Origin of the sequence: Thiobaca trueperi (assembly GCF_004342175.1) — a bacterium.
Taxonomy (GTDB): Bacteria; Pseudomonadota; Gammaproteobacteria; order Chromatiales; family Chromatiaceae; genus Thiobaca; species Thiobaca trueperi.
Window position 1 is genome coordinate 171883 of record NZ_SMAO01000007.1, and the last position, 51510, is coordinate 223392.

Genomic DNA, 51510 nt, shown 5'->3' on the forward strand with positions numbered 1-51510 from the left:
ATTGACTGAGTCCGAACGACGGGTGGTCAAGAGCCTCTGCCTGCTTTCGAGCCATCGGCAGCGGTCCTACGAGGTCATTGGGCAAACGGCGCAGGATCGCGCCGATATCCTCATCGCCGATGGGCAGGACCGGGAAGCCATGAGCGCGTTGGCGGCGATACGCAGTACGCGGACGGTTCCGGCAGTCATCGTCGATGCAACGCTCGAAGCGGCGGATTGCGATTCCCAGGTCCGTCGCCCGATTGCCGCCTCGCGTCTGCTGGGCGTCCTCGACCTGCTGGTGACGCAGAAGCTTAATTTCTTTCCCGAGCTCGTCATAGGAGGGGGTGGCGCGAGCACCTATGCTGCGGGGAGCGGGCAACTTGTCGATAACGCCGAGCCCCGTCCGAAGCGTCATACCGCCCTTGTCGTCGATGACAGCGTCACCATCCGCAAACAGATCGAGCTGGCCTTGCGACTGCACGACATCGAAGCGGTGTGTGCGGAGACCGGGGAGGAGGCGCTGGCTCTGCTGGAGCGTCAGCAGTTCGATATCATCTTTCTGGACGTGGTGCTGCCGGGGCAGATCGATGGTTACGAGATCTGTCGATCAATCAAGAAAAACGCGCGTCACAAGTCCACGCCCGTGATCATGCTGACCGGGAAATCCTCCCCCTTTGATCGCGTGCGCGGCTCGCTGGCCGGATGCAACACCTATCTCGCCAAGCCGGTCGAAAATCATACGTTCAACACGGTACTCAAGAAATATCTCAAGACGCTGCATGTGACGCTCCCTGTTTAGGGAAACGCTGATTGATTTCGATACCCTATGGAAACGCTTAATCGGGCCGGTCTCATCGGCATCGAAGACGCGCCTGACTGTTCATTTGCTCACGAGGATTATTCGATTATGGTTACCAAGGCACTGGTGGTCGACGATTCCGCGACTGATCTGCTCAATATCAAGACCATTCTCAGCGATGCGGGATGCATTGTGGTCACGGCCTCCGATGGCGCGGAGGCCATCGCCAAGGCGAAGGCCGAGCATCCCGCCATCATCTTTCTGGATGTCATCATGCCGGGAATGGATGGCTACGAGGCCTGCCGGCTCCTGTCCGGCGACCCGGCGACCAGAGAGATCCCGATCGTCTTCGTCACCAGCAAGGGGCAGAAGGCGGACAAGGTCTGGGGGCAGGTGCAGGGCGCCAAGGGGCACCTCGTGAAACCCTTCACGGCGGAGCAGGTCATCGATCAGCTCAAGGCATTGACCTGAGGTCGTCACATGCTGACCAAGGAGCTTTCAGCGGCCCCCTCCGGATCCGCCTGGGAGGATCCGCCCTGGCTGACGCCATCTCAGGCGCTGACCCGCTTCAGGCTCTCCGGGGACCTGGCTCCGGGCCAGTCCCGATCACGAGCGGAGCGGATCCGATACGGCTTTCGTGTCGGCTCGCTGAATTTCCTGGTTGAGCCGCAAACCGTCAGCGAGGTCATCGCGATGGTCCCGATTGCGACGATTCCCAATGCCTCACCATGGCTGCTGGGCATGATCAATCTGCGCGGGAACCTGGTGCCGGTTTTCGATCTGGCGATGCTGTGCGCGCTGGACGCCCCCGGCGATGATCCGGGCCGCTGGATCCTCGTTCTCGACCGGGCGGACCATGCCGTGGGACTGCTGATCGACGGCCAGCCGCAGGCGGTCAGGGACATGACCCCGCTGGAGACACTGCCCAGCCTGCCGACGGCGCTTCGTGGCTCCGTGTCCGGAGGGTTCATGGCTGATCAGGAGGTCTGGCTGGATTTCGATCATCGCACCTTCTTCCGATCCATCAGCCAGGTCGCCGCGAGCGGCGACTGATTGTCTTTACGTCGCGATCAATGGCATGACGGGATCCGTCAGGCCTTTTCATGAATCGATCCGTTTGGATCCTGATTCGAACTCAAGGAGAAACAATGAGCTCCACCAGCCCGAGCGCGTCCGGTTTTCGCTTCTCAGACCTCAAGCTGGCCAATCAGATCACCCTGATCGCCGGCCTGCTTTCCCTGACCTTTCTGTTGAGCCTTGTCCTCTTTTCGGGGCGCTTCACCAATCAAGCCATGACCAGCGCGAGCGAGATCGCGTTCAAGGAGCAGGTGGATGGTTTACGGCGTGCCGCTGACCTCGTTTACCGGATCTCTGAAAATCAGGCATCCGGCATCGCTGCACAATTCGAGGCGGAAATTGGTCGCAACCTGCGCGTCGATGCGTCCCGAACGATCCCCGTTCAAGGCACGCCCGCCCCGGCCGTCGAGCTGGGCGAGAGGATCCTCAACGAGGAACCGTCCGCACTTGATGACTTCACCGCCCGCACCGGTGCGGTCGCGACCGTCTTCGCGCGTGTCGGCGATGATTTCGTGCGTGTCTCCACCTCGTTGAAGAACGAGAATGGCGAGCGGGTTTTGGGCACGCTCCTCGACAAGACGCATCCGGGTTATCGCGCCCTGCTCGATGGTAAACCCTTCGTTGGCCGCGCCCGCCTGTTCGGCACCGAGTACATGACGAAATACGTGCCGATTCTCGGCAAGGACGGACGGGTGTCCGCCGCCTTCTTCACCGGCATGGACCTGAGCGCGACCCTTGCCAATCTCTATGAGATGTTCAAGAACACCACGTTCGGCGAACAGGGTTATGCCTACGTGGTCGATGCCTCGAACAACGAAGACTTCGGCCTGATGCTGGTGCATCCATCGCTGACGGGCGAGCGGTTGCACGAACTCGTCGATGGCAGCGGCCAGACCGGAACCCTGCGTCCCCTGCTGGAGCGCGAATCCGGTCTGTTCAGCTACGTGTGGTTCGACGCCGATAAAAAGGCGGACGACAAATTCGTCGCCTTTGACCGTTCAAAACCTTGGAACTGGGTTATCGCCGGCGGTACCCAGCTCTCCGAGATCACCGGCCCCGGTGCACGGATGGAACGCCTGCTTGGCGTGCTCGGCATGGTCGGTTCGCTGTTCCTGGCATTGCTGCTCTGGATCGCCATTTCGCGTCGCATGAAGCCGCTTGCCCATCTGCGTCAGGTCATGCTACGGCTCGCCGAGGGCGACGACGAGGCGCGCTCGAAGCTGAGCAGCCGGGACGAAGTCGGTGAACTGGGCGCTGCCTTCGACCGCATGATGGACGAGCGCGTGGCCATCCAGAACGCGATCAAGCGTGAGAACGAGCAGTTGAACGAGTCGGTGCTGAGTCTGCTGCAAGGCGTGGCGCAGTTGTCGCGCAAGGATCTGACGGTCAAGGTTCCGGTGACCGAGGACGTGACCGGCGCGGTGGCCGACGCCTTGAACCTGCTGACCAGCGAGACCGGCAAGGTGTTGCTGGAGGTGTCCGACATCTCGGCGGACGTGACCGCCGCCTCGCTCAAGGTGAAGGAGCAGGCGGAAACCGTCATGGCGGCGGCCCAGGCCGAGCGTCACGAGGTGGAGCAGACCGCCGACGCGCTCGCGGCCGCGTCCGTTTCCATGAATCAGATCGCCGACCTGGCGCGTGTCTGCAACGAAGCGGCAGACAATGCCATCGCGACGACCCAGCGCGCGCTGCTGACGGTGACGGACACCGTGGGTGGCATCAACAGCACCCGCGACATCATTCGCGAGACGGAGAAACGCATCAAGCGTCTGGGTGATCGCTCCCAGGAAATCAGCGGCGTGGTCAACCTGATCAACACCATCGCCGAGCGCACGCACATCCTGGCGCTGAACGCCTCCATGCATGCGGCCTCTGCCGGTGAGGCCGGTCGCGGCTTTGCGGTGGTCGCCGACGAGGTGCAGCGTCTGGCTGAAAGCGCCCGTCAGGCAACCGCTCAGATCACGACCCTGGTCAACAGTATCCAGGTCGAAACCGCCGACACCGTGAACACGATGAACGCCGCGATCACCCGTGTCGTCGAGGGCAGCAAGCTCGCCGAGCAGGCCGGCGAGCAGATGCAGAATACCCAGACCTCGACCGCTCAGCTCGTCGGTCTGGTGCAGCGGATCGCCGCGACCTCGCAGGACCAGGCCACGGTCAGCAACGCCCTGGTGGAGCGTGCCGGCAGTATCCGCAAGAGTTCGGAGCAGACCAGTCAGCGTCTGGAGGAACAGAGCGTCTACACCACGAATCTGGTGGAGTACGCCAAGAACCTGCTTTCCACGGTGCGCGTCTTCAAGCTGCCGGCTTGAGTCCCGACAGCAGGCCCCGGTCAGGTAGCCGGGGCCTGCGCGTCAGTCGTTCTCCAACACTGCGACGGGAGTTGCCATGGGAATTCATCAGGTAAGCGCCGACGGCCTGCCTCCGGACGCAGTTGGCGGGGGGTTGTTCGACTGTATTGACGCATTGGGCGGTGCGTTCGTCGCCGACGGTGAGGAATCCGAGTCCTTGATCTGGTGTCCGCAACAGGTTGCCGGGATTCTCGGCGCGCTCGCGGAGGCCGCCGACGAGGCCGGACTGCCAGGGCTGATCGATGTGAGTGTGCTCCTGGCCGACCGGATCTCCATGATTGACGGGGAGCCATCAAACCAGACGCGGTTGGGTGAGTTGCTGGTTCGTTTTCCGCTCCTGGTCATGGATTATGTCCTGGCGCCGGGGGATCCTGACGCCGTTGAGGCGATCCTCGATTTTCTACAGGAGGAGGGTTGGCCGGTTGGCGCCGCCGCTGAGGAGATCGAGTTGCTGCGTCTGCTGCTTCTATCGTCCCCCGCGCTGGACGATGACTCCGCAGAGGCCGCGCTTCCGCTCGTCTGCGCCGCGCCCGAGCCTGAGCCCGATCTGAATCCCGCCGAGACCGCAACGGGGGGCGGGGTTCAGCTTGACTTCTCCTGCGATGCGAATTTAGTTCAGTCCATTCCGACCGAGATGCTGGCGCTGGCCGTCGAGGCGTTCGAGGCCAGTTATGCGGGGCTGGACGAGGCGCTGGCGCTGGCGGCGGCGGAAGACCGCGAGCAGCGCGATCAGGGCTGGGAGCAGCTTTGCGATGAGCTGGAGCGGCTGGCCGCCGGTGCTGAGGCCATGGGATTCGGGGCGCTCGCCCGGCTGCTGCTCGGCGCACGGACATTGCTTGACGCGCGACGCCCGAACCTGGACGTCCTGGCCGTCATGGCCGATTTGCCCGACCGTCTGCGCGACTATCTGAGCGATCCGCTGGAGCCGTCACGGGCGGACGCCCTGGTTGCCATTCTCCGCGAGCTGGATGTCGCGGGCGTTGCCTGCGAGGGGCTGAGTCAGCTCGCCCGCTCGCTGTCATCCGTTGAGTTCATCCGCCAGGATGCGGTGGAGCAGGAGCGACGTCCGGTCGTCGCGGAACGCGATGCGGTTTCCCTGGATGTGCCGGACGACATCAACCAAGAGCTGCTTGATGGTCTGCTCATCGAACTCCCGATTCAGACCTCCGCCTTCACCGAGGCCATCCAGCATATCGCCTCAGGACAGGGGCGGGTGGTCGATCTCGATATCGCCAAGCGCTCCGCGCATACCCTGAAGGGGGCGGCTAACACGGTCGGCGTGAAGGGCATCGCCAGCCTGACCCATTATCTGGAGGACATCCTGATCGTGCTGGCCGAGCACCGGGCACTCCCCAACCTGGGGCTGTCCCAGACGCTGGCTTACGCGGCGGATTGCCTGGAGGCGATGAGCGAGGCCCTGACCGGCTCCGGTCAGGCGCCCGAGGATGCCATCGACGTTCTTCAGGATGTGCTCAATTGGGCGAACCGAATCGACGCGCAGGGAATCGAGGTCGCCGCCGCCGCACATGACGCGGCGTCTGCGGATGAGTCGCCGGAATCCGAGGCCGCACCCGCGCGGCCCGAGCGTGACGCCGTGCCGATGCTGCGGGTTTCGACCAGTCTGGTGGACGAGCAACTGCGTCTGGTCGGCGAGGCGATGACCTCGACCGCCCAGATCCAGAACCGTCTCCAGTTGGCACTGCGCCAGATCAAGGCGGTCGATGAACAGAACCAGATGTTGCGGCAACTCGCCCATGATCTGGAGGATCTCGTCGATCTTCGCGGCGTCGCACTGCCCCGACCGGCGATGACTGACACGGGCTTCGACACGCTCGAATTCGATCAATATGACGAACTGCACACGGTCGCCAGGCGGCTGGTCGAGATCACGACCGACGCGCACGAAATCACGCGCGGCACACAGGAGCAGATGGTGCAACTGGCCGATCTGGTCACGCTCCAGGCGCGCACGCAACTCGAAAGCCAGGACGCCGTACTGCGTACCCGCATGGTGCCTGTGACGACCGTGGCCGCGCGTCTGCATCGGGCGGTTCGTCAGACCGGACGTCTGCTCGACAAAGAGGTGGAACTGGTCCTGAAGGGCGCGGAAACCCTGATCGACGGTAATCTGCTCACGCATCTCGTCGATGCGCTCATGCACGTTCTGCGCAACGCGGTCGATCATGGCATCGAGCCGGCAGAGCGCCGCCTCGCCGCTGGCAAGGATCCGGTCGGTCACATCGAACTGACTTTCCGGCGCGAGGGCGATGTCACCATCGTGACCTGTCGCGATGACGGTCGGGGACTGGATCTGGAGCAGATTCGCCAGCAGGCGCACCGTCGGGGGCTGCTCGGGGAGGCCGGTTCGCTGTCCGATGACCAGCTCGCCCGCTTCATCCTGGCGGCCGGCTTCTCCACCCGTGAGGGCGCAACCCAGGTCTCCGGGCGCGGCATCGGACTGGATGCCGTCAATGCCATGGTGGAGGAACTCAAAGGCTCCATCGCTTTACGGACACACCACGGAGCCGGACTGTCAGTCGAGATCCGTCTGCCGACGACCCTCCTCTCGGTTCAGGCTCTGCTCACCCGTTCGGGCGGGACGATGCTGGCCATCGCCGCCCGTGGCATCGAGGAGATCCATTTCGTCACCGCCGATCAACTGCGGTTGCTGGGAGACCAGTGCATCTATCGGCATGGCGGGCAGATTCTCGATGTTCTCCCGCTGGCCGATTTGCTCCATCTCGATCATCGCCAGCATGCGCGCGAGCCCGATGGCGCCAGGCGGGGTGAGACGTCGGTCGGACAGCCGCTGATGATCGTCAGAATGAGTTCGGGTGTCCTGAAGGCCGTTCTGGTCGAGGAGATCACCGAAAGCCGCAGTCTGGTCGTGAAGAAACTCGGCCCTTACGTGGGCCGCATCGATGGCGTGGTGGGCGCGACCATCCTGGGCGACGGGGGCGTGGCCTCGGTCGTGGATCTGCCCGATCTCCTGCGCGCGGCGGAGGGCGCAGGATCCGCGAGTGGCGAGATCCACCTGCCCCGGGCCGTCGCCGGATCCGGTCTGGAGCGACCCAGCGCGTCCGCCGGCATGGTCCGCACGGCGCTGATCGTCGATGACTCCATCTCCGCGCGGCGCATGACGGCGCAGGTGTTCCGGGATGCCGGATTCGACGTGCGAACCGCGATCGATGGACTGGAGGCGGTCACGCTGCTCAATCGCCTGGTGCCGGATCTGATCATGACCGATCTGGAGATGCCCCGCATGAACGGGCTGGAACTGGCGGCGCATGTGCGCGCCAGAGACGCGACCAGAAGCGTCCCCATCGTCATGATCACCTCGCGCTCGACCGAGAAGCATCGTCAGCAGGCGCGGGCCAATGGGGTCGATCTCTATCTCACCAAGCCGTTCAGACCGGACGATCTGCTCCGTCAGGTCGGCGTACTGGTCGGGGGGCGAGGATGAGCGAACCGAATCACGCGCGTGCGGTTCTGTCCTTTGCCGGTCTGAATCTGCTGCTGGCGTCTGGGGATCTCAGGACGATTGAGTCGGCTTCTAACCTGACCTTCAGTGATCCTCCCGAGCATGGCCTGGGGTGGATCCATGTCCTTGAGCAGCGCTGTCCGGTGTTCGCCCTGTCGAGCGATCTCACACCCACGCGCCAGCTCCCGGAGGGGCGAGGACTCTGTGCGATCGTCGATCATGGTGATGGCCTGTCAGGGCTTCTGTGCGAGGGCATTCGGGTGATCAAGGACGAGGTTGGTCCCCTCATGCCGCTGCCGCCAGCGATGCGACGGCCCGATTCCCCGATCCAGGCAGTCGCCCCAGATGGTTCAGGAATCCTCTGTGCCGTTGATGTGCGTGGATTGGTGCACCATCTTGAGCTCGCGTCACTGATCCGGCCAGGAAGCGGTCAGATCGCGACGGGGGCGGATTCATGAGCCGGTGCAGCGGCTGGAAACTCGAATTTGGAGCCGGGGAGCGGGCGGTCATCGGGCCGCGCGAGCTGTTGCACCTTTTCGATGCGCCACGCATTCACGCGGTTCCGCGCACCCCCGCGCATTGCCGACATCTGCTCTTTTGGGAACAGGGCGTGCTGCCCGTGCTGGATCTTGGCGCCTGGTCGCGCGGAGAGAGGTCCGGGGAGACGGCCACTTTAATCGGTCTTGTGGGGTTCGCCGGATCCGCAGGCGGGGCGCCGGACTTCGGCGCCCTGGTCTTGTCGTCCGTCCCGACGCGGATCGACGTGGATGACGGCTGGGCCTGCGTACTGCCCGAGACGCTGAACCGATGGCGTCGCGTCGCCTGTGCCTGCTTTGAGCTGGATGGTGAAATCCTGCCGGTGCTCGACCTGAGCCGCTGCTTCGCGCCCGGCCTGCCGCCTTCCACCGAGGACTGAAGCGATTGCCGACAGGGATCCTGATGCCGCGCGCTAAACCGCGTCCAGTGCGATATGCGTAATCTTCAATTTGTGTTTAGCTCTGGGGAAGTCAACGACATCAGTGGAGACGCGGTTTAACTTGAATCATGAACCTGCCGGCTTGTCCGCCACCGCCAGCACATAATCCAGCCCGCGATACACCGTCCGCGCATCGAGCCTGAGCGCCAGGGCGATGGGCAGGCGCGTGGCCGGATGCAGACGGGCGACGGCTTCGGGATGCTGGCGCAGATAGTCATGCAGCGGCGCATAGATCCGCTCGCGGATGGATTCCAGCCGCACGTTCGCAAAACCGCTGGCCGTGAGTTTGGCGAGATAGGCGTCCTGGCCGTAGACATTTTCCGGCGGGATGGCGAATTTGCGCGCGACCTGACGCCATGACCAGCGTTGCGCCAGCCGCGCCCAGCGCCCGGATTCAGGCGGCATTGGGATGATGTCGGCGAGCACCAGACGCCCGCCGGGTCGCAGCACGCGAAAGGCTTCCTGAAAAAAGCGTTCGCGTGTGTCGAAATGAAAGGCGCATTCGAGCGCCACCACCCTGTCCACCGATGCCGACTCCAGCGGCATCGCCGTGGCTGACCCCAGACGCAGATCGATCCGCTCGGCCAGCCCCGCCGCACGCACCCGCTCGCGCGCCACCTCGACCTGCGAGGCGGTGACATTGAGTCCGACGATGCTATCGGGCCGATAGCGGGTCTGCCAGAAGAGATCCTGATCGGCGAAGCCGAAACCGACATCCAGGACGCGGTCACCCGGACCCATTGCGGCAGTGTCCGCCACCAGCGCGGCCAGCGCCTGACAGGCATCATCCAGGGTCGTCGCGCCGTTCCAGTAGCCGAGATTCAGATAGAGCGCGCGTTCGGTGGCGACATCGGTTCCCAACAGGTCATAGACCCCGCTCACGCCCAGGCGCTGAAAGGGGTTGTAGAGCCAGTTGAGATAGCCGAGTCGTCGGCGAAGCACGGTGATCGTCGCTTGGGATGGCTGCATCAAAGCGTTCCTGTTCAACCTGAAGTGGCTCATTTACAGCGCGTGAAAAGCGACTCCACATCCTGTTCCGGGAAGCGCACGTCTTCGTAGAGTGCTTCAATGGGGCACTGAAAATCGGTGGAGTCGAGTTCGAATGTCTGTCCCGCGCTGTAGGACTGAAACAGCCACTGTCCGTCAGGCCGGCGTCGGAAGACATCGACCGTCATGTGCTCGGTCTCGATCAGCACATACTCATTCAGCGATGGAAGCTGGCGGTAATAGCCAAATTTGGCGCCACGGTCATAGGCGGTGGTCGATTCGGACAAAACCTCGACGATGAGGCTCGGATGGCGCTTCATCTGCGGTGCGTCCGCGTCGTCGGGGTGACAGGTCACGAAGACATCGGGGTAGAAAAAGCTGTCGGCGGCGTCCACCCGCACCTTCATGTCGGCGATATAGACCCGGCAGGGACCGCCCCGGACATGGGCGCGGAGTAAGGTTGCCAAGTTGAGCGCAATGGTGACATGCGATTCATTGGCGCCGGCCATGGCAAAGACCTGTCCGGCGATATATTCGTGTTTGATGCTGGAGTGCGCTTCGCCTTCCAGATAGTCGGCGGCGGTGATGGCGTCGCGTTCGGCAGTGCTGGTCATTCAGTCGGTCTCCTTTGGCGGCATACCTGAAATCAGCGTTCGGCAAGCGATTCGACCGGCGGCTCGCAGTGCGTTCCCCGGCAGCGATAGATCCGGGGCCGCTCGCCGGCTGACATGGCGGCGAGGGTTCCCGGCAGACCGGTCTCGTCTGAGGGGATGGCCAGCACCAGCCGGCGTGGTCGATAACCCTGCTGTGCCTGATGCTGCAGGGTCGCCAGCCTGTCATCGGCGGCGCGGATGATGAGGGTCTCGGGCGGCTCCAGATGTTCGTCCAGGGCGAACAGGAGTGTCGCATGGGCGTAAGGCATGCGCTGGATCGACTCGGCGGCCAGTTTGAGGGTGTTGGCGGCGGCATCCAGATAACGCGGCTCGCCGAGCAGATGGCCGAGACGCTGCAGGGCATGGGCGGCGATGCCGTTGCCGGCTGGCATGGATTCGTCGCCAAGTGGCTTGGGACGATGGATGAGCGGTTCGTGATCGCGTCCGGTGAACCAGAAACCGCCGCTTTGGGGATCGTGAAACTGATCCAGCAGCACCTCGGCGAGATCAATGGCGAAGCGCAGATCCGCCGCCGACCAGCGGGTCTGCAAGAGTTCCAGCAGGGCATCGAGCAGATTGGCGTAGTCGTCCAGATAGGCGTTGAGATGGGCCACGCCGTCCCGGCAGGTCGCCAGCAGCCGCCCGTCGCGCCAGAGTGTCAGGCGGATGAAGCGCAGCGACTGTTCCGCCGATTCCAGATAATCGGGCCGCTCCAGCACCCGCGCGGCGCGGGCCATGCCCTTGATTGCCAGGGCATTCCAGGCGGTGAGGATCTTCTCGTCGCGACCGGGATGCACGCGCCGTTCGCGCTCGACATAGAGCGTCGCGCGGGCGCTCGCCAGCCGCGCCTCGATCTCGGCGAGATCCAGCCCCTGTTCGGCGGCGACTTCGGCGGGTGTCCGGTAGCCGTGCAGATGCCAGCGGCCCTCAAAGTTGGCGGGTAGGTTCAGGCCATAGACGGCGGCGAAGGGCGCGTACTCGGCCTCGCTCAACAGCGTCTGCACCTGTGCGCGGTCCCAGACATGAAAGCGGCCTTCGTGACCCTCGCTGTCGGCGTCCAGGGACGAGTAATAACCGCCCTCGGGCGACTGCATCTCGCGCAGGATCCAGTCGGCGGTTGAGTGCGCGGCATCGCGAAACAGCGGTTCGCCGGTCGCGGTGAAGGCGTCGCAGCAGAGCGCCAGCAGCGGGCCGTTGTCATAGAGCATCTTCTCGAAGTGCGGGATCATCCACTGCGCATCGACCGAATAGCGGCAGAAACCGCCGCCGAGCTGGTCGGTGAGCCCGCCCCGGATCATGCGCTCCAGGGTGAAGGCCGCCATCCGCAGCGCCCGCTGGTCGGGCTGACCCTGGGCGAGCGTGGCGGCATACCGCCTGAACAGCAGTTCCAGGTTGGTCGCATGCGGAAACTTGGGCGCATCGCCGAACCCGCCGTGCTCGGCATCGAAGCTGGCGGCAAGCTGACGCAGCGCGGTGTTCAGCAGTGCGGCATCCGGCAGCTTTCCGGCGGCGATGGGTTCCAGCTCGGCCAGCGCCGCCATCAGACCCTGATTCTGCTGGCGGATGGCCTCGGGCTGTTCGCGATAGGCCCGCTCGACCCCTTCCAGCAACTGGCCGAATGAGGGCAGACCGAAACGCGCCTCGCGTGGGAAATAGGTGCCGGCGAAGAATGGCGTATGGTCGTCAGGGGTCAGAAAGACCGTCAGCGGCCAGCCGCCGGTGCGCTGACTGAGCAACTGATGCGCGCTCTGATAGATCCGGTCCAGATCAGGGCGTTCCTCGCGGTCCACCTTGATGTTGATGAAGAGCCGGTTCATCAGCTCCGCTGTTGCGGGATCCTCGAAGGATTCATGCGCCATCACATGGCACCAGTGGCAGGCCGAATAACCGATGGAGAGCAGGATCGGACGATCCTGCTCACGGGCGAGAGTCAGCGCCTCGTCGCACCAGGGCCACCAGTCCACCGGATTGCGGGCGTGCTGCTGGAGATAGGGGCTGGTGGTCGCGGCCAGCCGGTTGGCTGGCGCGGGGGGGTGTGGCGTTGCGATCGACATGGGCGGAGCCTCCTGGTTTTGTGACTGAGGTGGGACATCTGACCATGAATCTGAACCGAATCCGGACTGCCAGCCATCCTGTTCAGTCCGCATCAAGCGCGTGACCGGGTGCGCGCGGCTCCACCGGCGCATCGGCCAGTTGTGGCCCGGTTTCGGTGAAGCGTCCCAACTCAAGCTGGCGCTGGATGCGCCCCAGACTGTTGATCGAGAGTCCGCCAGTCTGGCCGGGGTAATAGGCGCCGGGGTTTTTGGCCAGATTGGTGAGGCGTGGCGCCAGCCGGTAGGCATCGACGCCCATGGCATGGAGTCGCGCCAGCGGGTCGGCGCTGTTGCTCAGGCGACGGCGCGAGAGCGGGCCATCTCCGCCGACATCGAACATCCAGGGGATATCGACGAAATAGAGTCCGACCAGTCCGGCATCCCGTTTGGGGTCGAAATCGCCTACATAGACATGCGAGGTGGAGATGACCGTCAGCGGGCGCGTTGACGCAGTGCGGATCGCCGGATGGATCCGGCGCGCCATGTCCGCCGTTGCGACCAGGAACAGCAGGTCGGCGGATTGACCGTCAAGCAGTTTCTGCGCTGTTTTCTCATGGCTGGCTGCCACCGGGTTGAAGCTGGACTGTCCCGCCAGGATACCGCCCAGACTCAGCCATTGCTGGCGAAAGGCGCTGGCCAGACGGTTGCCCCAGGCACCTTCCGGATAGAGCAGCAGGGCGCGTTTCAAGCCGCGCGCGAAGGCTTTGTTGGCGACCTCGGCGGCCTCGTTTTCGGGCGAGAGCGAAAACTGGAAGAGGTTGTCGGTACGTCGCTCGGCACGGGTGCTTTCGTTCAGGGCCAGTGTTGGGACTTTCAGCGTCCGTTCACTGGCGAGCGCATCCACTGCCGGCTTCTCCAGGGGGCCGATGACATAGTGCGCCCCGTCTTTGATGGCCCTGGCATGAATGGCGCCGACACGTCCGGCGTTGGTGCTGTCGGCGAACTCCAGGCGTGGCTGCGGGGCACCCGTATCGACACGGCTGGCGGCTTCGATGCCTTCTCTGACGGCCTTGGCGGCAGCGGCGAAGCGGCCACTGCGGGGAAGCATGACCGTGACCCGATCGCCGCTTTGATAGCCGCCCGACAGATTCCGGCTGTAGGCGCGCGCCAACTCGGGCAATGCGGGATGTCCGCTGCGGCCCCGTTGCCACTGGCGGTAACGGATCTCAAGCTGTGACGGATCAGCGCCGGCCTGCCGGGTCAGGAGGGCGATCTCGGCCCAGCCCCGCATGGCCCAACTGCCCGTGCGGGTCAGTTTCTGTAACTCGGCCTGGGGCAGGGTGTTCAGGGTCGAGAGCAGCGAGACCTGATTGACCAGGCGCTGATCGTTCTGCTCCAGCAGCCGGTCCAGATCGTTCAAGGTCTTGGCGGCATCGAGCGGCGAGCTGGCGAGTCGCTGGGCGGAGGCCAGGGTGCCGAGTCGCCGGGCCTTGAGATCGCGCGGCAGCGACTGAACCTGCATGCGCCCCAGAAATCTGGTCGCATCCTGCGGACGCCCCGTCAGCAGCGCCAGATCCGCCTGGGCGAGCAGCATCATCTCGCGCTGGGTCGCCGTGAGTTCCTGACTGGGGATGGCGTCAAGCGTCTGGCGGGCGGGAGCGGTCTGACCGGCGGAGAGATAGGCATCGACGGCCTTGAGCTGAAGCTGTGCTCGCGCGGGCGGTCGCGCCTTGCCAGCCAGATCGAGATACAGCTTGGCGGCTTCCGTCGCCTTGCCCTGGGCTTCAAGGGTGGTGGCCTGAGTCAGCGCGGCACCGGGAACCGTTGCCAGAACTTTGGATTCGTCGAGTGCCGGGCTGGTGGCGCAGCCGGACAGACCGAGAACCAGAAGCAGGGGTGTCAGCCACGCCAGAGTGGACAGGCGGTCATGAGTCACGCGATTCTTGGGCATGATCCGTTCCGTTTGAGAGGCTCTCGGGGGCACAAGATGCAGCAAAGAAGTGGGCTACTATACGTGGTCGCCACGCCGATCGGCAATCTTGCCGACCTTACCGAGCGCGCGCGCCGGATCCTGTCCGAGGTCGATCTGATCGCCGCCGAGGACACCCGCGAGACCCTGCGGCTCCTGAACCATTGCGGGATTTCGGCCAGTCTCATTGCCTATCACGACCACAACGAAACCGCGACCGCGCCGCGTCTGCTGGCGGCGCTGGAGGAAGGGCGCGACGTGGCACTGGTCTCGGATGCCGGGACGCCGCTGATCAGCGATCCCGGTTACAGTCTGGTCGCGGCGGCGCGTGAGCGGGGTCTGACCGTGGTTCCGGTACCGGGCGCCAGCGCTGCCATCTGCGCACTCTCGGCGGCGGGCCTGCCGAGTGATCGCTTTCTCTTTCTCGGCTTTCCGCCGCGCACCCGTTCCCAGCGCCAGTCCTGGCTGGAGGCGGTGATCGCCGAACCCGGTACGCTCATCCTCTATGAAAGCGGAAAACGGGCCGGTGAGACGCTCGCCGACATCGGCGCGGTACTGGGTGAGAACCGCCGCGTGGTGCTGGCGCGCGAACTCACCAAACGCTTCGAGACCTTCCTCTTCGGTTCGCCGCACGAGCTGGCGCAGCGATTGGAGACCGATCCCGAACAGCGGCTCGGCGAGCTGGTCATCCTGGTGGAAGGCCGGCGCGAGGCCGTCGAGGGGGATCGCGCCGAGCAGGAGCGCGTCCTGCGCATTCTTGGCGAGACCCTGCCGCTCAGTCAGGCCGCCGCCCTGGCCGCGCGCTTGACCGGCGCCAAAAAAAACGCACTCTATCGACTTGGGATCGAACTGGGATTGGGGACGTCCGTCTGCGATTCGTGACATCGCCCGGCGAAACCGGGAGAATCACGGCATTCCAGCCGTGCGGTGTTTCGATCTCCGCGTCGCGCGGGGTTTGCCGCCGGGTCGGTCAGCATTCCGCCAGTCTGTGAGACGAGACATCGCCGTGTCGACATTGATGATCTTCGAACATCCGCTCAACGAACGTATCCGCACCTTGCTGCGGCTTGAACACCTGTTCGGGCAATTGGATCATTTCGTTCCTCAACCCAGCCCCTGGGCCGCCCGCGCCGCCATCGGCGCGTTGCTGGAGATCGCCGACATCGTCGCGTGCGCGGATGTCAGAAACGAACTGCTGAAGGAACTTGACCGGCATATCGCCATCCTGAATCGTCTCGCGCACCAGCGCGGCGTCGATCCGGGCATGCTGGCGGATGTGGTGGGCAATCTCGAAGCGGCTGTCGCCGATCTTCAGGAAGTCAGCGGATCGCTTGGGCGGCGCGCCCGCGAAGACGATTTTCTCAAGACCATTCTGCATCGCGTCAGCATTCCGGGTGGAACCTGTAGCTTTGACCTGCCTCATTTTCACTCCTGGCTGCTTCAGCCGCCGGACGTTCGCCAGGCCGGTTTTACCGGCTGGCTGTCAGACCTCAGACCCGCCAGCGCGGCCATTCAACTGGTGCTGTCGTTGATCAGAACCAGCGCCCGACCGCAGTCCATGCTGGCCGGGAGGGGTCTTTTTCAGGAGGCTCTGGATCCGCAGGTTCCGTTGCAGATGCTGTGCATCGGACTCGACCCTGCCGCTTGCGTCTATCCTGAAATCAGCGGACACCATAATCGCTTCAATATCCGGTTCATGCATGCCTGGCCCGATGGACGATCCACGCCCTGTCAGGAAGACATCCCGTTCAATTTAACCTGCTGTGTCCTTTGATTCATGACCACGACTGTCACCTGTCCCCACTGCGGCAAACCGGTTGAATGGACCCCCGCCGCCACCTGGCGACCTTTTTGCAGCCGCCGCTGCCGTCTGATCGACCTGGGCGACTGGCTGGATGAAAACCATCGGATCGCCGACGCCACGGATGCCCCGGGCGAGGATCCGCCTCCATCCCAACATGAAACCGGGCCAGCCTGGCACTGATGATGTTTGACCGACTGCAAGAGGATATCGCCTGCGTCTTCGAGCGCGATCCGGCGGCGCGCACGCGCTTTGAGGTGCTCACGACCTATCCCGGCGTCCATGCCATTCTGGTGCATCGGCTCGCCCACCGTCTCTGGCGGCGCAATCTCAAATGGCTGGCGCGCGTGCTCGCGAATGTCGCGCGGCTCTTCACCGGCATCGAAATCCATCCGGGCGCGGTGATCGGACGGCGCTTTTTCATCGATCACGGCATGGGCGTGGTGATCGGCGAGACGGCGGTGATCGGCGACGACTGCACGCTGTATCACGGTGTCACGCTCGGCGGCACCACCTGGCAGAAAGGCAAGCGTCATCCGACCCTGGGGCGCGATGTGGTGGTGGGCGCCGGGGCCAAGGTGCTGGGGCCGATTGAGATCGGCGAGGGGGCGCGAATCGGCTCCAATGCGGTCGTCGTCAAATCGGTGCCGCCTGGCGCGACGGCAGTGGGTGTGCCCGGACGCATCATCGAGCCTGCCGGGGATGCGGCGACCCGGCGGCGCGCCGATACCGCCAAACGCATCGGCTTCGATGCCTATGGCGCAACCCGGGATGTCCCGGATCCGGTCGCCAACGCCATCAACCGGATGCTGGATCATATTCATCACATGGACCGGCGCATGGAGGCGATGTCGCGCGCGCTGGAGGCGCAGGGCATCATGCGCCATTTCGAGCATGACGCCGATCTGGACCAGATGGAACTGCCGTCGGCAACGGTAGCCGATGCACCCGCTGCCGACACCCCTCAAACCTGAGGGGCTTAATTGATCGTTCTGGTCGGGTAACGTATCATGCTTAAACTGCATTCAGCGCGAGATGCTGAATTTCGATTGAGTTCGAAGTTTGGTGCATCCACGGCCTTTGGCGGGGACGCCGTTTAAAATATTTTTTAAACCGCGCCAACTCCCATGGTCGCCGAAGCTGCCAAGATCGATCCAACACAAAAACATCGCATACCATACCGGGCGCGGTTTAAAAATCTTGATGCAGGAGTGCGTTGCACGTGAGACTGACGACCAAAGGCCGCTATGCCGTGACCGCCATGCTGGATCTGGCGATCCATCAGGGGCAGGGACCGATCGCGCTGGCCGACATCGCCCAGCGTCAGGGAATTTCGCTGTCTTATCTGGAGCAGCTTTTCGCCAAGCTGCGCAAGCGCACGCTGGTGACCAGCGTGCGCGGTCCCGGCGGCGGTTACAATCTGGCCCGTCCGGCGTCTGACATTCCGGTGGCCGAGGTGATTGCGGCAGTGGACGAAAGCGTGGACACTACGCGCTGTGGCGGCGGTCATAACTGTCAGAACAACGGGCCTTGCCTCACGCATGCGCTCTGGTATGACCTGAGCAATCTCATCTACGAACACCTCAGTCAGATCAGTCTTCAGCAACTGGTGGACCGTCGCGACGATCTGGACGAGCATCCACCAACCAATTGCGCGACCGTCGATGTCAAGCTGGGCGTCTCGCGTCTTGCGAGCGCCTGAATGCGCGCGGGCAGCGGTTTGCAATGATCTGTAGCGCCCGGTTTGTGCAGGCTGGACGGCAGCGTCAGCCTGGTCGTACCCTTGTGCGTTGTCTGTGAATGTCGGTTCGGTTCATGGTACTGAACTCAGCTAAAAACTATTTTCAGCTCTTCGATCTGCCGGTGGGCTTCGTGGTTGATACCGGTCTGCTGGCCGAGCGTTATCGCGCCCTGTTGAGAGCGGCGCGGGAAGAGGATGATCAGGCCGGTGACCTGATCGATAGCAGCAGTGTTGCGCTGGCTCTGATGCGGATCGATGAGGCCCATCGCGTTCTCGCCGATCCGCAGAGCCGGGCGGAATATCTGCTTGATCTCTATGCGGACGATCAGGCAATGGATCCGGATCCTGGCGAGACGCCCGGCAATGGCGGCGCGCTGCTGATGGAGCAGATGGAGCTGCGCGCGATTCTGGCTGAGGCGGCCAACCGCCCGGATGCCGCGACAGCGGTTGCTGAGGTGCTGACGCAGTTGGCGGAGAAGGGCGCGGCGCTGGACAAGGAACTCCAGGATCTGTTCGCCGACCCCTCGCCACGCAACCTCTGCGCCGCACGCGAAATTCTGCGCCAGCTTCAGTTCCTTGGCCGGTGTCGGCGCGATGCCGAGAACCGTTCAGCACTGCTCCCAGGGTAGACCGCGAAAGCGCCAACCGCCGAGACTGTTGCGGTGATGGTGTTCGTCAAGATCGCCCTCGAACCCTTCATCGATGTGATAGACCGATTTGAGTCCCTCCTGGATCAACATTCTGCCGGCTTCGAGCGAGCGTTTGCCGCTGCGGCAGATGAGAATGACCGGCGCGCCGGAGTCGCTGGTTTCGCCACCGACGCCACCGAGCAGCAGTTTGCGGATCTCGGTGACGAAATGGGGGTTGACCACCCAGTCCGGCTCATCGATCCAGGGGATGTGAACGGCGCCTTTGGGGTGGCCGACGAAGAGAAACTCCATCGACGAACGGATATCGACCAGAACCGCCTGCGGATGCGATTCCAGCATGTCCATTGCTTCCTGGGGGCTCAGATTCTTGGGTTGGTCGCCGGTCATGCAGAGGTTCCTCGTGTGACGATGATGGTCGCTGCGATGCGGTTGGCATGTCGTGAACCGCCGCGCGGGATGCGCAGTGTAGCAATTGGTCCGGCGCTGTCACCTGTGGCGACCTGACCGAACCCTTTTCTCCGGGAGATGTGTGGTGGCGAATCAATCAAGGCGCAAGCGGCGTCCGGCTGTGCTGGCGTTCAAGGATCGTCTGGCGCGTGTGCTCATGCATCTGGTCTCGCGTCTGCCGCTGTCATGGATCCATCGGCTGGGCGCTGCCGCCGGTCTGCTGGCGGCGCACTGGCCCAACCGACAGCGTCGTAACGCGCTTCTCAATCTCGCGCTCTGTCTGCCGGACCTGACCCCGGACGAACAGATCCGTCTGCGCGACCGGAATCTCAGGGAGTTCGGCAAGACTTATTTTGAGATCGCCTATCTCTGGCTGCGTCCGGCTGAACAGGCATTGTCCCTGGTGCGCGAGGTCAGGGGGGCTGAACTGCTCAAGCGCGAGCCGGGCCGGGGGCTGATCGTGCTCTCGCCGCATCTCGGCGCCTGGGAGCTGGCCGGTCTCTATCTGGCGGCGCAGGGACCAACGGCCATCTTCTATAAACCCCAGACCTATCTCGACGACATGATCCGCGCCGCGCGCGCCCGCAGCGGCGCCGAGCTGGCCCCGATCACCGCCAAGGGCATCCGGGTGCTGGTCCAGTCGCTGGAGCGTGGCGACTATGTGGGGATCCTCCCGGATCAGGAGCCAAAGGCCGACAAAGGTGCCGTCTTCGCGCCCTTTTTCGGGATACCTGCTTTTACCATGCTGCTGGTCAACCGTCTGGCGCGCCGCACCGGGGCGCCGGTCATCTTCATGTTCGCCGAACGTCTGGCGCGGGACGCCGGATTCAGGATTCACTGCATCCGGGCGCCCGAGGGGATCGACAGCGAGGACGATGTCGAAGCCGCGACCGCACTCAATCGCGGGATCGAGCAATGCGTCATGACCTGCCCCGAGCAGTATCTGTGGCCCTACAAGCGTTTCCGTCGCCGCCCGGATGGCGCGCCCAAGATCTATACCGGCGCACTGGGCGATGACTCGGCCTTCGCGGTTGTCGAGCGCGTCAGGCACGCCGGTTGACCTGATGCGCGTCCAAAATAGACAGGATTAACAGGATTTCAACTTATTGTTTTTAATAAAATGAGAAATCCCCCGGCTTTGCCGGGGTGACCGTAGCAGTTTGACATTTCCGGGAGTCCATCGGGGACACTCCGCCGCGTGAGCCGCCAAGCACACGATTGAGGAGAGTCCCGATGGACGACTTTGACAGCCTAAGCCACTCCAAGTGGGAGTGTAAATATCATATTGTGTTTATCCCGAAGTGTCGCCGGAAGGTGTTGTACGGACAGCTCCGCGCCCATCTCGGCGAGGTGTTTCACAAGCTCGCGCGGCACAAGGAGAGCCGCATTGAGGAGGGGCACCTCCTGGCCGACCATGTTCATATGTTGATTGCGATTCCACCGAAGTATGCCGTGTCCGAAGTGGTTGGTTACATCAAGGGCAAGAGCGCCATCCATTTGGCACGGGTCTACGGTGAGCGGCAACGTAACTCTCGAGGCCAGCATTTCTGGGCGCGCGGGTACTTTGTCTCGACGGTGGGTCGGGATGAGGCGGTGATTCGCGCCTACATCCAGTACCAAGAGGCGCGAAGACCAGCGCCTCGAACAGCGCTGACTTGCCGCCTTTAGGCGGCCCAAGAACCGTGGGGCCGCGTTAGCGACCCCTTGCCGCTTTGAGCGGCTCACGAATTCAAAGCCCCCGGCTCTGCCGGGGGATGGTTACTCCTGTTAATCCTGTCCAAATTATTTAGAGTCATCCGGCCTCTGACTGCCGGCCATGATTGGCCCGATGCATCCAGTCGCCAACCCGGCGCAGGATGCCGACCAGATCGTCGATGAAGGTGAAGACGACCGGGATCACCAGCAGCGACAGCAGTGTCGAGGTCAGCAGACCGCCGATGACGGCAATCGCCATCGGTGAGCGGAAGCTCGGCTCGGCGCCCCAGCCGAGCGCAATCGGCAGCATGCCGGCGACCATGGCGATGGTGGTCATGAGGATCGGGCGAGCGCGTTTGTGACAGGCGTCGAGCAGCGCCTCACGTCGGGCCAGTCCATGCTCGCGACGGGCCATGACGGCGTATTCGACCAGCAGGATCGAGTTCTTGGTGACGATGCCCATCAGCATCAGCACCCCGATGATCGATGGCATCGAAAAGCTGTTGTGGGTCAGCAGCAGGGCGGCGAAGGCGCCGCCGACCGACAGCGGCAGCGCGGCGAGGATGGTCGCCGGTTGCAGGAAATCGTGGAACAGCAATACCAGCACGATATAAATACAGAGCACGCCGGTCAGCATCGCGGTGCCGAAGCCGCCGAAGACCTCGGCCATGCGCTCGGCGTCGCCGGAGGCCGGTCGCTCGATCCCCGGCGGCAGACGCAGCAGTGAGGGCAGTTGATCGACCTCGGCCAGCACCTCGCCGACGGTGCGCCCGGCCAGCTCGACCTGGATGGTGATGTTGCGGTTGCGGTCCAGACGTTCGATCTGCGCCGGGCCGCTGCTCAGACGCACCCCGGCCACCGCGCTCAGGGGCACCTGCCCCGACCAGGCGGGCAGACGCAGTTGGGCGATGGCGTCCAGATCGCGCCGCAGCTCGGGATCCAGACGCACCCGGATCGGGATCTGCCGCTGGGGCAGATTGAGCTTGGGCAGTTGCACCGCGAAGTCGCCGGCGGTCGCGACCCGGATCGCGGTGGCGATGGCCGCCGTCGTCACGCCCAGATCGGCGGCGCGGGCGAAGTCCACGTCCACATGGATCTCGGGGCGTTGCAGACTGGCGTTGGAGGTGACGTTGCCGACGCGGGGCAGGGTGCGCAGATCGCGTTCGACGGCCTGACTGGTGCGCTCCAGCAACTCCGGGTCGTCGCCCGCCAGCACCACTTGCAGCCGTTCGCCCACATCGCCCAGACCCACCGAGAGACGCACGCCGGGCAGTTCGCGCAGGCGCTCGCGGATCTCCTGCTCGATGGCGGCCTGCTTGCGCGGGCGATCATGGCGATGCTTGAGGTTGATCATCAGTGACGCCTTGCGCACATCCGTGCTGCCGCCTTCGGCAAAGGGTCCGCCGCCGGCGATGGCGCCGACCGTCGTAAAAATGCGGGTGATGTCGTCGATGGGCGCGATCAGCTCGCGCGCCCGTTCTGCCGCCGCGCGCGTTTCCTCCAAGGTACTGCCCGGTGCGAGTTCGAGCTTGACGGCGGTCTGGTTGCGGTCGGAGGGCGGGATGAAGCCGGTCGGCAGCAGCGGCACCAGCGACAGCGAGCCGGCGAAGAAGAGCACCGCCGCCAGCAGCGTGGTCTTGCGGTGTCCCAGACACCAGTCCGCCGTCGCGAGATAGACGCGCATCAGCCGCCCGTCGGCGATGCCGGGACCGCGCGGTTTGAGGGTATAGGCGGACATCATGGGGGTCAGCAGGCGCGCGACCACCAGCGAGAAAAAGACCGCGACGGCGGCGGTGATGCCGAACTCGCGGAAGAATTTGCCGGGCACCCCGCCCATGAAGGCGGTCGGCAGAAACACAGCCACCAGGGTCAGGCTGGTGGCGATGACGGCCAGACCGATCTCGTCGGCAGCCTCGGTGGCGGCCTGGATCGGCCCCTTGCCCATGCGCAGATGACGCACGATGTTCTCGATCTCGACGATGGCGTCATCGACCAGGATGCCGACCACCAGCGCCAGCGAGAGCAGGGTCAGACCGTTGAGACTGAAGCCGAGCCAGTGAATGACGGCGAAGGTCGGGATGATCGAGAGTGGCAGGGCGGCGGCGGCAACCAGGGTGGCGCGCCAGTCGCGCAGGAACCACAGCACCACCAGCACAGCGAGCAGGGCACCTTCGTAGAGCAGCTCCATCGAGCCCTGAAAGTTGTCCTCGACCGGCGCGACCGTGTTGTAAGCCTCGTCGATGCTGACCTGCGGAAAGCGCAGGTTCAGCTCCGCCACGGCACGGCGTACCCGCTCGGCCACCTCAACCTCGCTGGATCCTTTCAGACGGCTCACCGAGAAGCCGACGACCGGCTTGCCGTCAAGCAGGGCATAGGCGGTGCGCTCGGCGATGCTGTCATGCACCTGGGCGATCTGGTCGAGACGCACACTGCGCCCGTTGGTCAAAGGGATGTCGAGCGCGGCGATAGCGGCGATGTCGCGCACTGCACCAAGCGTGCGCACCGACTGTACCCCGTCGCCGATGTCGCCGCGTCCGCCGGAGGCGTCCTGCTGCACCTGTTTGAGCCGTGCCGAGATGTCCGAGGCCGTCACCCCGAGCGCGGCCATCCGCGTGGGGTCCAGATCCACTCCGACCTCGCGCTCGACGCCACCGACCCGATCGACGGCCCCGACCCCTTTGACTGCGAGCAGCGCCTTGCTGATCTCGTTATCGACGAACCAGGACAGCGCCTCTTCGTCCAGACGCTCGGAGGCGACCGTGAAGGTGACGATGGCGCTGCCGGCGGTCGTCACCTTGGAGACGACCGGATCGGTCATGTCCTGCGGCAGATCAGCGCGCACGCTGTCAACCGCGTTGCGCACATCGTTCAGGGCCGTTTCGATGGGGACATCGATATCGAAATCGATCTGGATCCGCGCGCTGCCGTCGCTCAGTGTGGTGTGGATGTGCTTGACGCCGCCGAGGGTCGCAACCTCGTTTTCGATCTTGCGCGCGACATCGGTTTCGAGCTGGGCCGGTGCCGCGCCTTCGAGCTGGGCGTTGACGATGATGCGGGGGAGTTCGATGTCCGGGAAATTCTGGATCCCGAGCGCGCGAAAGCCCGCCAGACCCAGCAGGGTCAGCATCGCGAAGAGCAGGATGGCGGGAACCGGGTTACGGATCGACCAGGCGGAAACATTCATGGATGCGTCACCGCCGCAGGATCGGTCGCGGCGAGACGCACGCTGTCCCCATCGTTGAGGAAGGCGCCGCCGGTCATCACGAGCGGGACCGGGGCCGTCAGCCCGGAGACGATCTCGACCCGGTTGTCGGCGCGGCGTCCGGTGACGATCTTGTGCTGGATCACATGGCGGTCATCGCCGACCGCGAAGACATAGCTGTTGCCATCGCGCCAGACCACGACCGATTCGGGCACCGTGAGCGCGGACGATTCGCCGACGATGATCTCGCCGCGCGCAAAATCGCCGGCGCGGGCCGCGCCGGGATCGGTCAGATCGATATAGACCAGCGCCAGACGGGTTGCGGGATCGAAGGTCGGTGCGGGCATGCGCACCACGCCGTTCAGGATCCCCCCCCCGAGACGGATGCGCGCCGCCTGACCGGGACGGATCTGCGCAAGCTGATCGGCCATGACCTCGGCGCGCCATTCGATACGGTTCTGACGCACCAGCCGAAACAGCTCGGCGCCGGCCTGCACCACGCTGCCGAGCGTGACGCTGCGTGAGGAGATGACCCCATCGTCAACGGCGCGGATGTGGGTCTGATCGAGCCGGATCTGCTGTCCCCTGAGCTGCGCCTCAGCGGCAGCCAGATTGGCCTTGGCGCTTTCCTCGGCGACCAGATACTGCTTGCTCTGCTGTTCGGAGAGGGTTGGACGTCCGGCCAGCTCGCGCGCCCGCCGTCCGTTGTCCTGGGCCTCGGAGAGCGCGGCCCGCGCCTGCTCCACCCGTGCTTCCTGGAGGGCCAGATCCGCGAGCACGGTCTCCTGCGCCAATCGCGCCAGTTCGTCGCCGCGTTTGACCACGGAGCCCACATCGGCTGACAGCGCGACCACGCGCAGACCGCCGATCTCAGCGGCGACCACGGCCTCCTGCCAGGCGCTCAGACTGCCGTTGGCCGGGATCGTGATCGGCCAGGTCTCGACACGGGGGATCACGGTTGTCACTGTGAGCGCCGCGTTCGCGGGCTCCGTCGGCTTGGCGGTTGCCGCGAACGCGAGGATCGGCAGGATCAGTAAGATCGCGAGGCAATGGATGAGGATGGATCGGCTCTGGCGTGCATTCATACAAAAACTGGATGACGACCTCGTAAAGGGGGTGACGGCGCGGTGGTCTATGTCGGGGCAAATCGGACGCTATCGAGTGGGAGGAAGAGCAGGGCGCTCCGGTCTGCGGCCTGCAATCTGGAGATCGCTTGAGTAGGCAGAAGGTTTCGCGTTGCCAGGAGTCAGGGATGAATCAATGTTTCTTCCAATGCCTGCTGTGAGTCGATCCGCGCTGTGGTCTTAAGCCCTGAATGCATAACGAACTTTGGACCGCACGAAATACCCGTCAATCGTATCGCTCGTCCTTCCAGCGCCGCAATGCTGTGAAGACCTCGGCGCTGGAGCCGAGCGAACGTCCGGCGAAACCTTCAGCGGCGGCGATGACGCCGGGCTCGCGGGTGCGCAAAAAGGGATTGGTTGCGCGTTCCAGATCAAGCCGGGAGGGAACTGTGGGCTGATCCAGGTCGCGCCGCTGCTGGTCGGCCAGGATGCGTGCGGCCAGCGCGGCGCTGTCCGGCTCCACCCAGCGCGCAAAGCCCAGATTGGCGAGGGTGTATTCGTGGGCGCAATGGCAGAGCGTTTCGCCGGGCAGTGCGGCGATGCGCTCCAGCGAGTGGGCGAGCTGCTCGAAGGTGCCGTCGAAAACCCGTCCGCAGCCGGCGGCAAAGAGCGTGTCGCCGCAGAAGAGCCGCCCTGCGCCGAGACAGGCGATGTGGGTGGCGGTATGGCCGGGTGTTTCCATGATGCTGAAGGCGGTGCTCAGGCCAGCCGGCTGAAGGCTGTCGCCCTCGCGCAGATGATCAGTCAGCAGGGGAATACGCCGGTCGTCCGGCCCATAGATGCGCAGAGCCGGAAAGGCCGCCAGCAGTTCGGCCAGTCCGCCGATGTGGTCCTGATGATGGTGCGTGACCAGCACCGCCGTCAGGGTCAGACCATCCGCCCGTAGTGTCTCGATGACCGGCTCGGCATCGCCCGGATCCACGACCGCCGCCGTGCCGACGCCTTCTGTCAGCAGCCAGATATAGTTGTCGTCAAAGGCGGGGATGGGGTGGACCTGGAGCATCATCGTCAGTTGTCGATTAAGGCGATTTTCCGCAAAACTCGTACCGGCGCTCACCTGAAATGGACAGGATTAACAGAATTTTCCAGGATGAGCAGGATTTTTCAAATGATTGTTTTTAATCCTGTTAATCCTGTCTAAATTGACGGCATTTCAGGTGGTCAGGAACTTTCCCTGAAATCATCCAAGTTCAGCCTGCACGCTGGCGATGATTCCGGGCGCGTCCAGTCCGCACATCGCAAGCTGTTCGGCGTGCTCGGCGTGGTCGATATAACGATCCGGCAGACCCAGATGAAGGCAGCGCACGACCAGACCCTGGCTGGAGAGGAATTCAGCCACGCCGCTCCCGGCCCCGCCAGCGATGGCGTTTTCTTCGAGCGTGACCAGGATGTCATGATCCCGCGCCAGATCCCGGATCAGTGCCTCATCAAGCGGTTTGACGAAACGCATGTTCGCCACCGTGGCGTTCAGGGTCTCAGCCGCTGTCAGCGCGGGTGCAACCAGACTGCCGAAGGCGAGCAGGGCAATCCGCTGGCCGGTGCGAACGATCTCACCGCGACCGATGGGCAGGGCGGGGGCGTCTGAATCAATCGTGACTCCGGGGCCGCCGCCGCGCGGATAGCGCACCATTGCCGGGCCTTCATATTCATAGGCGGTCTTGAGCATCCGCCGACATTCGTTTTCGTCCGACGGGGCCAAAATCAGCAGATTCGGGATGGGGCGACAAAAGCTCAGATCGAAGCTGCCGGCGTGGGTCGCGCCATCCGGCCCGACCAGTCCGCCGCGATCCACGGCAAAGGTGACATCCAGATTTTGCAGACAGACATCATGGACGAGCTGGTCGTAGGCGCGCTGCAGGAAGCTGGAATAGATGGCGACCACCGGCTTGAGCCCTTCGCAGGCCATGCCGGCGGCGAGTGTGACGGCATGCTGTTCGGCGATGCCGACATCGAAATAGCGGTCGGGGAAGCGTTTGGAGAAGGCGGTGAGTCCCGAGCCCTCGCACATGGCCGGGGTGATGCCGACCAGACGTTTGTCGGCGGCAGCGGCGTCGCACAGCCAGCCGCCGAAGATCTGGGTGTAGGTCGGCCCCTTGGCGGTGCCCTTGCGCAGCTCGCCGGTCTGGCGGTTGAAGGGCGTCACACCGTGATAGGTGGTCGGCTGACCCTCTGCCGGCTCGTAGCCGCGCCCCTTCCTGGTGACGACATGCAGCAGGCGCTGCCCCGGCATCTCCTTGATATTGCGCAGCGTCTTGATCATCGACGCCATGTCGTGGCCGTCGATGGGGCCGATATAATTGAAGCCCAGCTCCTCGAACAGGGTGCTCGGCATCAGCATGCCTTTGACATGCTCTTCCCAGCGACCGACCAGATGCCGCAACTGGGGCATGCCGGCGAGCGCGTTCTTGCTGCCTTCGCGCATGGAGGTATAGATCTTGCCGGAGAGCAGTCGCGACAGATGATTGCTGATGGCCCCGACCGGCGGCGAGATCGACATCTCGTTGTCGTTGAGGATGACGACCAGATCGATGTCCATCGACCCCGCATGATTGAGCGCCTCGAAGGCCATGCCTGCGCCGAGTGCGCCGTCGCCGATCACCGCGATCACCGTGCGCCGTTCACCGCGCTGCTTGGCCGCGAGCGCCATGCCGAGCGCGGCGCTGATGGAGGTGCTGGAGTGACCGACGCCGAAGCTGTCGTATTCGCTCTCGCAGCGTTTCGGAAAGCCCGAGAGACCGTCCTTCTGACGCATGCTGATCATGCGGTCGCGGCGTCCGGTGAGGATCTTGTGCGGATAGGCCTGGTGGCCCACGTCCCAGATCAGCCGGTCGTGCGGGGTGTCGAAGACATAATGCAGACCGATGGTCAGTTCCACCACGCCGAGCCCCGCCGCCAGATGGCCGCCGGTCTGGGAGACACATTCGACCAGGAAACCGCGCAGCTCGCTTGCGACCTCGGGAAGCAGGCTCTCGGGCAGGGCGCGCAGGTTGATCGGGCTGTTGATCGAATCAAGGAGTGAGCGGCGGTGGGAAACGACGCCGGAGTCGCTCAAGGTGCGGTGTGGCATGGTCTGAGTGTCTGTTTTTTGACAAGCGGCGTAGTTTAGACCAATCGCTGGACGGTTGCCCAAGCAAACCATGTCCGCTGTCCGCCGCCTTGACTGCGAATCCCTGCCGGACGTTCTGAATGGCGTTCAGGCGCGCACGATCTGGATTCGCCGGCCCTGCGGGCTGATCTGCTCGCTGCTGGTCGTCCGTTCGGCGATAGCTGGCTGTCCCGTCCGCCGGTCGAAGATCACCAGCCAGCCGGTTTCCAGTCCCAATCCGGCCAGATAACCATCCAATTGCATCAGACCCTGAGTCAGCGGGTCCGGGGCACCATCGCGCCAGACCTTGAGTTCGATCCCCAGCGTCACCGCGCCATAGCGCAGACAGAGATCCATGCGTCCCATGCCGATGGCATATTCGCGTTCCAGCGTCCCGCCGCCGTTGATGACCCGATGCAGAAAGGCCATCAGCACCAGATGCGGCGCGATCTCGTGATAGGGCGCGCTTTTGAGCAGCGGCTCGCCGTGCTGGCGCCAGAAGGCGAGGAAGGCATCGAGCAGAGCGTCGGGGTTCAGCGAACCGTCCGGATTGAGCCAGGTCGGGGCGATCCGGGGCAGCGAATCCTGCGGCCCGCTGGCCAGCGCACGCGGCAGGACTTCGCGGTAGATGGGATTGGCGACGATCAGACCGCCCGCGCCGTCTCGGCGCAACAGCCCCAGATCGACCAGATACTGACGATCATCCTCGGCCACTTCGCCCGGCTCGGTGCCGGCCAGCATCGGCTCGATGATCCGTCGCACCCGGGGCTCCTGCAATTTGTGCGCAAGCTGATCGAGATGGGTGACGCGCTCCAGGATCATCGACTCCTTGGCCTGATCGATCAGCTCCCGGGTAATCGGCTGGGTGCGGTCGCGGGCCGTGCGAATCTCGAAGCAGGCACGATAGGCCAGGGCATTGACCAGCCACGGCTGGCCCTGCGTCAACTCCCACACCCGGTCGAGCGCCTCCGGGGTGAACACCTGCCCGGTCTCGTGGGTATGTTCCAGCAGCAGGGTACGGGTCTCCCCGGCGCTGAAGTCGCCCAGTCGCAGCGACTTGGCCTTGATGTTGAAGGCACTGCCGCCGGTGATGGGTTCCGCTTCGGATGACGCATGAATCCGGTAGTCGCGCAGGTCGCGCACCCCGCAGAGGATGATCGTCTGCGGAAAGGCCGTCGGGCGCTGGGTGTAGCCGGCGCGCAACTGACGCAGCAGCGAGATCAGGGTATCGCCGACCAGGGCGTCCACCTCGTCGAGCAGCAGCACCAATGGCTGCGGGCTGTGCTGGCTCCAGGATTCCAGCAGCCCGCCGAGCATCCCCTCGGCGCTCCGCGCCGCCAGAGCCTCTTCGTTCCAGGCAAACAGGCGCTCATCGCCCGTGTAGAGACGGGCGGCGGCCGCGATCGTCCCGCAGATGGCGCGCATGCCGCGCGCCACATCCTCGCGCGCCGTCTGGGCGATTTCCAGATTGGCATAAACCGCCCGATAGCGCCCCTCGCGGTTCAGATGCTCCATCAGCGCCAGCAGGCAGGAGGTTTTGCCGGTCTGGCGTGGGGCGTGCAGCAGGAAATATTTTTCCTGGTTGATCAGATCGAGAACTTCCTCCAGGTTCCAGCGCGACAGGGGCGGCAGGCTGTAATGGCGGTCGGGGCGGACCGGGCCTTCGGTGGTGAAAAAGCGCATGGCGGGTCTCCAGATGGCGAGGGCGCGAGGCGTCAAGGATAACCCGGAGCGGTTCGGCCAGGGCCGTTCGCCCGCTGATCGGGGGATTGATTTTTGTGTGTAAGTTATGGCAGATTCGCCCGCGCGCCGAAAACCCTGCCGATCCTGTTGAATTCTGGGCCATCTCCACCGGAATGTTGACATGATGTCGTCCTGCCGCATCCTCATTGCCGAGCCGAGCCGAGCCGAGCCGAGCCGAGCCGAGCCGAGCCGCTGGCCGTTTTCCCCCGTTTTTCGCCGGGATCCATCCCGTTTGCCCATGCCGCCGTCAGGTGCGCCGAACGGGCGCCGGTGCGCCGTGATGGTCCGTCCTGACCGCCACCCGCACACGCCGCGCCCAGAACGGGCGGCACCCGTCCGACTCCGTTTTCATCGCCTGCGCCGGCCATCTCATCCATCCCGTTCTCCTGGAGGCTCCATGCGTCGCCTGATCGCCCTGCTCGTTTTCGTCTTTGTTTCGCTGCCGGCGCTGGGCGATGTTGCGCCGCCGGTTCCGCTCAACGACACCGGCCAGACTCAGTGCCTGAACGCCGCCGGCAATGCCCTTGAAGCCTGCGATGCTACCAACACCGACGATTCCGCCAACTCTCCGCGCCAGGACGCCCGCTTCGGGCGCGACGCGGCGGCCGCCGCTGGCGTCCTGACCAAGACCGGCGGCGGTGCGGCGGGGTTCGATTTCACCAGGATCTGCAACAGCGGCGATGCCGTCGGGACCGGTGCCTGTCCGGCGAATCCGTCGCTCGGCAGCGATGCCAACGACTGGGCCTGCACCCGCGACAACGTCACCGGCCTGATCTGGGAGGTCAAGACCGACGATAACGGTCTGCGCGACAAGGATTGGACCTACACTTGGTTCAACGGCACGACGGGCACCCCGGACGGCACCAACAATTGCAACCCCAACACCCGCTGCGACACCGACAAATTCGTCGCTGATGTCAACACCGCCGGTCTCTGCGGCTTCAGCAGCGGTTGGCGTCTCCCCACCCGCCGCGAGCTGCTGTCCATCGTCCATCTGGGTGCCAGCAGTCCGGCCATCGATACGGCTTATTTTCCCAATACAGTCAGCAATTGGTATTGGAGCGGCGATTTGTACACGCCCAATCCGGCCGGCGCCTGGAGCGTGCATTTCTACGATGGCAACGCCCTCGCCTACGACCATGACTATGGCTACCACGTTCGTCTCGTGCGTGGCGGACAGTGATTTGACCCTTTTGATGTGATCGCGCCATGGCCCGTTATCGTCATTTACCCATCTGGAAGGCCGCGCTGGAGCTGGCCGTGCATCTGGAACAGGCGGTGCGCAGTTTTCCGCGCTATCACAAATACACCCTGGGCAGCGAACTGCGCCAGACCGCGCAGCGTCTGTGCCGACTGGTGGCACGCGCCAACGATGCGCGCGAGACGCGCGCCCTGGTACTGGACGATCTGGTGCTGACGGTGGAGGAGATGAAAACACTCCTGACCCTGGCCAAGGAGGTCGGTGCCTTCGCCCAGTTCAACGATTTCGCCTGGAACGTGAATTTCAACAATGGCAACACCAACGCCAACAACCATGACAATGACAACCACGTTCGTCTCGTGCGTGGCGGAGCGTGAACGCGCGGGCGCGGCGCGGGGCGATCAACTGTCCCGCACCGTCGAACCCTTCGGATTGGAAGCCCTGTGGCGCGTCTATCTGGCCTGCCGCCGGGGCAAGCGCCAGCCCCGCGATACCCAGCGTTACGAGTCCAGCGTGCTCGATCATCTGGTCTCCACACGCGACGCCCTGGCCAGCCTGCGCTGGCGCCCCTCCCGCACCCTTGCCTTCGTCGTCGATCAGCCCAAACGGCGCGAGATTCATGCCGCGACCTTTGCCGATCGGGTCGTCCATCATCTGCTGGTAGAACGGCTGGCGCGGCTCTGTGAGCCGGTGTTCATCCATGATTCCTACGCCAACCGCCGGGGCAAGGGCACCCATGCCGCCGTGGCGCGCCTGCATGCCTTTATGCGCTCGGCGACGCAGGGCGGGCGTCTGCCGGCTTATATTTTCATGCCCGGCTGGCCGCGTTCGAGCGCGCCCATGTCCGCGCCAACGCCCTGCGGCTGCCGCCAGCGGCACGCGAGGGGCTGCGCGCCCAGGTCGCCAGCTTTCTGGGACATTGCCGCCATGCCAGCGCCGCGCGGCTGTGGCGCGGCACGCTGACGCGCTTCCCCTGGCTGGCGGCGGTGTTCGACCATCCCGAGGACGCCACGCACGGCCGTCCTTTGCGCCCGGCCTGGACGGCGGCATCGGTTTCCGGTCTGGCCGGGCAGTATCGTGCCCTAGCGCGGCGTCACCCTGAGGCGCGGCTGCTCATGCAATGCGGCAACCGCTGGCTGCTGACAGCCCCGCACGCGGCCGGCGCACGGCGGCTGGTCGCGCCCGGTGCGAGCCGGGTGCGCCGCCCCGGTCTGGGCGAGTGCCTGGAAGTCGATCCCCGCGATCTGCCGGCCCTGCGCGAACGCCTGAAACGCGCCGGTCAGGCCCATGCCCTGGCGACCCAGACCGGCCACTACCGGACCGGTTTCAAACGCCGCGAGCTGGTGCTGCTCTGGCGTCCCGCCACCTCAACCGCTTCGCCTTTTCTTGCCTCATCCACTGGAGTGACGTCATGATCCGCCCGTCCCGATCCCTGCTGTTGGCCGTCCTGGTCCTGCTGACCCTGGCGGGTGTCCGGCCCGCGCTGGCCCAGGTCTCTCAATTCACCGTCAATGCAGACGGCACCGTCACCGACAGCGTCACCGGTCTGATCTGGGACCGCTGTTCCTGGGGGCAAGATCCCAATACCTGCGCTGGCACGGCCAGCCTCCACGATTGGCAGCAGGCGCTGGGCGTGGCGGTCACGGCCAATGGGGCGAGTCACAAGGGCCACACCGACTGGCGTCTGCCCAACCGTAACGAGCTGGAATCCCTGGTCAAGATCACGGCATCCAATCCGGCCATCGACACGAACGCCTTTCCCAATACGCCGTCAGGCTGGTATTGGTCGTCCACACCGTACACGCCCGGTCCAGCCTACGCCTGGTACGTGACTTTCAACGATGGCAACGCCTACGCCGGCCACCATGGCACTGACTACCGCGTTCGTCTCGTGCGTGGCGGACAGTTATTTGACACTTTTGATGCCTTGGCGCCCTCCCACAGCGTCACCTCCTCGGCGGGCACGGGCGGCGGCATCAGCCCGACCGGGGCGCAAACCATCAACCACGACGCGACCACGACCTTCACCGTTACGCCCGATACCGGTTACAGCCTCGCCAGCGTCGGCGGCACCTGCGGCGGCAGTCTGAGCGGCACCGCTTACACCACCAACGCCATCACCGGTGCTTGCACGGTCGAGGCGAGCTTTACCCTCAACAGCTACAGCGTCACCCCCTCGGCAGGCGCAAACGGCAGCATCAGTCCGACCACGGTACAAACCATCAACCACGGCGCGACCGCGACCTTCACCGTCACCCCCAATCCCGGCTATACCGCCAGCGTCGGCGGCACCTGCGGCGGCAGTCTGAGCGGGACGACCTACACCACCAGCGCCATCACCGGTGCTTGCACGGTCGAGGCGAGCTTTACCCTCAACAGCTACAGCGTCACCCCCTCGGCAGGCGCAAACGGCAGCATCAGTCCGACCACGGTACAAACCATCAACCACGGCACGACCGCGACCTTCACCGTCACCCCCAATCCCGGCTACATCGCCAGCGTCGGCGGCACCTGCGGCGGCAGTCTGAGCGGGACCGCTTACACCACCAACGCCATCACCGCTAATTGCACGGCGGCAGCGAGCTTTAACTGGATGGGCGGCGGGGGGCCATCCCCGGTCAACGGCGTCTGCGGCAGTGCCCACAATGGCCTTTTCCACGATCTGCCACCCAGCACGAGCGCCCTCTGCGCCAGCGGTACCGTCAGCGCTGTCACGGGCAGCGGACCCTGGACCTGGAACTGTCTCGGCTTCGATGGCGGCACAACGGCTAGTTGCCGGGCCGACCGCGCCGTTCAGACCTATACCCTCACCACCACGGTCAGCGTTGGCGGGACCGTCAGCCCGCCCTCGCAGGTCGTGAACGCGGGGGCTACCGCGACCTTTACCCTGATTCCCGCGACCGGTTATGCGATCAGCAGCGCCAGCGGCTGCGGCGGCAGCCTGAGCGGCGCTAACTATGCCACCGCTCCCGTGACCGCTGCCTGCACCGTTACGGCTAATTTCGCCGCGAACTGGATGGGACTGGTCGGCGACTGGGACGGCGATGGCGCCGCTACGGCCGGGTTATACAACCCCGTGTCCGGCACCTTTTATCTGCGCAACGCCAATACGTCGGGGCTGTCTGATGTCGTCTTCCGCTATGGCCCTGCGCCGTCCGGCTGGTGGCCGCTGGCCGGCGACTGGAACGGCGACGGCATCAGCACGGTCGGGTTGTATGACCCGGTCACCGGCATCTTCTACTTACGCAACACCCATACCCCAGGGTTTGCAGATGTCACCTTCCGTTATGGCCCCCAGCAGACCGACTGGTACCCGCTGGCCGGCGACTGGAACGGCGATGGGATCGATACCGTCGGACTCTACGTCCCGCAGTCGGCGATCTTCTTCCTGCGCAACACTCACACGCCGGGCGTTGCCGATGTCAGCTTCCGCTATGGGCCGGTCGCTAACGGTTGGCTCCCGCTGGCCGGCGACTGGAACCACGACGGCACCACCACCATCGGGCTCTATGATGGTTGGGCCGGCCTGGTCTATCTGCGCCAGACCAACGCCCCCGGTGTCGCCGATGTGATCTTCCGCTATGGGCCGGTCGATAACGACTGGTGGCCGCTGGGCAGCGACTGGAATGGCGATGGCACGGATAGCATCGGGCTGTTCAAGCCGGTGACGCGGACCTTCTATCTGCGCGATAGCAACGCCCCCGGCGGGGCGCAGTATCCGGATGAACGGGGTTTCCTGATCATGGCCCCCGCCGCTGCCCCCTGAGACAGACGCTCGGCCGCAGGCGAAATGTCTGATTGCTGGGTCCAGTCGCCCGCGAGCGGGCGACTGTTGCGCCGTTTGAAGCTGAGGGCAATTGATCCTGTAAGCTTGTGAAGACGTATCGGCGTGACTCTCAGGGCGCTGGATCAATCCGCCGCACAAGCGCTGAAAGCCAATCAATCTGGAGTGAAACCATGACTGCCCTGGCCGAGCAAGTGACTTTCGATGCCGACGCTTACCTGGCGTGGGAGCGCGAGCAGACCGACAAGCATGAGTATCTGAATGGCGAGGTTTTCGCGTTTGAGGATCTGCCGTCGCATGAGAGCTGATCCGGGCGTCAGTCTGGCTCAGGTTGGCCGGCTGGAAGCGTCGGCGCGGCAATGCTGGCTGCCTCGGCGAGAACGAAATCCCGGAAGGCGCCAGCGGCGGGGGAGAGGCGCTTGCCGCGCCGGTAGACCAGATACCAGTGCCGCCGATCCGGGAAGCCCTCCACGTCCAGCGTCACCAGTCGCCGCGTCTCCAGCTCCAGTTCGATGGTGTGCAGCGAGACCACACTCAGTCCCAGCCCGGAGCGCACCGCCTGCTTGACTGCTTCGTTACGGGTCATCTGCATGCCTTGACGGATGGTCAATGCGCGTTCGCTGAAAAAGCGTTCCATTGCCTGCCGGGTGCCGGAGCCGGTCTCGCGCATCACGAAGATTTCCCCTGCCAGCCGCGCCAGCGGGATCTGTCGCGCGCCGGCCAGCGGATGATCCGGAGGCGCGATCACCACCAGCGGGTTGTCCATGAAGGCTTCGGATTCCACGTCGATATCCGTCGGCGGCAGACCCATCAGCACCAGATCCACGGCGTTGCTGTCGAGCAGTTGCACCAGATTTTCGCGATTGGTGACATCCAGCCGCAGACCGATGCCGGGATAACGGCGCTGGAAGACCGCCAGCAGACGCGGGGCGAAATAGTTGACCGTGCTGGCGACGGCGATCTGCAAACGCCCGCGGTTGACGCCTTTCAGGGATTCAAGCACCTCTTCCATCTCGCGCAGCGAGCGGTTGACGGTCAGGCTGTAATGCAGGATCTCCTGCCCGGCCTCGGTCAGGAGGATGCGCTTGCCCAGACGCTCGAAGAGCGGCAGCCCGACCTCGTCCTCAAGCTGGCGCACCTGCATCGAGACGGCTGGCTGGGTCAGATGCAGTTCTTCGGCGGCGCGGGTGTGGCTCAAATGGCGCGCGACCGCCTCGAAGACCCGGAGTTGTCGGAGCGAAATATTCATCTGTGGTGTGCCCTGAGTGAGTCAGGTCGGTTGTCGAAAGGTAGTATTGACGGTAGCATCAGTGGTCGTAATCAATGGAGAAAATTCCTATGCGCGCCGAGAAATTATCCATTTCGCTGCCCCCCGAATCGATCAGGCTGATCGATGCCTATCGAACCAGCCACGCCATCAGGAGCCGTTCGCAAGTCATCGAGCATGCCTTGCGCAAACTCAGGGAAGACGAATTGGAAGCGGCCTATCGGGAGGCCAGCGCAGACGAATCCGACTGGGATGCAACCGCTGGCGATGGGCTGGCTCATGAAACGTGGTGACATCCTGTACGCCGATCTCAGTCCGACCGTCGGTTCCGAAATCAACAAACGGCGTCCGGTGCTGGTCGTTAGCAACGATGCCAGCAATCGGGCAGCGAGCACGGTCACGGTCTTGCCCATTACGTCCAACGTATTGCGGATCTATCCGTTCGAGGTTGCGCTGTCGTCGGCCGATTCGGGTCTGCCCAGGGATTCCAAGGTTCAGGCCCAACAGATTCGCACCATTGCGAAGGAGCGCCTGTCAGGACCGGTCCTTGGTCGGCTCTCGTCAGAGCGGATGCGTGATGTCGATGCCGCGATGCGCCTGCATCTTGCGTTGTAGCGGTCAGCTACCAGCCGTCAGCGACCAGCGGAATTCTTTCCTTGCCGTCCGCATGTTTTCCTTATGCATGACATAAAAAACCCTGAGTGTTAATGATAGATCTTCTGCCTATAATCCACACTCAGTCAGGTGATGCACCGACCGAGCGCGCCGCATCCAGGGCGCAGGCAGAGCCGGCTCGAACTTACCCATCTCTTTTTTCGAGGACGATCCAGCATGGCCAAGACATATAACGCGGGCGTGAAGGAATATCGCGAAACCTATTGGATGCCCGATTACACCCCGAAGGACACGGATCTGCTCGCCTGCTTCAAGATCACCCCGCAGGCCGGTGTGCCGCGCGAAGAGGCGGCGGCGGCGGTTGCCGCCGAGTCCTCCACCGGCACCTGGACCACGGTCTGGACCGATCTGCTGACCGACCTCGATTACTACAAGGGCCGCGCCTATGCCATTGAGGACGTGCCCGGCAACGACGACGCCTTTTATGCCTTCATCGCCTATCCCATCGATCTGTTCGAGGAAGGCTCGGTGGTCAACGTCTTCACCTCGCTGGTCGGCAACGTCTTCGGCTTCAAGGCGGTGCGTGCGCTGCGTCTGGAGGACGTGCGCTTCCCCATCGCCTATGTCATGACCTGCAACGGCCCGCCGCACGGCATCCAGCTCGAACGCGACATGATGAACAAGTACGGGCGCCCGCTGCTCGGCTGCACCATCAAGCCCAAGCTCGGTCTCTCGGCCAAGAACTACGGCCGTGCGGTCTACGAGTGTCTGCGTGGCGGTCTGGATTTCACCAAGGACGACGAGAACGTCAACTCACAGCCCTTCATGCGCTGGCGTCCGCGCTTCGACTTCGTGATGGAGGCCATCGACAAGGCCGAGCGCGAGACCGGCGAGCGCAAGGGTCATTATCTGAACGTGACCGCGCCGACGCCTGAGGAGATGTACAAGCGCGCCGAATACGCCAAGGAGATCGGTGCGCCCATCATCATGCACGACTACATCACCGGCGGCTTCTGCGCCAACACCGGTCTGGCGCAGTGGTGCCGCGACAATGGCGTGCTGCTGCACATCCACCGCGCCATGCATGCGGTGCTCGACCGCAACCCCAACCATGGCATCCATTTCCGCGTCCTGACCAAGATCCTGCGTCTGTCGGGCGGCGACCATCTGCACACCGGCACCGTGGTCGGCAAGCTGGAAGGGGACCGTGAATCCACGCTCGGCTGGATCGATCTGCTGCGCGAGTCCTACATCAAGGAAGACCGTTCGCGCGGCATCTTCTTTGACCAGGACTGGGGCGCCATGCCCGGTGTCTTCGCCGTCGCCTCGGGCGGGATTCATGTCTGGCACATGCCGGCGCTGGTGAACATCTTCGGCGACGACGCCGTGTTGCAGTTCGGCGGCGGCACGCTCGGTCATCCCTGGGGCAACGCCGCTGGCGCCGCCGCCAACCGGGTCGCGCTTGAGGCCTGTGTCGAGGCGCGCAATCAGGGCGTCGCCATCGAGAAGGAAGGCAAGGACGTGCTGCTCAAGGCGGCGGCCTCCAGCCCCGAGCTCAAGATCGCCATGGAGACCTGGAAGGAGATCAAGTTCGAGTTCGATACCGTGGACAAACTCGACGCGGCGCATAAGTAAGATTGTCGAACCGCAAAGGCGCAAAGGGCACAAAGATTTTGATTCGAGTGCCCTGGCGCCTGGCGGTCGATCAAGAACGCGATTCCCTATTTCCAACATTTGATCGTTGAGGCCCGGAGACCGCATCCCTGTCTCGCACAGGATCGCTTTGCGTTCTTTGCGCCTTTGCGGTTCAAAAATCAGAGGACCGATCACATGAGTGAAATGCAGGATTACAACTCCAGCCTCGAAGACCCGAACAGCCGTAAATTCGAGACCTTTTCCTATCTGCCGGCGATGGATGCCGCGCGCATCCGCAAGCAGGTCGAGTACATCGTCTCCAAGGGCTGGAACCCGGCAGTCGAGCACACCGAGCCGGAAAACGCCTTCGATCATTACTGGTACATGTGGAAGCTGCCGATGTTCGGTGAGACCAATGTCGATGCCATCCTGGCCGAGGCCGAAGCCTGTCACCAAGCGCATCCCAACAACCATGTGCGTCTGATCGGCTTCGACAACTACGCCCAGTCCAAAGGCGCCGAGATGGTCGTGTTTCGCGGCAAGCCGGTCTGACAATCGGTTTTCGCTCCCGCGAAAACCGATATGTTGAACAATCAGGGATTGACTGGAAAAGCCCCTGTCCTGACGTGCGGGGCAGGGGCTTTCCTGTTATGGCCGGGGTGTGTGAACGAGAGAGCAATGAGATGAGCGAAATCGACCGCGACCAATATCTGATCGAACGTGAGCCCTATTATCGCCCGGTGCAGAATGAAGTGGCGATGTATCGGGCGGCCTACGAGGCGCGCATGCCGGTCATGCTCAAAGGGCCGACCGGCTGCGGCAAGACCCGCTTCGTCGAATACATGGCCTGGACACTCGGCAAACCGCTGATCACCGTGGCCTGCAACGAGGACATGACGGCCTCGGATCTGGTCGGGCGCTTCCTGCTCGACATCAACGGCACCAAATGGCAGGACGGCCCGCTGACGGTGGCCGCGCGCATCGGCGCCATCTGCTATCTGGACGAAGTGGTCGAGGCGCGTCAGGACACCACGGTCGTCATCCATCCGCTGACCGATCATCGGCGCAATCTGCCGCTGGAGAAGAAGGGCGAGCTGGTTCAGGCGCACCCGGATTTCCAGATCGTCATTTCGTATAACCCCGGCTATCAGAGTCTGATGAAAGACCTGAAGCAGTCCACCAAGCAACGCTTCGGCGCGCTCGACTTCGATTATCCGACCGCCGAGATCGAGGCCGAGATCGTCGCCCACGAGGGCGGAGTGGACAAAGCGACCGCCGAAAAACTGGTGCAAATCGCCCATCGCAGCCGCAACCTGAAAGGCCACGGCCTGGACGAAGGTATGTCCACCCGGCTACTGGTCTATGCCGCGCAGCTCATCAGCAAGGGTGTCGATCCGCAGTCCGCCGCCCGCATGGCCCTGGTCTGTCCGCTGACGGATGATCCGGATATGCGCGATACCCTGGATGCGGCGGTGAATACCTATTTCTGAGCGGTTCCGCGAACATTGCTCAACCGTGCGTCCAGATTCGCTGGAACCTCGAAGACGAGAGCCCGCGCGACCTTGCGCTGATGCAGCAGCCCCAACTCGGCCAGTCGGAGCAAGTCGGCGCGCGCCGTCTGGTAGACCACGTTGTGGCTCTGGCGATGACCCTCAATGGTGTAGCGCGCGCCGGGGTGGCGGACGGCGTGACGGATCAGCGCCAGTTGCCGGTGATTCAACTGGTCGCGTAAGTGCGCGGAGGTGCGCAGCATGGATTCCGTCGCCTGCGTCTCGTCGGCCTTCCGCCGCAGGTAGGCATGGAGCCCATCCATCGCGGCGACGATGGTTTCCAGTTGTTGGATAAGGAAGTAGGTGACATCGGAGTCGTCCGTCTCGGTGAAGAGATAGGCGCGGGCGTACTGCGCGGGAGCCTTCTTCAGAATGCTGGAGATGGACACGAACTCCAGCAACCAGTATCCCTGGGAGATGGCGGACCAGTAGAAAAGCGCGCGGGCGACGCGGCCGTTGCCGTCGATGAAGGGGTGATCGTAGGCGAGCCCGAAGTGCAGCAGGATCGCCCGGATGATGGGCGGTACGAAAGGTTCTGGTTCGAGGTTGTTCGCGAAGCGGCACAGCCGCTCCAGGCGTTCGGGCAACTCGTCCGCATGGGGAGGTGCGTGCAGAACCCTTTGGTCCCGATGATCGACGATGTCGATTGGCTCGTCCGCGCGGCGCAGGCGTCCGGCTGCGGTTGGGTCATCCAGGGTGTCGCGGGTCAGGACGCTATGCAGTTCGAGGATGGTTTGCGGTGTGAGCGGTTGCCCGATCCGTTCGGAGATCGCCCGCATTGCCTTGAAATTATTGAAGATCATCCGCTCGCTCTTATCCCTTGGTCGGCGACCTTGGCGAAGCATCTCCTTGGCGACCTGGCGGGTGGTCGAGGCGCCTTCGAGCTGACTCGAGTTGATGGCTTCCTCGATCAGTGAGCGCACCAGATAGGTATCCCGCGTTGCGGGGCTCGCGATCGGAGCCTCCAGGCGAATCTGGCCGGAGGCGTCCCGGTCGATGCGATGCAGCAGCGCGAGGATCGGATCGGCGAGGGCGAAGACGAACGGCTTGCCGCTTTTGTCCGTGAGCGGGGTCGGCTTGTAAAGCTGCTGCCGCGCCATCTTGACCGCGAACCACCATTCCTCTGTGCTGAGCTCAGAAGGCGGTTGGCGATGTCGAAGTTCGTCCCAATGCAGATAACGTCCGCCCGGAGCTGGTCCGACCGGGTTGCGAAACAAAGCGGCGAGGCGTGCAGTGTCGTCTGCATCGACGAAAGATTTCAGCAGGGACTCGATGTTGGGTGGAGATCGCGGGATCTTCATGAGGCACCCTCTGCTTGGCTTGAACTACTAATTTAGTCGTTATTAGTACCAAATTAGTATTCCAGGTGATAGTCCGTTGCCTGGTGTGACGAACCGTTCTGTTTGGGTGGAACCATGACCATCGACTTCAAAGACTATCTCTCCTGCCTCAAATCCGACCCCGAACACGCCCATCTCCAGGCGCTGGAATCGAGCTATCACGAGGCGGCGCGGGTGATGTCGCCGCAGGGACTGGATCACTATCTCACCGGTGTCCGGGCCATGTGCGGGCTGAACAAGGGGCCGGATCTGGTCCTGACCTATGTGCAGGAGATGCCCGGGGTGGCGAAAGAGGTCGGCGAGGACATCGTCCCCGAGATCGTGAGCGCGCTCATGAAACTGGCCTCGCATACCTCGGGCACGGTGGTGACGCTCATCATGGCCAATATGCCACTCGCCGCCAGCCGGCTCGGCGATGCGGAGGTGCTGCGCGGTTATCTCAATCTGCTCCACCTGCTTGCCGGCAAGGCGCCGCGCGGTCTGCGCCCCATGATGGAGAACATGGACGAACTGCTCTCCAAGCTGACCCTCGGCGGGCTGCGCCGCTGGGCGCTGTGGGGCGCGCAGGCCCATGCGCGCGACCTGGACGGCCAGATGGCCTATTTCGGGCTCCAGACCGAGTCCTCGCGTGCGGTGCTCCAGAAGGAACGGCGCGGCACGCTGTTCGTCGATAACCAGCGCAGGCTCAACTTCTATCTGCGTGCGCTCTGGGCGCGGGCCTTTTTCATGCGCCCGACCTCGGGCGACTATGAATCGCGTCGGGGTCTGAAACCCTTCATTGAGGATTTTCAGATCCATCTGCCGGATGCCTTCGACGCCTGGCGCGGCATCGCCGGACTGGAGATCTATCGCGCCGCCGCCGCCCATTGCGCCGCGCATCTGGTCTACACGACGCAGCCGCTCGGCGCCGAACCGCTCAGTCAGACGCAGCGGCTCTTTACCGGACTCTTCGAGGATGCGCGCATCGAGGCGCTGGCGATTCGTGATTTCCCCGGTCTGCGCAAGCTCTGGCAGCCATTCCTGACCGCGCCCCCTGCGACCGACGAAGACATTGAGCATCATCCCATGCTGGATCTGATGATGCGTCTGGCGCGTGCGCTGCTCGACCCCGATTACCGCGACGGTCTGGCGCTGATCGATGAGTCAGCGGCTGATTTCCATCAGGCGTTCGCCGCGCGTGGCGAGGACAACCGCATCAGTCTGGAGGCCGGTCTGACCTTCTATGAACGCGCGGTCCAGATCGCGGCGCTGCCGAGTCTGCGCATCCTGGAAAACTGGCCGATCCCCTATCGCGACGACAATCGTTATAGCTGGGCCTTCGACGAGAATCGCTTCCTGACGCGCGGTGCCGACTATCTGCCCATTACCCACCAGCAGGTGCGGCGCAAGGTCAGTCTGATGGAGATGGTCAACGAATTGGACTGCGAGCTGGCCGGCGACGATGCGCAGGAAATCTGGACCCTCGCCACTGAATTCTGGCTCGATCAGGAAGGCTGCACCATCAACGAACTGGAGGGCAGGGAACCGGTTTCCGATCCCTTCCATTATCAGGAATGGGACCATCAGGTACAGCTCTATCGCCCCGACTGGGCGACCGTCATCGAACGCCGTCAGGGACGCGGCGATCCCGCGCGCATGGACGCCATCCTCACCCGGCATAAGCCGGTCGCCAGTCGTATCCGTCATCTGATCGATGCGCTCCAGCCGCAGGGCATCGTGCGTCGGCGTGGCTACGAGGAAGGCGAGGAGCTGGATCTCAATGCCGCCGTCCGTGCCATGATCGACATCCGGCGCGGTGTCATGCCCGATCCGCGCATCAATATCCGCATCGACCGCCATGTGCGCGATCTGGCGATCCTGGTGCTCATGGATCTGTCGCAGTCCACCAACGAGAAAGTCGGAGTCAGGGAAGGCGAGCCGGGCTACGCCGAGGCGCCGAGCATTCTCGATCTGACCCGCGAATCGACCGGCCTGCTGGCCTGGGCCATCGACGCCATCGGCGACAAGTTCGCCGTCCACGGTTTCGCCTCCGATGGACGGCATGACGTTCAGTATTACCGCTTCAAGGACTTCAATCAGCCCTATGACGATCAGGCCAAATCACGCCTGTCCGGCATGAAGGGCGGACTCTCGACCCGCATGGGCGCGGCGCTGCGTCACGCCGGCTGGCATCTCTCCCAGCAGCCGGCGCAGAAGCGTCTGGTGCTGCTGATCACCGACGGTGAGCCGGCGGACATCGACGAGCGCGATCCGCAGTATCTGCGTCACGACGCCAAAAAGGCGGTGGAAGATCTGCGCATGAAGGGCATCCAAACCTACTGTCTGACGCTCGATCCGCAGGCTGATCGCTATGTGGCGCGCATCTTCGGCGAAAACGGCTATTCCATTGTCGATCAGGTCCAGCGGCTGCCCGAACGTCTGCCAGCGGTCTTCGCCGCGCTGACGGGATGAGCGGGATGGCGTTCAGGTCTTGATCCCCACCCCCCGGCGCAGCAGAATCAGGCTGAAGGCGCCGAGCACCAGGATGAAGATCAGGGTCATGCCGAAGGCGATGCCCAATGGAATGTCGCTGATCCCCAGCAGCCCGTAGCGAAAGGCATTGACCATATAGAGCAGTGGATTGGCCAGCGACACGCCCTGCCAGAAATCGGGCAGCAGTTCGATGGAATAGAAGACACCCCCGAGATAGGTCAGCGGCGTGAGCACAAAGGTCGGGATGATCGAGATGTCGTCAAAGCTGTTGGCATAGATGGCATTGATGAAGCCGCCAAGCGAGAAGAGCGTCGCGGTCAGGAGACACACCAGCAGCATGACGCCGAAGCTGTGGATGCGAATATCAGTAAAAAGCATGGCCACCAGCATGACCGCCGCGCCGACGACGAGTCCGCGCGCCACGCCGCCAGCGACGTAGCCGGCGAGGATGACCCAGTTGGGCGCTGGCGAGATCAGCAATTCCTCGATGTAGCGCGAGAATTTGCTGCTGTAGAACGAGGACACCACGTTGGAATAGGAATTGGTGATGACCCCCATCAGCACCAGTCCGGGCACGATGAAGTCCAGATAGTCGAAGCCGCCCATCGTCCCGATGCGGTCGCCGATCAGACGCCCGAAAATGACGAAATAGAGCGTGGTCGTGATGACTGAAGGCAGGATGGTCTGCACCCAGATCCGGGTGAAACGCAGGATTTCCTTGGTGAAAATGGTCTGAAAGGTGATCCAGTAGCGTGGCCCGCTGCGCATCAGACGTTTCACGCCGCACCTCCTGCTGCGACCGCACGCCGATCAACCATCTCCAGAAACAGCCGTTCCAGGCGGTTCTGTTTGTTGCGCAGACTCAGTACCTCGATGCCGCTGTGCGAGAGCGCCGCGAAAAGTCCGTTGATGGTGTGGTCCCGATTCATTTCCACTTCCAGGGTGCAGTCGTCCAGATAGTTCAGGGTGAAACCGCTGAGTTCAGGCAGTGCGGCGGGCACCCGTCCCCTGAGATTCAGTACGAAGGTTTCGGTATGCAGCTTGCCAAGCAGATCCGCCACGCTGCTGCGCTCGGCGATCCGCCCCTGATTGATGATGGCGATCTGGCGGCAGAGACTCTCGGCCTCTTCCAGATAGTGTGTGGTGAGGATGATGGTCGTGCCCCCGGCGTTGAGGTCGCGCAGGAATGACCACATGGAGCGGCGGATCTCGATGTCCACGCCAGCGGTCGGCTCATCCAGGATCAGGAGCCGTGGCTGATGGACGAGTGCGCGGGCGATCATCAGCCGGCGCTTGAGCCCGCCCGAGAGCTTGCGCATCTCGGTGTCGCGGCGGTCCCAGAGGTCAAGCTGCCGCAGATAACGCTCGGCGCGGACTTTGGCCTCGCGGCGCGGGATGCCGTAATAGCCGGCCTGATTCAGGACGACCTCGAACACCGGCAGAAAGAGATTGAAGTTGAATTCCTGCGGCACCAGACCGATGCAGGATTTGACCGCCTCGGGATCGTGGTCCAGGTCGTGACCGAAGACCTCGACCTGCCCGCCGGTCTTGTTGACCAGCGAGGCGATGATGCCGATGAAGGTGGATTTGCCGGCGCCATTCGGCCCCAGCAGGGCGAAGAAATCGCCTTCTTCCACACTGAGATCAATCCCTTTGAGCGCCTGAAAACCGCCTTTGTAGGTTTTGGTGAGTTGTTGAACGGCGAGTGCGGGCATGGATGTCGATGTCATGTTGAGTGCGCGCTGGGCTTTGGTCTGCGCTGGCGCCGTGAAAATGGATGGGCTTCGTTCCGCTCATCCTAACGCCTTCGGGATGCTGGTGCAGCAGTGCAGATGTTTCGAGACCGTCCCCGAGGCCATTCGTTGTCGTTGTCGGCGGCGTCGGCTTGCGAATCTTCGATTACGACAACGACGAGCGGCCTCGGGGTTTCCAGGGGGCGGCACGAATGTCGCAGTGAGGACTGATCCTGGCGCACCGGATCGCGGGATTGACGTTTACGCCGGACGGTCGAATGGGCGATGATCGCGGGCCATTTCACTTGCGGAATCCGGTTCTGGCATGCGTATTCATCTCATCAGTGTCGGGCGGCGGATGCCGGGCTGGGTCGAAGCGGGTTATGCGGAGTATGCCAAACGCCTGCCTGCCGAGTGCGCCTTGAACCTGATTGAAATCGAACCCCTGCGGCGCGGCAAATCGACCGTCGCGGCACAGGCCCGCGAGGACGAGGGGCGGCGTATCCTCAAGGCCATTCCCAAAGGAGCCGTCGCGGTTGCGCTCGACGGGGGAGGGCAGTGCTGGAGCACCGAGACCCTGGCGCAGCAGCTTACCGGCTGGCTCGCCGAGGGGCATGACCGTGCCCTGCTGGTCGGTGGTGCGGATGGACTCGCCGCCGACTGTCTGGAGCGATCCGCGCAGCGCTGGTCGCTGTCTGCACTGACCTTTCCACATCCACTGGTGCGGGTGATCGTCGCCGAACAGATCTACCGCGCCTGGACCCTGATTCAGGGGCACCCCTACCATCGTGGCAACTGAACATCAGATCTATCTCGCCTCCAGTTCGCCGCGCCGGAGCGAGCTGCTGACCCAGATCGGGGTGCGCTTCGCGGTCATTGCCGCCGACACCGACGAAAGCCGTCTGCCTGACGAAGCGCCCGAGGACTATGTGCGTCGGGTGGCGCTGGACAAGGCGCGGATGGCCCGGATGCGGCTGCCGACAGAGGATGCGCGACCGGTGCTGGCGGCGGATACCGCCGTCGTGCTCGATCAATGCATCCTCGGCAAGCCGGCGGATCCTGAGGATGCCGCGCGGATGCTGCGTCTGCTCGCCGGTCGCACTCATCGCGTGCTGACCGGTGTGGCGCTGGTGCTGCCCACGCATGACTGGACGGCGATCAGCGCGAGCCGTGTGACCTTCCGCCCGATCCGCGAGGACGAGATGCAGCGTTACTGGCGCACCGGCGAGCCACTGGACAAAGCGGGCGGCTACGGCATCCAGGGCTATGGGGCGGTGTTCGTTGCCAATCTCGAAGGCAGTTATTCGGGTGTCATGGGACTGCCGCTCTTCGAGACCGCCCAATTACTGGAACGAGCGGGTATCCTCTCGATGACGACTGACAACTGACCGAGATCCCAACCCTGTGAGCGAAGAAATCCTGATCAATGTGACACCGCCCGAGACCCGGGTTGCCGTGGTCGAAAACGGCGTGGTGCAGGAGATCATCATCGAACGCGCCCAGCGTTGCGGACTGGTGGGCAATATCTACAAAGGCCGGGTATGCCGGGTGCTGCCGGGGATGCAGGCGGCCTTCGTTGACATCGGTCTGGAGCGGGCCGCCTTCCTGCATGCCTCCGATATCGTCGGTCCGCAGGGCGAACTGCGCGGCGATCAGATCCACGAACTGGTCCATGAGGGCGACCGGCTGGTGGTGCAGGTGGTCAAGGATCCGCTCGGCAGCAAGGGCGCGCGTCTGACCACCAATATCTCCATCGCCTCGCGCTATCTGGTCTGCATGCCGGCGCTGGCGAACACCGGGGTGTCGCAGAAAATCGAGGGCGAGGAGGAGCGCCGTCGTCTGCGCGAGATCCTGCAGGGCTATGTCGAGAGCCATGAAGGCGATGGCGGCTTCATTGCCCGCACGGCGGCCGAGGGAGTCGGCGAGGAGTCGCTGCTCAAGGACATGGCCTTTCTGGCCCGGCTGTGGCGGGGCATCAGGGAGCGCTGCGCTCAGGCCACTGAAATCGGCCTGGTCCACGACGATCTGCCGCTGGTCCTGCGCGCACTGCGCGATCTGGTCACGCCGGAGGTGGAGCGCATCCGCATCGATTCGCGCGCCATGGTCGATCGGGCGCTGCACTTCGCGACCAAATATATCCCCGACATCCGTGAGCGGATCGAGTATTACCAGGGTGAACGCCCCCTGTTCGATCTCTATGGCGTCGAGGATGAAATCAGAAAGGCGCTCCAGCGCAAGGTCAGTCTCAAATCCGGCGGTCATCTGGTGATCGACCAGACCGAGGCCATGACCACCATCGATGTGAATACCGGCGCCTTCGTCGGTCACCGCAACCTCGAAGAGACCATCTTCAAGACCAACCTGGAAGCGGCCCAGGCGATCTGCCGCCAGCTCAGACTGCGCAATCTCGGCGGCATCATCATCATCGACTTCATCGACATGAGCGAAGAGGAGCACAAGCGTCAGGTGCTGCGTGCGCTGGAGAAGGCGCTGGCGCGCGATCACGCACGCACCCACATCACCGAGGTCTCCTCGCTCGGTCTGGTGGAGATGACCCGCAAGCGCACCCGCGAGTCGCTGGAGCACGTCCTGTGCGAGCCCTGCCCCTGCTGCGGCGGGCGCGGTTCGATCAAGACCGCCGAAACCACCTGTTACGAGATCTTCCGCGAGATCCTGCGCGAATCGCGCCAGTTCGAGGTCGAAACCCTGCTGGTGCTGGCCTCGCAGGAAGTGATCGACCGTCTGCTCGACGAGGAATCCGCCCATCTGGCCGAGCTGGAGGAATTCATCGGCCGTCCGATCCGGCTCCAGGCCGAGTCGCTCTACACACAGGAACAGTACGACGTGGTGTTGATTTAAACCGCGTCCGGCCATTCCCGCGCCCTGCAATACTTCCTGGTCGGCTGCGTCACTGCATTATTCGATGACTGTGATGCCTCCAGGCCGTCATCGTGTGCTTCGCCGCGCCTGACGCCGAGCACGCGGCGCCCGGACTCATGAGGATCTGCGGTCGCCACCCAGATACCAGATCTGGCATCCGCCGAGCATGGCTGTCAACTGGTCGCGAATGACGTCCATATCCGCTGTTTTTCTCGTTCGTCCAGGCGGCTGAATTTCAGCGCGGCATCACACGTTCAGACCGCAGCTATCGAGTTGACGGCGCAGAATGGGGTCGGTTCGGTTCTTCGAGGTGGCGGCCTTCATGAAGACCACCACGCGGTCGATGTCGCGGATCACGCCGAGCAGGCGGCCATCCTCCAGGTACAGTTTGCTCAGTGACTCGAAGGCGACCTCAAGCAGATGCTCATCGACGCGCGCGATCCCGATTGCGTAGGCGATGTTGCAGGCAAGTCCGGGGTGCTGGAGATGCACCCAGCCCGCGAAGCGGCGCCACGCCTCGACCCATCCCACCCATTCGAGTGACGAGACCTCGGTGCGGCTGGTGCGCAGGAAGAGCACCAGCTTGACGAACTCCTTCTGCCAGAGCCACAGGGGGGCGCCGGTCTGCTTGCGCAGGCGTTCGATGGCGCGTCCGTGATGTTGCACACAGTGATCGCACTGGTAGTAGAGCGCCAGGGCGTAGGCGATGTACTCGCGTTCCAGCTCGCTCAGGGTGAAGGGGTCTGACTCGCCTGGCGAGCCGGTAAAGGTGTGGGCATGCAATTCGTTGAGGACGTCGTTGAAGGGTTGCCCCTGAATGGATAGACGTACTGCCTGGCCGGCCATCGAAAATACTCCTGACTCGTTTGCTTAAGGCGATTCACGTGAAAAGCTGAACTTAAATCTTTAGGTTGAAATGTTGCCACTCCGTGCCTGGCAGCGGAGTGGCGGGCATGTTGGCATCATGGGCTGGATCAGTGTGCTTATCAATCGCCGGTGTTCCGTCGGGGTGCGTGTTTATTGACGGAGTTAACAGGATTGAGAGGATTTTTAATCGTAAGGTCGAAATCCACGCCCTTTGGGCGTGGTCAAGATGCTGATCGTTGTTGTCGTTGTCGTTGTCGTTGTCGTAATCGTCGGCGGCTTGCGAATCATCGACAACGACAACGACAACGATCAGAGACGGTTTCGGAACCTCTGCACGGCTGCGCAGGACAGCCACTCGCGGCAGCGCCTTTTGGGGTTAACCCAAAGCCACCCGCAAAGCGGGTGGCTTTTTACATCCGCTCATCCTGCGAATCGGGGCGCGGCCTGATCGCCGAAGCGAACGCGGGTAATGCCCGGCATCCGGTCTCTGAGCCAGGACACGCGGGTCAGCGTCTGCGAGAGAAGGCTGTACCAGCCGCGTGGGAAGACAAAAGGCAGGCTGTTGATCTCGGCCAGATCGGGCACCCAGGCGCCGAGTGTCGGGGCCATGCGATCACGGCCAATGCCCCAGGGCATGGGCGGCGTGCGGTAATGCGGGGTCTTCCACCAGCCGCGCAGCGTCTTGCGCGAGATGTCCAGTCGGTTGTACGGATCAGGCTGTTCGCAGGTGGGATCCTGGCGCGAGATTGCCTTGCCGACAGTGCGGGAAGGATGGTACAAATTCGACTAATAACTTCAATTCTCATTAAACCGCGTCCAGAGCGAGATGCTGCGTTTCGAGTGAGTTCGACGTTTGGCACATCCACGACCCTTAGCCGGGACGCGGTTTAAAATTTTATATTTTTTAATAACTTAAACCGCGCATGCTCCGACGCATCGTCGATGCGGCCAAGGTCGATCCAATCCAAAAACATCGCATACCGCTCTGGGCGCGGTTTAACCTGTTTTGGTCTGCGATGAGGGGCTGGGTTATGCCGTTGGCGGGTAGCCTGTCATCGTGTCGATGATCCGGTATGCCGAGACGGGAACGGACCATAGAAGGGCGTCAGTCTGCGTCCATCAACAGCGCAAAAGGCGCACACACCGGAGGGAACCTGGCCTGTCCCGGTTTCTGTCACAGAGCGAGATGAGTGCCATGACGAATCACGATGAACCGCCACAAGCGATTTTGCAGGATGTCAATCGCGAACAGACGCTGGAGTACGCGGGATTCTGGATTCGGGTTGTCGCAAGCCTCATCGACTCGATCCTGATCGTGCTGGTCACGCTGCCCTTGCTGCTATGGATTTACGGAGTCGAGTACTTCGATCCGGAACAGACCGGATTCATGGCGGGTACTGCGTATTTCCTCATTTCATGGGTCTTGCCGGCAATCGCTGTCATCGTCTTCTGGATCTACAAATCGGCGACTCCGGGAAAGATGCTCGTCTCCGCGCGAATCGTCGATGCACGCACAGGCGAACGGGCATCGACGGGCCAGCTCATTGGCCGGTATTTCGGCTACTTCGTTTCTGGAATCCCGTTTCTGCTGGGCCTGATCTGGGTGGCGTTCGACAGGCGAAAGCAGGGCTGGCATGACAAACTCGCCGGCACGGTCGTCGTGCGCGAGAAGAATAGAGGGCCGGAGCCGGTGCGATTCGATCGGCAGGTATGACATGGGCGCTGATTATGAAACCGATCAGGGCGGGTGTATCGGCGTGAGCGGAATCTAAGGAATTCGGCGATGAAACGTGGTCTGTTCCCTATTACTTCTGGCGTCACCAATCAAGGAAATTCGTAAAATGAAGGCATTCGGAATAGCGGCACTGGTTTTCGCGATAATTGGGATCTTTATCCCTGTAATAGGTTACTTTCTCGCGGGGCTGGCTGGCGTATTTGCTTTTTTCTCTGCGGGCAAAGGTACATCTCTCGGGTTGTCGGCTATCTTAATAAATATCATAAATTTTTTTTCTTTCTCCAAGTCTGATATTAATGGCTTCCGAGACACATAATTCAAATGTTGTCCATCAGCAGCAGTCGGAAATGATTTTCGGGGTGCTAATTGCGATATAGGTTATCGCAATAGTCATCTTCGTAATCAGAAAATTTATAAGCAAACCAGAAACGGCAATATGATTACGCTAACAAGCGGGTAAACCCCGAAGCCAGCCAAACAGCGGCTGGTTCGGATTACTCTGATCGTGTAGGTGTGATGTTGGGATTCGCTCTCGCTCATCCCAACCTTGTATGTTCTGTTCCCAAGGATTGACACGGAGTTTTGATCAACGGAGTTTATAGAAGCGTGAGCCGGGGAAGCCGTCCCAACCTGAA

Annotated in this window: 47 protein-coding genes and 1 pseudogene (1 of these 48 only partly in view); 31 read left to right on the forward strand and 17 right to left on the reverse strand. The window is 63.3% G+C overall.

All coding sequences use genetic code 11. From position 1 onward, the window contains the following. From EDC35_RS13925 to EDC35_RS13955, 7 genes are all read left to right on the forward strand, one after another. Positions 1-781: the 3' portion of a response regulator gene (locus EDC35_RS13925; RefSeq protein ID WP_243651677.1), read on the forward strand. It extends 77 nt beyond the left edge of the window; the window shows 781 of its 858 coding nt (coding positions 78-858); its start codon lies beyond the left edge, outside the window; its stop codon occupies positions 779-781. Between the two features lie 108 nt (positions 782-889). Beyond that, positions 890-1252 carry a response regulator gene (locus tag EDC35_RS13930; RefSeq protein ID WP_132977857.1) on the forward strand — a complete coding sequence of 121 codons (363 nt, stop codon included), beginning with the start codon at positions 890-892 and terminating at the stop codon, positions 1250-1252. A gap of 9 nt (positions 1253-1261) precedes the next feature. Beyond that, positions 1262-1834, forward strand: a complete 573-nt coding sequence (locus EDC35_RS13935; RefSeq protein ID WP_132977858.1) for a chemotaxis protein CheW — start codon at positions 1262-1264, stop codon at positions 1832-1834. Positions 1835-1929: 95 nt separating this feature from the next. Beyond that, the gene (locus EDC35_RS13940) at positions 1930-4170 is read left to right on the forward strand and encodes a methyl-accepting chemotaxis protein (protein WP_165903437.1); all 2241 of its coding nucleotides are present in this window, start codon (positions 1930-1932) and stop codon (positions 4168-4170) included. Between the two features lie 76 nt (positions 4171-4246). Beyond that, on the forward strand, positions 4247-7672 hold the full coding sequence (locus tag EDC35_RS13945; protein WP_132977860.1) for a hybrid sensor histidine kinase/response regulator: 3426 nt from the start codon (positions 4247-4249) through the stop codon (positions 7670-7672). Beyond that, positions 7669-8148: a hypothetical protein gene (locus EDC35_RS13950; RefSeq protein WP_132977861.1), complete on the forward strand. Its 480-nt coding sequence runs from the start codon at positions 7669-7671 to the stop codon at positions 8146-8148. The genes EDC35_RS13945 and EDC35_RS13950 overlap by 4 nt, the downstream gene beginning before the upstream one ends. Beyond that, a complete protein-coding gene (locus tag EDC35_RS13955; protein ID WP_132977862.1) occupies positions 8145-8606 on the forward strand; it encodes a hypothetical protein in 462 nt (153 codons plus the stop codon). Before EDC35_RS13950 ends, EDC35_RS13955 begins: the two co-directional genes overlap by 4 nt. Positions 8607-8732: 126 nt before the next feature. Here the strand turns inward: EDC35_RS13955 and EDC35_RS13960 are convergent, their stop codons facing one another. The 4 genes from EDC35_RS13960 to EDC35_RS13975 form a co-directional block, all read right to left on the reverse strand. Next, the gene (locus tag EDC35_RS13960) at positions 8733-9635 is read right to left on the reverse strand and encodes an SAM-dependent methyltransferase (protein WP_132977863.1); all 903 of its coding nucleotides are present in this window, start codon (positions 9633-9635) and stop codon (positions 8733-8735) included. 29 nt (positions 9636-9664) lie between these two features. Then, complete coding sequence (locus EDC35_RS13965; RefSeq protein WP_132977864.1) at positions 9665-10267, reverse strand: Uma2 family endonuclease; 603 nt, start codon at positions 10265-10267, stop codon at positions 9665-9667. A 32-nt stretch (positions 10268-10299) separates the two neighbouring features. Beyond that, positions 10300-12360 (reverse strand): thioredoxin domain-containing protein, encoded by a 2061-nt coding sequence (locus tag EDC35_RS13970; protein ID WP_132977865.1) that lies wholly within the window; start codon positions 12358-12360, stop codon positions 10300-10302. An 82-nt stretch (positions 12361-12442) separates the two neighbouring features. After that, entirely contained in the window at positions 12443-14290 is a 1848-nt protein-coding gene (locus EDC35_RS13975; RefSeq protein WP_132977866.1) for a penicillin-binding protein activator, read from the reverse strand. Positions 14291-14326: 36 nt separating this feature from the next. Here EDC35_RS13975 and rsmI point away from each other — a divergent pair, with 36 nt between their 5' ends. From rsmI to EDC35_RS14005, 6 genes are all read left to right on the forward strand, one after another. Continuing rightward, the gene (gene rsmI / locus EDC35_RS13980) at positions 14327-15190 is read left to right on the forward strand and encodes a 16S rRNA (cytidine(1402)-2'-O)-methyltransferase (protein ID WP_132977867.1); all 864 of its coding nucleotides are present in this window, start codon (positions 14327-14329) and stop codon (positions 15188-15190) included. 124 nt (positions 15191-15314) lie between these two features. After that, positions 15315-16082 (forward strand): cell division protein ZapD, encoded by a 768-nt coding sequence (gene zapD / locus EDC35_RS13985; RefSeq protein WP_243651679.1) that lies wholly within the window; start codon positions 15315-15317, stop codon positions 16080-16082. Between the two features lie 3 nt (positions 16083-16085). Further along, positions 16086-16292 (forward strand): DNA gyrase inhibitor YacG, encoded by a 207-nt coding sequence (locus tag EDC35_RS13990; protein ID WP_132977868.1) that lies wholly within the window; start codon positions 16086-16088, stop codon positions 16290-16292. Between the two features lie 2 nt (positions 16293-16294). Then, positions 16295-17083, forward strand: coding sequence for a serine O-acetyltransferase (cysE, locus tag EDC35_RS13995; RefSeq protein WP_132977916.1), 789 nt, complete (start codon positions 16295-16297; stop codon positions 17081-17083). A gap of 248 nt (positions 17084-17331) precedes the next feature. Further along, positions 17332-17811 (forward strand): Fe-S cluster assembly transcription factor, encoded by a 480-nt coding sequence (locus EDC35_RS14000; RefSeq protein ID WP_132977869.1) that lies wholly within the window; start codon positions 17332-17334, stop codon positions 17809-17811. 113 nt (positions 17812-17924) lie between these two features. Then, complete coding sequence (locus EDC35_RS14005) at positions 17925-18479, forward strand: iron-sulfur cluster co-chaperone HscB C-terminal domain-containing protein (protein WP_243651681.1); 555 nt, start codon at positions 17925-17927, stop codon at positions 18477-18479. Here the strand turns inward: EDC35_RS14005 and EDC35_RS14010 are convergent. After that, entirely contained in the window at positions 18459-18887 is a 429-nt protein-coding gene (locus tag EDC35_RS14010) for a rhodanese-like domain-containing protein (protein ID WP_132977871.1), read from the reverse strand. The two genes, EDC35_RS14005 and EDC35_RS14010, sit on opposite strands and share 21 nt — an antisense overlap. A gap of 145 nt (positions 18888-19032) precedes the next feature. Here EDC35_RS14010 and EDC35_RS14015 point away from each other — a divergent pair, with 145 nt between their 5' ends. Together EDC35_RS14015 and tnpA are read left to right on the forward strand one after the other, a co-directional pair. Further along, positions 19033-20007: a lysophospholipid acyltransferase family protein gene (locus EDC35_RS14015; protein WP_243651683.1), complete on the forward strand. Its 975-nt coding sequence runs from the start codon at positions 19033-19035 to the stop codon at positions 20005-20007. A 173-nt stretch (positions 20008-20180) separates the two neighbouring features. Next, positions 20181-20601, forward strand: a pseudogene (tnpA, locus tag EDC35_RS14020) (IS200/IS605 family transposase). A 138-nt stretch (positions 20602-20739) separates the two neighbouring features. Here the strand turns inward: tnpA and EDC35_RS14025 are convergent. From EDC35_RS14025 to EDC35_RS14045, 5 genes are all read right to left on the reverse strand, one after another. Further along, positions 20740-23826 (reverse strand): efflux RND transporter permease subunit, encoded by a 3087-nt coding sequence (locus EDC35_RS14025; RefSeq protein WP_132977873.1) that lies wholly within the window; start codon positions 23824-23826, stop codon positions 20740-20742. Then, positions 23823-24929: an efflux RND transporter periplasmic adaptor subunit gene (locus EDC35_RS14030; RefSeq protein WP_132977874.1), complete on the reverse strand. Its 1107-nt coding sequence runs from the start codon at positions 24927-24929 to the stop codon at positions 23823-23825. The genes EDC35_RS14025 and EDC35_RS14030 overlap by 4 nt, the downstream gene beginning before the upstream one ends. A gap of 265 nt (positions 24930-25194) precedes the next feature. After that, complete coding sequence (gene gloB / locus EDC35_RS14035; protein ID WP_132977918.1) at positions 25195-25971, reverse strand: hydroxyacylglutathione hydrolase; 777 nt, start codon at positions 25969-25971, stop codon at positions 25195-25197. 177 nt (positions 25972-26148) lie between these two features. After that, positions 26149-28035, reverse strand: coding sequence for a 1-deoxy-D-xylulose-5-phosphate synthase (gene dxs / locus EDC35_RS14040; RefSeq protein ID WP_132977875.1), 1887 nt, complete (start codon positions 28033-28035; stop codon positions 26149-26151). Positions 28036-28161: 126 nt separating this feature from the next. Beyond that, positions 28162-29736: an AAA-like domain-containing protein gene (locus tag EDC35_RS14045; protein WP_132977876.1), complete on the reverse strand. Its 1575-nt coding sequence runs from the start codon at positions 29734-29736 to the stop codon at positions 28162-28164. 457 nt (positions 29737-30193) lie between these two features. Here EDC35_RS14045 and EDC35_RS14050 point away from each other — a divergent pair, with 457 nt between their 5' ends. From EDC35_RS14050 to EDC35_RS19015, 6 genes are all read left to right on the forward strand, one after another. Next, positions 30194-30979, forward strand: a complete 786-nt coding sequence (locus EDC35_RS14050; RefSeq protein ID WP_165903438.1) for an Lcl C-terminal domain-containing protein — start codon at positions 30194-30196, stop codon at positions 30977-30979. A gap of 26 nt (positions 30980-31005) precedes the next feature. Continuing rightward, entirely contained in the window at positions 31006-31374 is a 369-nt protein-coding gene (locus EDC35_RS14055) for a four helix bundle protein (protein WP_132977878.1), read from the forward strand. Further along, positions 31331-31960, forward strand: coding sequence for a reverse transcriptase family protein (locus tag EDC35_RS14060; protein ID WP_132977879.1), 630 nt, complete (start codon positions 31331-31333; stop codon positions 31958-31960). Before EDC35_RS14055 ends, EDC35_RS14060 begins: the two co-directional genes overlap by 44 nt. A 23-nt stretch (positions 31961-31983) precedes the next feature. Next, positions 31984-32412 (forward strand): hypothetical protein, encoded by a 429-nt coding sequence (locus EDC35_RS18590; protein WP_165903439.1) that lies wholly within the window; start codon positions 31984-31986, stop codon positions 32410-32412. Continuing rightward, complete coding sequence (locus EDC35_RS14065; protein ID WP_165903440.1) at positions 32409-34763, forward strand: DUF1566 domain-containing protein; 2355 nt, start codon at positions 32409-32411, stop codon at positions 34761-34763. Before EDC35_RS18590 ends, EDC35_RS14065 begins: the two co-directional genes overlap by 4 nt. A 191-nt stretch (positions 34764-34954) precedes the next feature. Then, entirely contained in the window at positions 34955-35089 is a 135-nt protein-coding gene (locus tag EDC35_RS19015; RefSeq protein WP_279388002.1) for a hypothetical protein, read from the forward strand. Between the two features lie 8 nt (positions 35090-35097). Here EDC35_RS19015 and EDC35_RS14070 read toward each other — a convergent pair whose 3' ends face one another. Next, the gene (locus EDC35_RS14070) at positions 35098-36030 is read right to left on the reverse strand and encodes a LysR family transcriptional regulator (RefSeq protein WP_132977881.1); all 933 of its coding nucleotides are present in this window, start codon (positions 36028-36030) and stop codon (positions 35098-35100) included. A gap of 89 nt (positions 36031-36119) precedes the next feature. Between EDC35_RS14070 and EDC35_RS14075 the strand changes: the two genes are divergently transcribed. The 5 genes from EDC35_RS14075 to EDC35_RS14095 all read left to right on the forward strand — a co-directional run bounded on the left by EDC35_RS14075 (position 36120) and on the right by EDC35_RS14095 (position 39788). Then, positions 36120-36341 carry a ribbon-helix-helix domain-containing protein gene (locus tag EDC35_RS14075; RefSeq protein ID WP_132977882.1) on the forward strand — a complete coding sequence of 74 codons (222 nt, stop codon included), beginning with the start codon at positions 36120-36122 and terminating at the stop codon, positions 36339-36341. Next, positions 36328-36663, forward strand: coding sequence for a type II toxin-antitoxin system PemK/MazF family toxin (locus EDC35_RS14080; protein WP_132977883.1), 336 nt, complete (start codon positions 36328-36330; stop codon positions 36661-36663). Before EDC35_RS14075 ends, EDC35_RS14080 begins: the two co-directional genes overlap by 14 nt. 216 nt (positions 36664-36879) lie before the next feature. Further along, entirely contained in the window at positions 36880-38298 is a 1419-nt protein-coding gene (locus tag EDC35_RS14085; RefSeq protein WP_132977884.1) for a form I ribulose bisphosphate carboxylase large subunit, read from the forward strand. Positions 38299-38493: 195 nt separating this feature from the next. Further along, positions 38494-38850 (forward strand): ribulose bisphosphate carboxylase small subunit, encoded by a 357-nt coding sequence (locus tag EDC35_RS14090; RefSeq protein ID WP_132977885.1) that lies wholly within the window; start codon positions 38494-38496, stop codon positions 38848-38850. Positions 38851-38981: 131 nt separating this feature from the next. After that, a complete protein-coding gene (locus EDC35_RS14095; protein ID WP_132977886.1) occupies positions 38982-39788 on the forward strand; it encodes a CbbQ/NirQ/NorQ/GpvN family protein in 807 nt (268 codons plus the stop codon). Here EDC35_RS14095 and EDC35_RS14100 read toward each other — a convergent pair. After that, the gene (locus tag EDC35_RS14100) at positions 39779-41149 is read right to left on the reverse strand and encodes a Fic family protein (protein ID WP_132977887.1); all 1371 of its coding nucleotides are present in this window, start codon (positions 41147-41149) and stop codon (positions 39779-39781) included. The two genes, EDC35_RS14095 and EDC35_RS14100, sit on opposite strands and share 10 nt — an antisense overlap. 114 nt (positions 41150-41263) lie before the next feature. Here EDC35_RS14100 and EDC35_RS14105 point away from each other — a divergent pair, with 114 nt between their 5' ends. Next, entirely contained in the window at positions 41264-43639 is a 2376-nt protein-coding gene (locus EDC35_RS14105; RefSeq protein WP_132977888.1) for a nitric oxide reductase activation protein NorD, read from the forward strand. 12 nt (positions 43640-43651) lie between these two features. Here EDC35_RS14105 and EDC35_RS14110 read toward each other — a convergent pair whose 3' ends face one another. Together EDC35_RS14110 and EDC35_RS14115 are read right to left on the reverse strand one after the other, a co-directional pair. Continuing rightward, entirely contained in the window at positions 43652-44428 is a 777-nt protein-coding gene (locus tag EDC35_RS14110; protein ID WP_132977919.1) for an ABC transporter permease, read from the reverse strand. A gap of 8 nt (positions 44429-44436) precedes the next feature. Further along, positions 44437-45375: an ABC transporter ATP-binding protein gene (locus EDC35_RS14115; protein WP_132977889.1), complete on the reverse strand. Its 939-nt coding sequence runs from the start codon at positions 45373-45375 to the stop codon at positions 44437-44439. Positions 45376-45718: 343 nt separating this feature from the next. Between EDC35_RS14115 and rlmH the strand changes: the two genes are divergently transcribed. The 3 genes from rlmH to rng are packed head-to-tail and all read left to right on the forward strand — an operon-like array spanning position 45719 to position 48252. After that, positions 45719-46192, forward strand: a complete 474-nt coding sequence (gene rlmH, locus EDC35_RS14120; RefSeq protein WP_132977890.1) for a 23S rRNA (pseudouridine(1915)-N(3))-methyltransferase RlmH — start codon at positions 45719-45721, stop codon at positions 46190-46192. Further along, complete coding sequence (locus EDC35_RS14125) at positions 46179-46781, forward strand: Maf family protein (protein ID WP_424565297.1); 603 nt, start codon at positions 46179-46181, stop codon at positions 46779-46781. The genes rlmH and EDC35_RS14125 overlap by 14 nt, the downstream gene beginning before the upstream one ends. Positions 46782-46797: 16 nt before the next feature. Then, positions 46798-48252: a ribonuclease G gene (gene rng / locus EDC35_RS14130; RefSeq protein WP_132977892.1), complete on the forward strand. Its 1455-nt coding sequence runs from the start codon at positions 46798-46800 to the stop codon at positions 48250-48252. A 267-nt stretch (positions 48253-48519) separates the two neighbouring features. Here rng and EDC35_RS14135 read toward each other — a convergent pair whose 3' ends face one another. From EDC35_RS14135 to EDC35_RS14145, 3 genes are all read right to left on the reverse strand, one after another. After that, entirely contained in the window at positions 48520-49119 is a 600-nt protein-coding gene (locus tag EDC35_RS14135; RefSeq protein ID WP_132977893.1) for a hypothetical protein, read from the reverse strand. A gap of 52 nt (positions 49120-49171) precedes the next feature. After that, on the reverse strand, positions 49172-49495 hold the full coding sequence (locus EDC35_RS14140) for a hypothetical protein (protein ID WP_132977894.1): 324 nt from the start codon (positions 49493-49495) through the stop codon (positions 49172-49174). Positions 49496-49560: 65 nt separating this feature from the next. Next, positions 49561-49920, reverse strand: a complete 360-nt coding sequence (locus EDC35_RS14145) for a hypothetical protein (RefSeq protein ID WP_132977895.1) — start codon at positions 49918-49920, stop codon at positions 49561-49563. A 415-nt stretch (positions 49921-50335) separates the two neighbouring features. Here EDC35_RS14145 and EDC35_RS14150 point away from each other — a divergent pair, with 415 nt between their 5' ends. After that, positions 50336-50854 (forward strand): RDD family protein, encoded by a 519-nt coding sequence (locus EDC35_RS14150; RefSeq protein WP_132977896.1) that lies wholly within the window; start codon positions 50336-50338, stop codon positions 50852-50854. Positions 50855-51510 lie beyond the last annotated feature (656 nt).

Bases quoted from the DNA above. Each gene is read 5' to 3' on its own strand.
- EDC35_RS13930 (WP_132977857.1), top strand. From the start codon at position 890: ATGGTTACCAAGGCACTGGTGGTCGACGATTCCGCGACTGATCTGCTC.
- EDC35_RS13935 (WP_132977858.1), top strand. From the start codon at position 1,262: ATGCTGACCAAGGAGCTTTCAGCGGCCCCCTCCGGATCCGCCTGGGAG.
- EDC35_RS13940 (WP_165903437.1), top strand. From the start codon at position 1,930: ATGAGCTCCACCAGCCCGAGCGCGTCCGGTTTTCGCTTCTCAGACCTC.
- EDC35_RS13945 (WP_132977860.1), top strand. From the start codon at position 4,247: ATGGGAATTCATCAGGTAAGCGCCGACGGCCTGCCTCCGGACGCAGTT.
- EDC35_RS13950 (WP_132977861.1), top strand. From the start codon at position 7,669: ATGAGCGAACCGAATCACGCGCGTGCGGTTCTGTCCTTTGCCGGTCTG.
- EDC35_RS13955 (WP_132977862.1), top strand. From the start codon at position 8,145: ATGAGCCGGTGCAGCGGCTGGAAACTCGAATTTGGAGCCGGGGAGCGG.
- EDC35_RS13960 (WP_132977863.1), bottom strand. From the start codon at position 9,635: ATGCAGCCATCCCAAGCGACGATCACCGTGCTTCGCCGACGACTCGGC.
- EDC35_RS13965 (WP_132977864.1), bottom strand. From the start codon at position 10,267: ATGACCAGCACTGCCGAACGCGACGCCATCACCGCCGCCGACTATCTG.
- EDC35_RS13970 (WP_132977865.1), bottom strand. From the start codon at position 12,360: ATGTCGATCGCAACGCCACACCCCCCCGCGCCAGCCAACCGGCTGGCC.
- EDC35_RS13975 (WP_132977866.1), bottom strand. From the start codon at position 14,290: ATGCCCAAGAATCGCGTGACTCATGACCGCCTGTCCACTCTGGCGTGG.
- rsmI (WP_132977867.1), top strand. From the start codon at position 14,327: ATGCAGCAAAGAAGTGGGCTACTATACGTGGTCGCCACGCCGATCGGC.
- EDC35_RS13990 (WP_132977868.1), top strand. From the start codon at position 16,086: ATGACCACGACTGTCACCTGTCCCCACTGCGGCAAACCGGTTGAATGG.
- cysE (WP_132977916.1), top strand. From the start codon at position 16,295: ATGTTTGACCGACTGCAAGAGGATATCGCCTGCGTCTTCGAGCGCGAT.
- EDC35_RS14005 (WP_243651681.1), top strand. From the start codon at position 17,925: ATGGTACTGAACTCAGCTAAAAACTATTTTCAGCTCTTCGATCTGCCG.
- EDC35_RS14010 (WP_132977871.1), bottom strand. From the start codon at position 18,887: ATGACCGGCGACCAACCCAAGAATCTGAGCCCCCAGGAAGCAATGGAC.
- EDC35_RS14025 (WP_132977873.1), bottom strand. From the start codon at position 23,826: ATGAATGTTTCCGCCTGGTCGATCCGTAACCCGGTTCCCGCCATCCTG.
- EDC35_RS14030 (WP_132977874.1), bottom strand. From the start codon at position 24,929: ATGAATGCACGCCAGAGCCGATCCATCCTCATCCATTGCCTCGCGATC.
- gloB (WP_132977918.1), bottom strand. From the start codon at position 25,971: ATGCTCCAGGTCCACCCCATCCCCGCCTTTGACGACAACTATATCTGG.
- dxs (WP_132977875.1), bottom strand. From the start codon at position 28,035: ATGCCACACCGCACCTTGAGCGACTCCGGCGTCGTTTCCCACCGCCGC.
- EDC35_RS14045 (WP_132977876.1), bottom strand. From the start codon at position 29,736: ATGCGCTTTTTCACCACCGAAGGCCCGGTCCGCCCCGACCGCCATTAC.
- EDC35_RS14050 (WP_165903438.1), top strand. From the start codon at position 30,194: ATGCGTCGCCTGATCGCCCTGCTCGTTTTCGTCTTTGTTTCGCTGCCG.
- EDC35_RS14055 (WP_132977878.1), top strand. From the start codon at position 31,006: ATGGCCCGTTATCGTCATTTACCCATCTGGAAGGCCGCGCTGGAGCTG.
- EDC35_RS14060 (WP_132977879.1), top strand. From the start codon at position 31,331: ATGACAATGACAACCACGTTCGTCTCGTGCGTGGCGGAGCGTGAACGC.
- EDC35_RS14065 (WP_165903440.1), top strand. From the start codon at position 32,409: ATGATCCGCCCGTCCCGATCCCTGCTGTTGGCCGTCCTGGTCCTGCTG.
- EDC35_RS19015 (WP_279388002.1), top strand. From the start codon at position 34,955: ATGACTGCCCTGGCCGAGCAAGTGACTTTCGATGCCGACGCTTACCTG.
- EDC35_RS14070 (WP_132977881.1), bottom strand. From the start codon at position 36,030: ATGAATATTTCGCTCCGACAACTCCGGGTCTTCGAGGCGGTCGCGCGC.
- EDC35_RS14075 (WP_132977882.1), top strand. From the start codon at position 36,120: ATGCGCGCCGAGAAATTATCCATTTCGCTGCCCCCCGAATCGATCAGG.
- EDC35_RS14080 (WP_132977883.1), top strand. From the start codon at position 36,328: ATGAAACGTGGTGACATCCTGTACGCCGATCTCAGTCCGACCGTCGGT.
- EDC35_RS14085 (WP_132977884.1), top strand. From the start codon at position 36,880: ATGGCCAAGACATATAACGCGGGCGTGAAGGAATATCGCGAAACCTAT.
- EDC35_RS14090 (WP_132977885.1), top strand. From the start codon at position 38,494: ATGAGTGAAATGCAGGATTACAACTCCAGCCTCGAAGACCCGAACAGC.
- EDC35_RS14095 (WP_132977886.1), top strand. From the start codon at position 38,982: ATGAGCGAAATCGACCGCGACCAATATCTGATCGAACGTGAGCCCTAT.
- EDC35_RS14100 (WP_132977887.1), bottom strand. From the start codon at position 41,149: ATGAAGATCCCGCGATCTCCACCCAACATCGAGTCCCTGCTGAAATCT.
- EDC35_RS14105 (WP_132977888.1), top strand. From the start codon at position 41,264: ATGACCATCGACTTCAAAGACTATCTCTCCTGCCTCAAATCCGACCCC.
- EDC35_RS14110 (WP_132977919.1), bottom strand. From the start codon at position 44,428: ATGCGCAGCGGGCCACGCTACTGGATCACCTTTCAGACCATTTTCACC.
- EDC35_RS14115 (WP_132977889.1), bottom strand. From the start codon at position 45,375: ATGCCCGCACTCGCCGTTCAACAACTCACCAAAACCTACAAAGGCGGT.
- rlmH (WP_132977890.1), top strand. From the start codon at position 45,719: ATGCGTATTCATCTCATCAGTGTCGGGCGGCGGATGCCGGGCTGGGTC.
- EDC35_RS14135 (WP_132977893.1), bottom strand. From the start codon at position 49,119: ATGGCCGGCCAGGCAGTACGTCTATCCATTCAGGGGCAACCCTTCAAC.
- EDC35_RS14150 (WP_132977896.1), top strand. From the start codon at position 50,336: ATGACGAATCACGATGAACCGCCACAAGCGATTTTGCAGGATGTCAAT.